Annotated in this window: 54 protein-coding genes, 1 tRNA gene and 2 pseudogenes (2 of these 57 only partly in view); 20 read left to right on the forward strand and 37 right to left on the reverse strand. The window is 70.8% G+C overall.

Features of this window, described 5'->3' with window-relative positions:
• The 8 genes from EVS81_RS08090 to EVS81_RS08125 form a co-directional block, all read right to left on the reverse strand.
• Positions 1–63: the 5' end (the start) of a DUF3618 domain-containing protein gene (locus EVS81_RS08090; RefSeq protein ID WP_130109931.1), read on the reverse strand. The gene continues 198 nt to the left of window position 1, outside the view; the window shows 63 of its 261 coding nt (coding positions 1–63); it begins with the start codon at positions 61–63; its stop codon lies off the left edge, out of view.
• Positions 60–518 carry a phage holin family protein gene (locus tag EVS81_RS08095; protein WP_130109932.1) on the reverse strand — a complete coding sequence of 153 codons (459 nt, stop codon included), beginning with the start codon at positions 516–518 and terminating at the stop codon, positions 60–62. Before EVS81_RS08095 ends, EVS81_RS08090 begins: the two co-directional genes overlap by 4 nt.
• Complete coding sequence (locus EVS81_RS16110; RefSeq protein ID WP_240739780.1) at positions 515–916, reverse strand: YtxH domain-containing protein; 402 nt, start codon at positions 914–916, stop codon at positions 515–517. Before EVS81_RS16110 ends, EVS81_RS08095 begins: the two co-directional genes overlap by 4 nt.
• 100 nt (positions 917–1,016) lie before the next feature.
• Positions 1,017–2,372, reverse strand: coding sequence for a hypothetical protein (locus EVS81_RS08105; RefSeq protein WP_130109933.1), 1,356 nt, complete (start codon positions 2,370–2,372; stop codon positions 1,017–1,019).
• Positions 2,365–3,600: a CPBP family intramembrane glutamic endopeptidase gene (locus EVS81_RS08110; protein WP_130109934.1), complete on the reverse strand. Its 1,236-nt coding sequence runs from the start codon at positions 3,598–3,600 to the stop codon at positions 2,365–2,367. The genes EVS81_RS08105 and EVS81_RS08110 overlap by 8 nt, the downstream gene beginning before the upstream one ends.
• A gap of 100 nt (positions 3,601–3,700) precedes the next feature.
• Positions 3,701–5,086: a glycine--tRNA ligase gene (locus EVS81_RS08115; RefSeq protein ID WP_130109935.1), complete on the reverse strand. Its 1,386-nt coding sequence runs from the start codon at positions 5,084–5,086 to the stop codon at positions 3,701–3,703.
• A 3-nt stretch (positions 5,087–5,089) separates the two neighbouring features.
• Positions 5,090–5,794 carry a DUF4956 domain-containing protein gene (locus EVS81_RS08120; protein ID WP_240739781.1) on the reverse strand — a complete coding sequence of 235 codons (705 nt, stop codon included), beginning with the start codon at positions 5,792–5,794 and terminating at the stop codon, positions 5,090–5,092.
• Between the two features lie 219 nt (positions 5,795–6,013).
• The gene (locus tag EVS81_RS08125; RefSeq protein ID WP_130109936.1) at positions 6,014–6,949 is read right to left on the reverse strand and encodes a 2-hydroxyacid dehydrogenase; all 936 of its coding nucleotides are present in this window, start codon (positions 6,947–6,949) and stop codon (positions 6,014–6,016) included.
• Positions 6,950–7,036: 87 nt separating this feature from the next.
• Here EVS81_RS08125 and EVS81_RS08130 point away from each other — a divergent pair, with 87 nt between their 5' ends.
• Positions 7,037–7,237, forward strand: a complete 201-nt coding sequence (locus EVS81_RS08130; RefSeq protein WP_130109937.1) for a hypothetical protein — start codon at positions 7,037–7,039, stop codon at positions 7,235–7,237.
• 84 nt (positions 7,238–7,321) lie between these two features.
• Here the strand turns inward: EVS81_RS08130 and EVS81_RS08135 are convergent, their stop codons facing one another.
• Both EVS81_RS08135 and EVS81_RS08140 read right to left on the reverse strand, forming a co-directional pair.
• Complete coding sequence (locus tag EVS81_RS08135; RefSeq protein ID WP_130109938.1) at positions 7,322–7,663, reverse strand: DUF1801 domain-containing protein; 342 nt, start codon at positions 7,661–7,663, stop codon at positions 7,322–7,324.
• Between the two features lie 80 nt (positions 7,664–7,743).
• Positions 7,744–8,007, reverse strand: coding sequence for a hypothetical protein (locus EVS81_RS08140; protein ID WP_130109939.1), 264 nt, complete (start codon positions 8,005–8,007; stop codon positions 7,744–7,746).
• 606 nt (positions 8,008–8,613) lie between these two features.
• Between EVS81_RS08140 and EVS81_RS08145 the strand changes: the two genes are divergently transcribed.
• Positions 8,614–8,811 carry a hypothetical protein gene (locus EVS81_RS08145; protein ID WP_130109940.1) on the forward strand — a complete coding sequence of 66 codons (198 nt, stop codon included), beginning with the start codon at positions 8,614–8,616 and terminating at the stop codon, positions 8,809–8,811.
• A gap of 34 nt (positions 8,812–8,845) precedes the next feature.
• Here EVS81_RS08145 and EVS81_RS08150 read toward each other — a convergent pair whose 3' ends face one another.
• The 5 genes from EVS81_RS08150 to EVS81_RS08165 all read right to left on the reverse strand — a co-directional run bounded on the left by EVS81_RS08150 (position 8,846) and on the right by EVS81_RS08165 (position 11,029).
• A complete protein-coding gene (locus tag EVS81_RS08150) occupies positions 8,846–9,466 on the reverse strand; it encodes a class I SAM-dependent methyltransferase (protein ID WP_130109941.1) in 621 nt (206 codons plus the stop codon).
• Positions 9,467–9,604: 138 nt separating this feature from the next.
• Positions 9,605–9,910, reverse strand: a complete 306-nt coding sequence (locus tag EVS81_RS15780; protein WP_165384215.1) for a hypothetical protein — start codon at positions 9,908–9,910, stop codon at positions 9,605–9,607.
• A 132-nt stretch (positions 9,911–10,042) separates the two neighbouring features.
• Positions 10,043–10,249, reverse strand: a complete 207-nt coding sequence (locus tag EVS81_RS08155; RefSeq protein WP_130109942.1) for a hypothetical protein — start codon at positions 10,247–10,249, stop codon at positions 10,043–10,045.
• A gap of 133 nt (positions 10,250–10,382) precedes the next feature.
• A complete protein-coding gene (locus tag EVS81_RS08160) occupies positions 10,383–10,787 on the reverse strand; it encodes a RidA family protein (protein WP_130109943.1) in 405 nt (134 codons plus the stop codon).
• Positions 10,788–10,944: 157 nt separating this feature from the next.
• Positions 10,945–11,029: transfer RNA gene (locus tag EVS81_RS08165), tRNA-Tyr, on the reverse strand.
• A 152-nt stretch (positions 11,030–11,181) separates the two neighbouring features.
• On the opposite strand from EVS81_RS08165, the gene EVS81_RS08170 reads away from it, so the two are divergent.
• Positions 11,182–11,646: a GNAT family N-acetyltransferase gene (locus tag EVS81_RS08170; RefSeq protein ID WP_130109944.1), complete on the forward strand. Its 465-nt coding sequence runs from the start codon at positions 11,182–11,184 to the stop codon at positions 11,644–11,646.
• A 184-nt stretch (positions 11,647–11,830) separates the two neighbouring features.
• On the opposite strand, the gene EVS81_RS08175 is transcribed toward EVS81_RS08170, so the two are convergent.
• From EVS81_RS08175 to hisC, 5 genes are all read right to left on the reverse strand, one after another.
• Positions 11,831–15,529, reverse strand: a complete 3,699-nt coding sequence (locus EVS81_RS08175) for an aldehyde dehydrogenase family protein (RefSeq protein WP_130109945.1) — start codon at positions 15,527–15,529, stop codon at positions 11,831–11,833.
• Between the two features lie 280 nt (positions 15,530–15,809).
• A complete protein-coding gene (locus EVS81_RS08180; RefSeq protein WP_130109946.1) occupies positions 15,810–16,601 on the reverse strand; it encodes an ABC transporter ATP-binding protein in 792 nt (263 codons plus the stop codon).
• Positions 16,602–16,608: 7 nt separating this feature from the next.
• Positions 16,609–17,565: an ABC transporter permease gene (locus EVS81_RS08185; protein ID WP_130109947.1), complete on the reverse strand. Its 957-nt coding sequence runs from the start codon at positions 17,563–17,565 to the stop codon at positions 16,609–16,611.
• A 3-nt stretch (positions 17,566–17,568) separates the two neighbouring features.
• Positions 17,569–18,573, reverse strand: coding sequence for an ABC transporter substrate-binding protein (locus EVS81_RS08190; protein WP_130109948.1), 1,005 nt, complete (start codon positions 18,571–18,573; stop codon positions 17,569–17,571).
• Between the two features lie 586 nt (positions 18,574–19,159).
• On the reverse strand, positions 19,160–20,266 hold the full coding sequence (gene hisC / locus EVS81_RS08195; RefSeq protein WP_130109949.1) for a histidinol-phosphate transaminase: 1,107 nt from the start codon (positions 20,264–20,266) through the stop codon (positions 19,160–19,162).
• Positions 20,267–20,433: 167 nt separating this feature from the next.
• Between hisC and EVS81_RS08200 the strand changes: the two genes are divergently transcribed.
• Together EVS81_RS08200 and EVS81_RS08205 are read left to right on the forward strand one after the other, a co-directional pair.
• A complete protein-coding gene (locus EVS81_RS08200) occupies positions 20,434–20,934 on the forward strand; it encodes an Lrp/AsnC family transcriptional regulator (RefSeq protein ID WP_130109950.1) in 501 nt (166 codons plus the stop codon).
• Between the two features lie 79 nt (positions 20,935–21,013).
• On the forward strand, positions 21,014–22,186 hold the full coding sequence (locus EVS81_RS08205) for an FAD-dependent oxidoreductase (RefSeq protein ID WP_240739782.1): 1,173 nt from the start codon (positions 21,014–21,016) through the stop codon (positions 22,184–22,186).
• A gap of 107 nt (positions 22,187–22,293) precedes the next feature.
• Here the strand turns inward: EVS81_RS08205 and EVS81_RS08210 are convergent, their stop codons facing one another.
• Positions 22,294–22,845 carry a YbhB/YbcL family Raf kinase inhibitor-like protein gene (locus tag EVS81_RS08210; protein ID WP_130109952.1) on the reverse strand — a complete coding sequence of 184 codons (552 nt, stop codon included), beginning with the start codon at positions 22,843–22,845 and terminating at the stop codon, positions 22,294–22,296.
• Between the two features lie 162 nt (positions 22,846–23,007).
• Here EVS81_RS08210 and EVS81_RS08215 point away from each other — a divergent pair, with 162 nt between their 5' ends.
• Entirely contained in the window at positions 23,008–23,811 is an 804-nt protein-coding gene (locus EVS81_RS08215; RefSeq protein ID WP_130109953.1) for a FadR/GntR family transcriptional regulator, read from the forward strand.
• 360 nt (positions 23,812–24,171) lie between these two features.
• On the opposite strand, the pseudogene EVS81_RS08220 reads toward EVS81_RS08215, so the two are convergent.
• The 3 genes and pseudogenes from EVS81_RS08220 to EVS81_RS08230 all read right to left on the reverse strand — a co-directional run.
• Positions 24,172–24,303, reverse strand: a pseudogene (locus EVS81_RS08220) (TipAS antibiotic-recognition domain-containing protein); the annotation flags it as partial.
• Positions 24,304–24,564: 261 nt separating this feature from the next.
• Positions 24,565–25,239, reverse strand: a pseudogene (locus EVS81_RS08225) (MerR family transcriptional regulator); the annotation flags it as partial.
• A 346-nt stretch (positions 25,240–25,585) separates the two neighbouring features.
• The gene (locus EVS81_RS08230) at positions 25,586–27,004 is read right to left on the reverse strand and encodes a pyridoxal phosphate-dependent decarboxylase family protein (protein ID WP_130109954.1); all 1,419 of its coding nucleotides are present in this window, start codon (positions 27,002–27,004) and stop codon (positions 25,586–25,588) included.
• Positions 27,005–27,241: 237 nt separating this feature from the next.
• Between EVS81_RS08230 and trhO the strand changes: the two genes are divergently transcribed.
• From trhO to EVS81_RS08245, 3 genes are all read left to right on the forward strand, one after another.
• Positions 27,242–28,246, forward strand: a complete 1,005-nt coding sequence (trhO, locus tag EVS81_RS08235; RefSeq protein WP_130109955.1) for an oxygen-dependent tRNA uridine(34) hydroxylase TrhO — start codon at positions 27,242–27,244, stop codon at positions 28,244–28,246.
• 84 nt (positions 28,247–28,330) lie between these two features.
• The gene (locus EVS81_RS08240; protein WP_420813209.1) at positions 28,331–28,759 is read left to right on the forward strand and encodes an ArsR/SmtB family transcription factor; all 429 of its coding nucleotides are present in this window, start codon (positions 28,331–28,333) and stop codon (positions 28,757–28,759) included.
• 2 nt (positions 28,760–28,761) lie between these two features.
• Positions 28,762–29,427, forward strand: a complete 666-nt coding sequence (locus EVS81_RS08245; protein ID WP_130109956.1) for an SRPBCC domain-containing protein — start codon at positions 28,762–28,764, stop codon at positions 29,425–29,427.
• A 40-nt stretch (positions 29,428–29,467) separates the two neighbouring features.
• Here the strand turns inward: EVS81_RS08245 and EVS81_RS08250 are convergent, their stop codons facing one another.
• Positions 29,468–31,453 (reverse strand): M13 family metallopeptidase, encoded by a 1,986-nt coding sequence (locus EVS81_RS08250; RefSeq protein ID WP_130109957.1) that lies wholly within the window; start codon positions 31,451–31,453, stop codon positions 29,468–29,470.
• A gap of 45 nt (positions 31,454–31,498) precedes the next feature.
• A complete protein-coding gene (locus tag EVS81_RS08255) occupies positions 31,499–32,695 on the reverse strand; it encodes a Fic family protein (protein WP_240739783.1) in 1,197 nt (398 codons plus the stop codon).
• 240 nt (positions 32,696–32,935) lie between these two features.
• Between EVS81_RS08255 and EVS81_RS08260 the strand changes: the two genes are divergently transcribed.
• The 3 genes from EVS81_RS08260 to nucS all read left to right on the forward strand — a co-directional run bounded on the left by EVS81_RS08260 (position 32,936) and on the right by nucS (position 36,443).
• Positions 32,936–34,264 (forward strand): MATE family efflux transporter, encoded by a 1,329-nt coding sequence (locus tag EVS81_RS08260; protein ID WP_205879301.1) that lies wholly within the window; start codon positions 32,936–32,938, stop codon positions 34,262–34,264.
• Positions 34,265–34,340: 76 nt separating this feature from the next.
• The gene (locus tag EVS81_RS08265; RefSeq protein ID WP_240739784.1) at positions 34,341–35,726 is read left to right on the forward strand and encodes an MFS transporter; all 1,386 of its coding nucleotides are present in this window, start codon (positions 34,341–34,343) and stop codon (positions 35,724–35,726) included.
• A 24-nt stretch (positions 35,727–35,750) separates the two neighbouring features.
• Entirely contained in the window at positions 35,751–36,443 is a 693-nt protein-coding gene (gene nucS, locus EVS81_RS08270) for an endonuclease NucS (RefSeq protein ID WP_130109959.1), read from the forward strand.
• 106 nt (positions 36,444–36,549) lie between these two features.
• Here nucS and EVS81_RS08275 read toward each other — a convergent pair whose 3' ends face one another.
• Complete coding sequence (locus EVS81_RS08275; RefSeq protein WP_130109960.1) at positions 36,550–37,122, reverse strand: TetR family transcriptional regulator; 573 nt, start codon at positions 37,120–37,122, stop codon at positions 36,550–36,552.
• A gap of 115 nt (positions 37,123–37,237) precedes the next feature.
• On the opposite strand from EVS81_RS08275, the gene EVS81_RS08280 reads away from it, so the two are divergent.
• The 5 genes from EVS81_RS08280 to EVS81_RS08305 all read left to right on the forward strand — a co-directional run bounded on the left by EVS81_RS08280 (position 37,238) and on the right by EVS81_RS08305 (position 40,749).
• Positions 37,238–37,576: a CHY zinc finger protein gene (locus tag EVS81_RS08280; protein WP_130109961.1), complete on the forward strand. Its 339-nt coding sequence runs from the start codon at positions 37,238–37,240 to the stop codon at positions 37,574–37,576.
• 440 nt (positions 37,577–38,016) lie between these two features.
• Positions 38,017–38,709 carry a biotin transporter BioY gene (locus tag EVS81_RS08290; protein ID WP_130109963.1) on the forward strand — a complete coding sequence of 231 codons (693 nt, stop codon included), beginning with the start codon at positions 38,017–38,019 and terminating at the stop codon, positions 38,707–38,709.
• 57 nt (positions 38,710–38,766) lie between these two features.
• Positions 38,767–39,474, forward strand: a complete 708-nt coding sequence (locus tag EVS81_RS08295; protein WP_130109964.1) for an energy-coupling factor ABC transporter ATP-binding protein — start codon at positions 38,767–38,769, stop codon at positions 39,472–39,474.
• Entirely contained in the window at positions 39,471–40,085 is a 615-nt protein-coding gene (locus EVS81_RS08300; protein WP_130109965.1) for an energy-coupling factor transporter transmembrane component T family protein, read from the forward strand. The genes EVS81_RS08295 and EVS81_RS08300 overlap by 4 nt, the downstream gene beginning before the upstream one ends.
• Positions 40,086–40,191: 106 nt before the next feature.
• Positions 40,192–40,749, forward strand: a complete 558-nt coding sequence (locus tag EVS81_RS08305; protein WP_130109966.1) for an SseB family protein — start codon at positions 40,192–40,194, stop codon at positions 40,747–40,749.
• A gap of 217 nt (positions 40,750–40,966) precedes the next feature.
• On the opposite strand, the gene EVS81_RS08310 is transcribed toward EVS81_RS08305, so the two are convergent.
• The 7 genes from EVS81_RS08310 to pxpA all read right to left on the reverse strand — a co-directional run bounded on the left by EVS81_RS08310 (position 40,967) and on the right by pxpA (position 46,303).
• Positions 40,967–41,539, reverse strand: a complete 573-nt coding sequence (locus EVS81_RS08310) for an HdeD family acid-resistance protein (protein ID WP_130109967.1) — start codon at positions 41,537–41,539, stop codon at positions 40,967–40,969.
• A 252-nt stretch (positions 41,540–41,791) separates the two neighbouring features.
• Complete coding sequence (locus EVS81_RS08315; protein WP_130109968.1) at positions 41,792–41,986, reverse strand: tautomerase family protein; 195 nt, start codon at positions 41,984–41,986, stop codon at positions 41,792–41,794.
• Between the two features lie 10 nt (positions 41,987–41,996).
• Positions 41,997–42,962, reverse strand: a complete 966-nt coding sequence (locus EVS81_RS08320) for a 5-oxoprolinase subunit C family protein (protein WP_130109969.1) — start codon at positions 42,960–42,962, stop codon at positions 41,997–41,999.
• Entirely contained in the window at positions 42,952–43,845 is an 894-nt protein-coding gene (locus EVS81_RS08325; RefSeq protein ID WP_130109970.1) for a 5-oxoprolinase subunit B family protein, read from the reverse strand. Before EVS81_RS08325 ends, EVS81_RS08320 begins: the two co-directional genes overlap by 11 nt.
• The gene (locus tag EVS81_RS08330; protein ID WP_130109971.1) at positions 43,842–45,197 is read right to left on the reverse strand and encodes an acetyl-CoA carboxylase biotin carboxylase subunit; all 1,356 of its coding nucleotides are present in this window, start codon (positions 45,195–45,197) and stop codon (positions 43,842–43,844) included. Before EVS81_RS08330 ends, EVS81_RS08325 begins: the two co-directional genes overlap by 4 nt.
• Positions 45,198–45,234: 37 nt before the next feature.
• Positions 45,235–45,483, reverse strand: a complete 249-nt coding sequence (locus tag EVS81_RS08335; protein WP_130109972.1) for an acetyl-CoA carboxylase — start codon at positions 45,481–45,483, stop codon at positions 45,235–45,237.
• An 82-nt stretch (positions 45,484–45,565) separates the two neighbouring features.
• Positions 45,566–46,303: a 5-oxoprolinase subunit PxpA gene (pxpA, locus tag EVS81_RS08340; protein ID WP_130109973.1), complete on the reverse strand. Its 738-nt coding sequence runs from the start codon at positions 46,301–46,303 to the stop codon at positions 45,566–45,568.
• A gap of 93 nt (positions 46,304–46,396) precedes the next feature.
• On the opposite strand from pxpA, the gene EVS81_RS08345 reads away from it, so the two are divergent.
• Positions 46,397–47,863 carry a helix-turn-helix domain-containing protein gene (locus tag EVS81_RS08345; RefSeq protein ID WP_165384216.1) on the forward strand — a complete coding sequence of 489 codons (1,467 nt, stop codon included), beginning with the start codon at positions 46,397–46,399 and terminating at the stop codon, positions 47,861–47,863.
• A gap of 156 nt (positions 47,864–48,019) precedes the next feature.
• Here EVS81_RS08345 and EVS81_RS08350 read toward each other — a convergent pair whose 3' ends face one another.
• The 3 genes from EVS81_RS08350 to EVS81_RS08360 all read right to left on the reverse strand — a co-directional run bounded on the left by EVS81_RS08350 (position 48,020) and on the right by EVS81_RS08360 (position 53,854).
• Positions 48,020–49,411 (reverse strand): purine-cytosine permease family protein, encoded by a 1,392-nt coding sequence (locus EVS81_RS08350; RefSeq protein WP_130109975.1) that lies wholly within the window; start codon positions 49,409–49,411, stop codon positions 48,020–48,022.
• Between the two features lie 415 nt (positions 49,412–49,826).
• Positions 49,827–51,815: a hydantoinase B/oxoprolinase family protein gene (locus EVS81_RS08355; protein WP_130109976.1), complete on the reverse strand. Its 1,989-nt coding sequence runs from the start codon at positions 51,813–51,815 to the stop codon at positions 49,827–49,829.
• Positions 51,815–53,854, reverse strand: coding sequence for a hydantoinase/oxoprolinase family protein (locus tag EVS81_RS08360; protein WP_130109977.1), 2,040 nt, complete (start codon positions 53,852–53,854; stop codon positions 51,815–51,817). Before EVS81_RS08360 ends, EVS81_RS08355 begins: the two co-directional genes overlap by 1 nt.
• Before the next feature lie 174 nt (positions 53,855–54,028).
• Between EVS81_RS08360 and EVS81_RS08365 the strand changes: the two genes are divergently transcribed.
• The gene (locus EVS81_RS08365; RefSeq protein WP_240739785.1) at positions 54,029–55,252 is read left to right on the forward strand and encodes a PucR family transcriptional regulator; all 1,224 of its coding nucleotides are present in this window, start codon (positions 54,029–54,031) and stop codon (positions 55,250–55,252) included.
• 50 nt (positions 55,253–55,302) lie between these two features.
• Positions 55,303–55,483, forward strand: the 5' portion of a protein-coding gene (locus EVS81_RS08370; RefSeq protein ID WP_130109979.1) for a cupin domain-containing protein. 110 nt of this gene lie beyond the right edge of the window; only the first 181 of its 291 coding nucleotides appear in the window; its start codon is at positions 55,303–55,305; the stop codon falls past the right edge of the window.

A 55,483-nucleotide genomic window follows, 5' to 3' on the forward strand; every position in this document is an offset into this window, starting at 1 on the left:
GTACAGTTCTGCGCGGGCTGCGGCGGCCTCTGCGACGCCGCGCTGCCTCTCGTGTGCGGTCATCGCCAGTTCCCCTCCTCGCCGACCCGCGGCATCTGCGGTGCGCGGGGCTCCGAGGAGTCGGCGTTCACGCGCACCTCGCTCATCGCGGCGATGTCTCCACCGACGCGATCGAGCGTCTCTTCCGGCACCGGGTTGCCCCGCTTGATCAATGCGACACCCGCGAGGATCGCGGCGGCCGCCAGCAGCAGCAGCCCGGCGGCGACCACCAGCGCGGCGAGCCACCACGGCCAGACGAGCGCGAGCGCAGCGATGGCTGCGATCACCAGCGCTTCGAGCATGAAGAAGAGGAAGAACAGCGCGATGACGATGGCGCCGGCGCCGATGCCGGCGTTCTTCGCCTTTGCTATGACCTCCCGCTTGGCGTTCTCGTACTCGATCTTCGCGAGCGAGACGATCTGCTGCGGCAGCCGCGCGAGCAGCTCGAAGGTGCCGGCCTGATCCTTCTTGCGACTCATGCGGCACCGCCCCCGCTCGAGGAGGCTCCGCCCTCAGCGTCTCCGTCGGGAGTGTCGACACCGGCGGTCTTCGGGGTGTCGGCCGAGGCAGAGCTCTTCGGTGCCGCCCCTGACGTACCGGACCGCGGGTCCCCACCCGATGCGCGCGGCGCACCGCGGCCCGAGTCGTTCAGAAACGCGGCGACGGCGCCCTTGCCGGCGCGCACCACGACGGCCTTCGCCTCGTCGACTCGAGTCTGCGCAGCATCGCGCACGAGACCGACGCCCTTCTGGACGGGTTCGGTGTTCCACACCTTCTGGGCCCCCCGCTTGATCTGCTCGTAGCGTTCACGGCCCGCGCGGCTGCCCAGCACATACCCGACCGCCGCGCCGAGAACGAATGCGATCTTGCCCTTCATCATTGCCTCCCACCGATGGCGTTTCGTGGTCTCCAGCTAGCCTACTCCGACGAAGTCGACGAGCGCATACCCCGACCGTTATATAGGAGACCCGTTGCGTTCACCCGGAGATTCCGGTAAGCCGGCGCCGCAGCAGTACCGCGGCGGTGCGCGCATCGGCGAGCGCGGAGGCGACGGCGCCGCCGTGCAGCGCCGCGCCCACCGGCAGCAGATCGGGCGCAGACTCCCGGAAGCCCTCCAGTCGGTCGGCCGCTTCGTCGCGCTGCCCGACCGTCGCGTGCGGCGCGGCGCTGGCCGCGGCGTGCGGCGTGTCGGAACCTCTCGGGCTCAGCGACGAGGCCTCGAGCGCCTCGAGGATGCGGGACCGAGCCTCCGCGGCTCCCGGAGCTCGATCGGCGGGGATCGCGGGCCCCGCGACGCGCGCTAGCGGCGCGCCGCCGCCGGGCTCGACGCGCACCGACCAGCGCTCCCCACCTGCGAGCGTCACCGTCTGCAGGGCCGGAAGACCGTCGGGGGCATCCGGTAGGCCCGGATCCTCGATGCCGACGACCGCGCCGATGCGCAGATGCCGTGGGAGCAGACCGTCGAGCGCCTCGAGCTCCCCGGGCGCGCCGGACGAGTCGCGGATCGCGCGGGCACCTACGACAAGGGCACGCGCCCGGAACTCCGCGTCGCCCTCTGCAACCACCCACTCGTCGGCTTCCGACTCCCCCCTTCGCACATCCGCTGCCGACGCCTCGCCGAAGGAGACACCGTACAGCGTCAGGCGCTCCAGGAGCGCGTCGCGCAGCGCGAGCCACCCGCCGCGCGGAGCCACCCGGGTTTCACGTGCAACATCGCGCTCGGCGTAGGCGAGCGCGGCCCCCGAGAGCGAGCCGGCCACGGTGAGCGCCTCGTTGAGCCCCGGAGCGGCGATCGCCACGTCCACCTCATCTGCGGAGACGCCGAAGCGCTCGCGCACGATCGGTTGGACGAGCCGCTCCAGCGTCGCGCCGCCGAGCCGGGACTGCACCAGGGCGCCCAGGGCGTGCGTCTTGCCGATCGTCAGCACGGGTCGCACACGATCGAGATAGGCGCGCAGCGCGCCACCCGTGCCGAGCAGTGCGAACGCCCGGGACGACAGCGGGACCGCGGGGATGCCGAGCACGGCCGGCTCCGGCTGCGGAGCCCAACCGCCGGCGGCGTCGCGCAGGAGCACCGCACCGGGCGGCGTCGCGGCCGGGCGCGCGGCGTCGAGGGGTGCATCGCCCTCGTCGAGCGGAGCCGAGATGTGCTCGAGCAGACCGCGCAGTGATCCGTCGGGGTCGAACTCTCCTCGATCGTCGAGTTCGTCCCAGGAATCGCCGCACTCGCCGCGAGGGGGTACCGCCACGCGCACCGAGAGCCCCACCTCGGCGAGATCGAGCGCAGCGGCAAGTTCGGGCAGACCGTCGCCGAGCACGTAGGCGTCACCCATGCCGTGCGTCCTCCTCACCGGCTTCGCGGACGGGGGCCTGGGCAGCCTCTGGCGCGACGGGCATCTCGGGCGCCTCTGGCGCGACGGGCGCCTGGGCAGCCTCTGGCGCGACGGGCGCCTCGGGCGCGACAGGCGCGACGGGCACCTGGATCAGATCGATGCGCTCGCGCCCGTGGCCGCCCTTCGCGAAGACGCGCAGCGTGAGCCAGATGAACACCGCGAGGCCGGCGATCTCGCCGATGACACCCCCGAGCCCGCCGCCATCGGCGGTCTGGGCGGTCTCGCCCGCCACGCCCGAGGTCATGATGCCGAAGGCGATGAGGTTGTTGACCACGTGAATGGCGATCGCCGCTTCGAGGCCGCCCGTGCGCCAGGTGAGCCACGCCGCGACCACGCCTAGCAGGCCGACGGCGACGAGTCCCCAGACGTCGTAGATGTGCAGCAGCGCGAATCCGACCGAGGGGATGAGGATCGCGAACCAGGGATTCTTGAGCCAGGATCCGAGCACCTGCATGAAGAGGCCGCGGAACACGACCTCCTCGGCCGTGGCCTGGAGCGGCACCAAGAGCAGCACGAACAGCAGCGAGAGCAGGGCGGCGCTCGCGTCGAAGCCCCGTTCGGACTCGGGGAGCGGCTCAGTCAGCGACGCCGGGTCGAGCGCGATCTCGACCGCGATCCCCACGGCGTTCATCACCACGACGGCGAGCACGGCGACGCCGAGCAGTCGACCGAGCAGCCCCCAGCGGATGCGCGTGGCGACCGACCAGACCCGGCCCACGGGTCGCATGCCCATCACCAGCATCGCGAGGATCACGGCGGGCATCATGATGATGATGGAGAGCAGACTGAGGAGGACGGAGACCGGGCGCTGGGTGTCGAGCACCTCGGACGCCCCGGTCGCGATATCCATGGCGTAGTCGGGATCCGCGAACAGCAGCACCGGCACGAACGCGAGGCTCAGTGCGACTGTCATGACGCCGAAGAACACCGCGGACAGCAGCAGGAGCAGGAGCGGCTTCCACCAGCGGTAGGCGGCGGAACCGCGCAGCAGGCGATGGTACTCGAGCGGCTCGGTCTCGACGGTCTGCATGGCCTGCGGGGCCTGCGCCCAGGCCCACTGCTGCGGGGCGCCGGGCGGCACCGGCGCACCGGGCGGAGCGGCCTGCGGCACGGGCGCGCCGGGCGGCGGCGCCGCCGGTCGGGGCTGCTCTGGTCCAGCGCTGGTCATCTCGATCCTTCCGCGTCGTTCGCGTGCATACGGCATGGGGCAGGATCCCACGTGAAGATCCTGCCCCATGCCTCTGACAATTCGGTGGTGAGGAGCGACCCTATGCGCCGCGGAGGCGCGCGGCGAGATAGGCGTGGAGCTCCGCCCGCGGCACGCGCTGCTGCTGCATGGTGTCGCGCTCGCGCACGGTCACCGCGTCGTCGTCGAGCGAGTCGAAATCGACCGTCACGCAGAACGGCGTGCCGATCTCGTCCTGTCGGCGGTAGCGACGTCCGATCGCCCCGGAGTCGTCGAAGTCGACATTCCAGTCCTCGCGCAGATCCTGCGCGATCTCACGGGCGAGCGGCGAGAGCTTCTCGTTGCGGCTGAGCGGCAGCACCGCGGCCTTGACGGGCGCGAGGCGCGGATCGAGCGCGAGCAGCGTGCGGGTGTCGGTGCCCCCCTTCGCGTTGGGCACTTCCTCCTCGCGGTACGCGTCGACGAGGAACGCCATGAGCGAGCGGGTGAGGCCGGCCGCGGGCTCGATCACGTAGGGCGTGTAGCGCTCGTTCTTCGCCTGATCGAAGAAGCTGAGGTCTTTGCCCGAGTGCTTCGAGTGCGTCGACAGGTCGAAGTCGGTGCGGTTGGCGATGCCCTCGAGTTCGCCCCACTCGCCACCGGAGAAGCCGAAGCGGTACTCGATATCGGCCGTGCGCTTCGAGTAGTGCGACAGCTTCTCCTGCGGGTGCTCGTAGAAGCGCAGGTTCTCGGGATCGATGCCGAGGCCGACGTACCACGCCATGCGCTCGTTCATCCAGTACTCCTGCCACTCCTCGTCGGTGCCGGGCTCGACGAAGAACTCCATCTCCATCTGCTCGAACTCGCGGGTGCGGAAGATGAAGTTGCCGGGGGTGATCTCGTTGCGGAAGCTCTTGCCGATCTGACCGATGCCGAACGGCGGCTTCACACGCGCCGACTGGAGCACGTTGGCGAAGTTGACGAAGATGCCCTGCGCGGTCTCGGGCCGCAGGTAGTGCATGCCGGCCTCGTCGTCGACGGGGCCGAGGAAGGTCTTGAGCAGGCCCGAGAAGGCGCGCGGCTCGGTCCACTGGCCGCGGGTGCCGCAGCTCACACAGACGATCTCGGCGAGCCCGTCCTTCGGGGCGCGTCCCTTCTTCTCCTCGAACTCCTCGATGAGGTGGTCCTCGCGGTAGCGCTTGTGGCACTGCAGGCACTCGACCAGGGGATCGCTGAAGACCTCGACGTGCCCGGAGGCCTCCCAGACCTGCTTCGGCAGGATGACGCTCGAGTCGATGCCCACCACGTCGTCGCGCTTCTGCACCATCGACTTCCACCACTGGCGCTTGATGTTCTCCTTCAGCGCGGTGCCGAGGGGGCCGTAGTCCCAGGCCGAGCGTGATCCGCCGTAGATCTCACCCGCCTGATACACGAAGCCGCGGTGGCGGGCGAGGGCGATGACCTTGTCGAGGCGGGACTGCTCAGCCATGTTCTATTCACTCCAAGGGGCAAGCGGGGATCTTGGGAACGAGGCGCGGGATCGGCTCCTGATCGGACTCGGGATCGGGATCCCGCGCATACCCGCCCAGTCTACCCGCGGGCGGCTGCGCGGGCCCGATCCCCCCTGACGGGCGCGGTCCGCCTCGACCCGCAGCGTCCCCGGGCCGGCCATCCGACATTCGCGCGTCAGAAGATGTCGCCAAACCTGAGGAATGGCAGCAACTCCTGGCGCGCCGAGCCGCTCGGACAGCTCGGCGCGCAGCTCGGACTCGTCGGTGATCGCGCGGTCGAGCCGCACCACCTGATGCCGGCTGCGGGCGAGCAGCGCCGGGTGATCCGCGGCCCACATCACGACCAGGATGAGCGCGATCAGCAGCGACGGGACGACCACCGTGGACGCGGAGAGCCCGCCGATGAGCCCCATCGCCAGCGCCGAGAAGTAGTACGCCACCTCGCGCTGCGAGATCTCGGAGGACCGGAGGCGGATGATCGAGAGCACGCCGAACAGCCCGAGGCCGAGACCCGCGGCGATCTCGGCGCCGCCGAGCACGGAGGTGACCGCGAGCACGCCGATGTTGACGCCGAGGAATGCGACCACCAGATCGCGCCGCCGGTGCCGCGGGTAGTAGAGCCCGAGAGCGAGGATCAGCGCGGCAACGAGATCGACGGCGATGAGGATGAGGCTGCTGGTGGACACGGTGCTCCTGACGTCTCGGGGTCGACGTCGGCCGCGCGTTCCTGCGCGATCCGACTCGACTCCATTCGACCTCGAGCCGTTATGCGAACGTTATGATTCACCTTCGCGGGAGTTGAGGATCGCGGCTTCGGGCGCACACGGCGCACAGTGATCAGCGCGCAGTGGGGGCGGCGCACGGAGCAGAGTACCGGGGCCGGAACCCCGCGTGCGGGGCGCTCGTCAGCCGCCGAGCACGAGGTTCTCGGGCGCCTCGCCCGCCTGCAGGTGCGCGATCTGACGCCGGATGAGGGCGACCATGCGCGGCAGCATGGCGCTCGAGTCGCCGCCGACATGCGGGGTGATGAGCGCATTGCGGCACTCCCACAGCGGATGATCCGCGGGCAGCGGCTCGGGATCGGTGACGTCGAGCGCGGCGCGCAGGCGCCCCGAGCGCAGCTCGGCCACCAGCGCCTCGGTGTCGACGACCGGTCCCCGCGCCACGTTGACGAGCAGCGCCCCGTCGGGCATCGCGGCGAGCGCTTCGGCATCGATGAGCCCCGTCGTCTCGTCCGTGAGCGGGACGGCGAGGATCACGATCTCGGCGTCGGCCAGGCACGCGCCCAACTCGTCGAAGCCGTGTACCGTCACCGGCTCGCCGGCGAGGTTGCGGTCGTCTCGGGCCGTGCGCGCGAGCCGAGTGACCCGCGTCTCGAAGCCTCCGAGTCGGGCCTCGATCGCCCGCGAGACTCCCCCGTAGCCGACGAGCAGCACACGCCGATCGGCGAGGCTCGGGAACGAGCGCAGCTGCCACCGGTGCTCCTCGCCGTCGCGCACGAACTCGGGGATCCCGCGCTGAGCGGCCAGCGCGAGCGCGAGCGCGAGCTCGGCAGTCGAGGCCTCGTGGACCGTCGCGGCGTTGGCGAGGCGCATCCCCTGCGGGAGGTGCTTCGCCACGCCGTTGTAGCCGATCGACTGCCACTGCACGAGGGCCGCGTCGACGCCCTCGAGCCGGGCGAGCTGCCGGTTGCCTCCCCAGTAGGGTGGGACCACGATGTCGAAGCGGTCCCGCGGCGGCGCGGTGTCCAGATCCCACGTCACGAACTCGACGCCCTCGACCTCTCCCAGCGCATCGCGCAGACCCGGATCCGTAGGCAGTGAGACGACGAGGTCATTCATGCCCACGAGTGTAGTCCGAGCACTCACAGTGCGTGGCGACCGTGCGCCGAGTGGGCAACCCCGGCGGGTGGGTGTAGCGTTTTCATTATGGATACTTCGAGCTTTCAGCGACTCCCCCAGAGCATTCAGCAGCTCGTGCTCGACGGACTCGACAATGAAGTGCAGGCCGGACTCGAGCAGCTCGACGAGACGAAGAAGTCGGGATCCCTCAATTCCGAGCAGACCGCCGCGATCGAGGGCGACATCCGTCGAGCGGCGGAGCTGCGCAATCGCTTCTCTCCGGCGTAGGCCGGATCCCGCGCTTCGGCAAGCCCTCGGCCGCGCCCCGCTCTTCGAGCGGAGGAGCGGGCCCCTCGGGAATGAGCACGAGCTTCAGCTCAGATTGTGCCCGACCGCTTCTCGCACCAGCGCGATGAACGCCTCATCGTCGAGCGCGTCGGTCTCGTGCAGATCGATCGCGCGCCTGGTGCCCGCCGTGAGGCTCGCGTTGAACAGGCCTTCGGGATCCTGCAGTGCGGCACCCTGCGCAAAGGTCAGCTTGATCTTGTCGCGATAGGTCTCGATCGTGCAGACGAGCCCGCCGAGGGAAAACGTGGGAACTCCGTCAGGATTCGACGGCTTGCGCCACTTACGCTCCTCGACGATGTCGGGTGCGGCCCGCGAGATCAGGGTGCGCACGTGCTCGGCGCGTCGGTCCCGCCAGTCTCCGGCCATACGGCGATGCTACCCCGATCCATCGTGCACCGGCACCCCTGGTCGGCGACGATGCGTACGCGCGAGTGAGACGCGGTCGCTCATGCCTCCTCGTCGGGGATCGGGGTCTTCTCTCCCGTCTCGGGGTGCCGGATCAGTCCGGGATCCGACATTCCATACCTCGGATTCTGCCGCTGCCCATCGTGCCCCAGATCATCGGTGGACCCGTCGAGAATGGGCCGATCCATCTTCTCGTCACCGGCTCCCGATGACGAGACTCCCGAGGCTTCGTCGCTCTCGGTCGCCCCGGTCTGCTCGCTCCGCCCGTTGGGCGCGTGGTGCTCGTGCTGCTCGTGATGGGCCATGGGCTGCTCCTCTTCGCTTCGGTGCACTCACGGTACGCCGCACCCGGGCTGCTGTGCAGCCCGTTGACGCGGCGACGACGCACGGGTAAGGGGCGATGGGGCCACGCCCGAAGCGGGCCGAAGCGGGCCGAAGCGGCACGAAGCAACCCGGGGCGGCCCGAGCCGCGCCGTGTTCCGATCGCACCGGGTCACTGTCGGCGCCACTGGCAGATCCGTGACACGCCGCACCCGCGAGTGCCCCGCTCATTGCAGGACGCCCACACACCTGCACGAGCGGGTGGACGTACGGCGCGAGGAGGCGCAAACTAGACGGATGGAGATCGAGAGCGCTTCTTCCAGCGGACTCCCGATATGCCCGAGGTGCAGGATCATGCTCATGTGGCCCGTTCGCGAGGGGTGGAGATGCGAGGGCTGCGGAATGGTTCGGCGCGAATCAGGGGAGTGAATGCCGGCCCTCGCGCGCGCTGATCTACGAGAACGAGTGCCGACGATCCGCGAGAACCTCGGACTGGCCGCGGGAGTCTCGCACGACGCATGGTGCCGGGTTGACCTGCTCCGGGATTCGTGACACGATGCTCAGTCCAATCGACTGTGGGGAGGTATTCGATGGGATTCCTGGATGACGCGAAGGAGACCGCCGGAGCGGCCGCGAAGAAGGTCGGTCGCGCGGTAGAGGACGGCGTGGATCGCGCCAAGGACGCACTCGACGAGGCGCAGGCCGAGGCCAAGGTGAAGCAGGCCGAGGCCGAGCGCGACGCGACGAAGGCCCGCAACGAGGCCAAGGAAGAACTGCGCGACGACTAGTCGCGGACCGGCGGGGCGGGGCTGCGCTCCCGCCTCACCGGTCGAGCGAGCGGAACACATAGGCGAACGCGGGCTTCGTGTATGCGATCCCGCGTCCGCTCCGACGGATGCTCTCCGCATTCGGGGAGCCAGAGGCCTTCGGCACGAGATACGTATCCAGACGCTCCGTGTCCAGCCGATATCTCGCATCCCGATGCTGCACCGCGGCGACGAGCTCGAGGGCGGGATCGAGCGCGGCCAGGCTCGCATCCCCGTGGCTCGTATTCGCGAGCAGCAGCCCGCCCGGGGCGAGGTGGCTCGCGCAGTGATCCCACACCGGCCCCGCGTAGAGCGATATCACGAGGTCGAAGTGCTCTGATGGCAGCGGGAGCGGCGGGGTGTAGTCGCGATGCAGGAACTCGACCCGCGCGCACGACGCACGACGCGATCCGAGCTCGGACGCGACAATCCCGGGCGCCGCAAAGAACCTGGCGGCGCGATCGTCCACATCGACGTAGGTCACCGAGTCGATCGCGGTCGACGGCGACAGATCCAGGTAGCACCCCGGGTACAGCGCGTTGCGGATCCCCCACTGCTCGGCCAGCATGGCGAACAGTGGGGAGCGATCGCCGATCGATGAGCGGTAGCTCGACCACGTCTCTTTCGGGCCGCTCATGGGCACCCCCGCCTGGTCCGCCGCCGATGCGCCGGGGATGCGCGCGGATCCGCGCACCCCCGCGATCGCACTACGAACGCTTTCTCAGCAGTGTACTCTCTGCCTCCGCCCTGCTGCGCTTCGCAGCGCGCTTCTCTTTCAGCGTCTGCGCAGCGGGCTTCTTCGCAGCTTTTTGGCCACGGTTCTTTCCGGACATATCAACTCCTCTCGCACTCGGACCGAAGTTCGGAAGGCCGAGCCCGGCATCTCCCACCTCCCACCCTCTCGCGTCGCCTCGGCGACGTCTTCGAGGTCGGCGGCGAGGCGACGGTGCCGTTCGATGAGGACCTCGATACCGAGGTCGCAAGATCCTGTGGAGCGCGCGAGTGCTTCGAGCGCGTCGGCCGTTCTGCGGTCTTTCGCTGCCAGGGAATCCAGCCGTGCAGCAATCGCTACATGTGCCATGACTGCACCATAGCCGAGTTGCACCAGGAAAGCGAATACCTGATGAGCGGTGCATTCCTCTGCACAAGCGGTGGGGCGCGATGGGTGCGGGTCGAGGATCTCGGCGCATCGCAGTCGCCGCCTCGTTTCGCGTCACCGGGAACCGGGGGTGCGAGTCTCGTCGCGCTCGTCGCGCTCGTCGTGCTCGTCGCGCTGGTGCCGACGCTCGTGCCACTCGAGCGCGAACGCCGCGACCGTCCAGGTGACGACGCCGGCGATGATCGCAATGGGCAGGGCGAGCACCAGGACGAAGGCCGTCCGGCTCGACACCGCGGCAACGGCTCCGAAGAACAGCCACATCACGAGCACCGCGATGCCCGCATGGGCTCATGCTACCGCCGTCAGCGGATCGGGCGCCCCGACCGCGGGCCTCTCACGAACGGGCGCATCGACCGCCTCCTCCGCCAGCGCTTCCCGAGGGCCGCGTACCCGATCAGGCAACGGCCGCGACGGCCTCGATCTCGACGAGCTGGTCGTCATATCCGAGGACCGTGACACCGAGGAGCGTACTCGGAACGTCGTGCTCACCGAATGCGTCGCGCACGACCTCCCAGGCGGTGACCAGGTCGGATTGCCGCGACGAGGCGACCAGCACGCGGGTGCTGATGATGTTGTCGATGTCGGCGTCCACCTCGGCGAGCGCGATCTTCATGTTCTCGACGCACTTCGCGGCCTGCGCGGCGAAATCGCCGATTCCGGCGGTCGACCCGTCCTCGTTCAGGGGACAGGATCCGGCCAGGAAGACCAACCGAGCGTCCGCCGGGGCGGTCGCCGCGTAGGCGTACTCGGCAGCATCGGACAACGACGACGAGCGGACAAGGGTGACGATTTTCGACAAGCTCAGACCTTCACTGTGAGAAACGGCTGCAACCCATCCTCCCAGGCGTCTCCTCCGACGTCGATCCCGACCGAGGCGGAGCGAGCACGGGACGAATCCCGAAACGAAGAAATCCCCCGACTCCCTAGTGTCTTCTAGGTGAGTCGGGGGATCTCGGTGGTGGCGGGTGAGGGATTCGAACCCCCGTAGGCAGTGCCAGCTGATTTACAGTCAGCCCCCTTTGGCCGCTCGGGTAACCCGCCATCGGTCATGCGAACACGACCGAGAGACCACATTACCGCTTCGCGCGGCGGAACGGAAATCGGTCCGCGGTGCAGCGACGGTCACGGCCGCGGCGCCGACGGCTAGGCTGCACCGATCCGTCGAAGGACGCCGCGAGTGGCAGAATCGGAGGATGCCACAGCTCCCCGACGACCTCCGGCTGCGCTCCGCGCGCGGGATCGATGACCTCCCGGCGCGCACCCTCTACCGCATCGCCCGCCTGCGCCAGGAGGTCTTCGTGGTGGAGCAGGCCTGCGCCTACCCCGACCTCGACGGCCGCGACCTGGAGCCGACCACCACCCAGATCTGGGCGGAGAACGCGTCTGGAGAGATCGCGGCAACCCTGCGCGTGCTCGACGAGCGCCACCGGGAGCCCGGTCTGCGCAGCGTCGGACGCGTGGTCACCGCTCCGGCCTGGCGCGGACGCGGCGTCGCCGCCGCGCTGCTCGAAGCGGCCATCGCGCAGTGCGCCGGAGGCCCGATCCTCATTCACGCGCAGGCGCACCTCGCGGCCTGGTACGGGCGGTTCGGCTTCGCCGCGTGCGGGGAGGAGTTCCTGGAGGACGGGATCCCGCATCTGCCGATGCGGATCGGCTGACACGGAGCGGCCTCTGCGTCGCCGAGCGGCACGGGCTGGGCGGTTGGGGGCAGGCGGCCTGCTTGTGGATTCTGCGACTCGCTGCGCTCGCGCAGAATGACGGAGAGAACGGACCCTGCGACTCACTGCGCGGGTTTCGACAGGCCCAACCGGAGGGCACACCCGCTCCCAGACTGCGCCCTCGCTACTCCACGAGCTCATCGAGGCCCGGCACGGGCACCGCCAGACCGTGCCGGTGCGCCCGAGCCGACACCGACTGCTCCCGCAGCAGAGTGAGCAGCTCCACCGGACCCGCCATCGTGACGGGCTCGGCCCAGAGCGCGGCGCGATCCAGCCCGCCCATCCACTCCGCGGTGCGCACCGCGTCGCCGCCGATCAGCCGCACCCGCGCGGCGGCGACGCCGTCGGATCCCGTCGGCCCCGACACCGCGAGCCGCTGCATCCAGTCGTCGTCGCGCTCGAGCGACACCTCGATCCCGAGCTGTTCGAGGAACGCGCTCAGCTCGCCCGGCAGCACCTCGCCCGTCGATACCGAGACAGGAGCGCGCACCAGCAGTGCGGCGGCCAGCACCCGCACCAGCGCGACGACCCGGGCACCCTCGGCGAGCCGCACCTGGGTGGCAACCGGCAGGTACCGGATCACGTTCCGCTCGATCCCGAGGCCGATGGTGTCGCGGGCGACGCCGAACGAGGTGCGCCAGACCAGCGCATCGGCGAGCGCCGCGCGACGCACCTCGTCGAAATCCTCGTAGTGGAGCACGGAACGCGCCGCCTCGACGAGCAGGCGCACCTCCGGGTCGAGCCCGCGCAGATGCAGCGTCTCGCTGCGCGTCCCGGAGCGCAGCTGCCACGATCCGAGCGGCACGAGTCGGTTCGGCCCGCCGCTCAGCGCCGCCAGGCCCATCGCGGCATCGTTCCAGCCGCCGCTCGGCTGCCGTTCGATGCGCGCGGCCGTCGTGGGGCGGTTCACGGCCAGCGCGGCCGCTTCGACGCGATGCAGCCACGCGAGGATCTCGTCCGCGTCGTTCGACTGCAGCCCCGCGACGGCGCCGCTGCCCGGCCCGTTCTGCATGGAGATCGCCTCGCCGAGGGTGCGGGCGTGCGCGATGCCGATCACGGGAACGCCGCGGGCGTCGTCCCAGAAGGTCGAATCGGCGGCAACGCCGGCTCGCAGGCCCGGCGACCACACGAGGCCCGCCGCGTCGAGCGGCCGCGGTTGCACCAACCACTCCTCGCCGCGCCCCAGCTCGGTGAGGGCGCGCATCCCCGCCGCGTCGGGAGGCGCGGGCAGCGGGCCGAGGTCGAATGCGAGGGGATCCGCCCCCTCCGGCCTGGCCGTGTCGCCGACGCGCAGCGCCCGCACGGCGTCGGCGAGCGCGTCGCGGAAACGCCGCGATCGCGCCGTGCTGCCCAGGAGGATCACGGCGTGCGCCGCGCGAGCGTGCGTGCCGGCCGCGCGCAACGCCGAGGCCACGATGTCCTCGACGGCACGGTCGAGGTCGGCGGCCGGAGTGACGAGCACCGCGCCGCGCGCATGGAAGCGCCCTTCGACGCGCAGGTCGGGGCGCCGGCGCGCGAGCTCGCGCGCTTCGGCCCGATCTCCGAGCACGACGGCCCGACCGATCTCGGGACTGGCGGCGAGCTCGGCCAGCGTGCGACCTACGGCGACGGCCTCGAGCCGCACGGCGCCCGGCAGGAGCCCGCCCGCGTGCCACTCGTCGAGCAGCGCGGCGGCCGAGCGGCGCAGGCGCTGCGGCACCGACCACAGCACGCCGCTCCCGGCTCCGAGCGCCGCCATCACCGCCTCGGCCTGCACCGAAAGCGAGGTGAGACCGTCGGCCGCCACCAGCACCAGGCCCTGGGGCTCGAAGCTCGCGCCGCGCACGGCCGCGAGCCCCTCGGCGAGCTGCCCGCAGTAGCGCGCCGCGTCGACGATGTCATCGATCTCGGCGTCGAGCTCGGCCGCGGGTGCGCCGGTGTCCCCGGCGAGCGCCTGGAGGAGACGATCACGTGCGGCCGCGACGCCAAGCCCGGCGCGGCGCAGACGAGACGCCCGAGCGGCGTGCGGCAGATCCGCCCAGCGCAGCGCCGCCTCGTGCGCCTCGCGAGTGGCGTATGCGGGGTCGAGATCGGCCGCCGAGAGGGCGACGGTGTCGTTGGCCGTGTCCACCCCCGCCACCGTCTCGGCGGCGTCGGCGAGCAGCTCCCTGGCCCAGGCGCGATTGGCGGCTGAGCTCGCATCGGTCTCGGGCTCGTTCGCGAACCCAGACCGCGAGACGACCGGGATGGCGCGCGTCGGCGCGAACTCCTCGAGGCGCAGCTCACCCGTCGCACCCCGCGTGAGTCCGAGCACCGCCGCGGTAAGGCCGCCGGTGTCGAGCCGAGCGGGCTCGTCGGGCTCGCGGTAGAAAAGCGCGCTGTCGCGCTCGCTCGGATTCCACTCGCGCGCCCGGTGCTGCGTGCGGTGCGGCGCCGGAGCCGGCTCCGCGGCCAGTTCGGCGGCCGCTCGGAACACCTCCCGCTCCGCCTGCAACTCCGGCGCGGCGCCGTGATCGGGATCCCCCACCACTGCCGCGAATCGGGACATCGCTGACTGCGGGTCGGCCGCCTCGGCCACCAGCCCCACGAGCAGATCCACGGCCCCGGAAAACTCCTTCGGCGCGATCACGGGAACCGCGATCCGAACTTCAGCGACGAGCCCGGAGACCGTCTCGGCCAGGCCGGCAGCGACACCAGCGCGCAGCTGCACGGAGCAGAGCGCGGCGGCATCGAGATGCTCGGCCAGCGCGGCGACGGCACCGAGCACGAGCAGATCCTCGGACGCGATCACGGGACGCAGCGTCGCGGCCCGAGCCGGGTGGAGCGCGAGCTCGATCAGGCGCAGCAGCTGGGCCAGCACCTCGCGGCGCTCTTCGAGCACGGGCACCGCCAACCCGCTCTGCAGGGACGCGATGCGCTCGGCCCCCGCCACGCCGGCGACGCCGATCACCACTTCGGCGGGCGCCCCTCCGTCGGCGACGCGCCGCTGCGCCCAGCGGCTCAGGCGGTCGTAGTGCTGGCGCGACTCGGGCAGTTCGGCCATCAGCCGCACCCCGACGCGCGCCCGGTCGAGCGAGGCGTCGATGAGGGCCCGCACGACGAGATCGGGCAGCAGGCGCGCCCAGCGCACGCTGCGCGACTCGAGGTGCACGGTGGTGTCGTGCGCGATGGCGGCCTCGAGCACGGGACGGAGCGCTTGGGCGGCCCGCGCGACATCGTCGTCCGCCGACCAGTCGCTGCCGCCCGGCGCGAGACGGGCGGGGTCGACCACGAGGTGCGTCACCGTCGGCACCGCGGCGAGCGCCACCAGCCGAGCGGTCTCCGCCTCAGCGCCGGCGGGCCCGTGCACGGGCTCTCCCAGCGGCACGGTGACGGGGACAAAGCCGGCCTCGACGTGGCGGCGCAGCGTCTCCGTGAGCCGGCTGAGCCGACCGGGTGCGGCTGTCTCCGTCGGCAGTCGCGCCGCGAGCACGAGCTTCGACACGCGGTCGCGCAGCCAGCGACGCGCGACGGGCATCACCGCCCACGGCAGGCCGAGCGACGCGATGCCGCCGGCGCGCACGGCGAGCCTGTCCTTTGCGGGCAGCGAGCGCGGCACTTCCTGCGCCATCTCGTGCAGCCCGACGGCCGAGGCCACCGCGTCCTCGGTGCCCGCGACGAGCTCGAGGAGGCGCCGGGTGAACTCGAACGTCTCGGAATCACCCCGCCCCAGCAGCTCTCGCCCGGCCGCATCCACGGCGTCCGGTCGCTCGCGCAGCGCGACGACCCACTCGGCGACGCGAGTTTCGGCGCGGTCTGCGACCGCACCCCAGAGCGCGGCCTGGTCCACGGGTTCAGCAGCCATGCGCCCACTGTATGCCGCCCCGCCGACATTCTCGGGGATGCGCGCCGCCGCGTCCTCTTCGCCGCTTCGCCCTGCAGCACGTATTCGCCCGGCCGCACCCGGTGGACCGATCCAGTCGGCGTTCTCCCGCAAATCGGTGCAGTTGGGTGCAGGCGAGAGAGCACCCCCGCCAGCCGAGCAGCGCGCCGCCGCGCGCGGAAGGGCGGCGAGGATCCCGGAGGATCCCCGCCGCCCTGAGCGAGCTGCGCGCCGGCGCCCTACGCGAGCTGCGCGCCGGCGCCTACGCGAGCAGCGCGCGGTCGTCGAAGCTCGCGCCCTTGATCTTCGCGAACTCGGCGAGCAGCAGCGGCACCGTGAGCTTCTTCTTCTCCTCGGCGGATGCCTGGAACACGATGCGGCCCTCGTGCATCATGATGAGGCGGTTGCCCAGCTTGAGCGCCTGCTCCATGTTGTGCGTCACCATGAGCGTGGTCAGGCCGCCCGAGGAGACGATGCGCTCGGTGAGGTCGGTCACGAGCGCCGCGCGCTGCGGGTCGAGCGCGGCCGTGTGCTCGTCGAGCAGCAGGATGCGCGGCTGCGTGAAGCCCGCCATGAGCAGCGACAGCGCCTGGCGCTGCCCGCCCGAGAGCAGGCCCACCTTCGCGGTGAGGCGGTTCTCGAGGCCCAGCTCGAGCGACTTGAGCTCCTCGACGAAGCGCGCGCGACGCGACTTCGTCACGCCCAGACCGAGGCCGCGCGTCTTCCCGCGCTGCAGTGCGAGCGACAGGTTCTGCTCGATCGTCAGATCGGGCGCGGTGCCCGCCATCGGATCCTGGAAGACGCGGCCCACGTAGCGGGCGCGCTGGAACTCCTTGAGCTTCGTGACCGGCTTGCCGTCGATCGACAGCGAGCCGGTGTCGACGGAGTAGCGACCCGCGACGGTGTTGAGCAGCGTCGACTTGCCGGCGCCGTTCGATCCGATCACGGTGACGAAGTCTCCCTCGTCGAGCTGCAGACTCAGGTCGACCAGCGCCTTGCGCTCGTTGATGGTGCCCGCGAAGAAGGTCTTGGAGATGCGGTCGATGTTCAGCATGGTGCTCCTACCTCTCCGCCGCCGGGACGGTGACGCCGGTGGTCGCCGAGGCGACCGCATCGGGTTCCGGATCCTTGGGTCTGCGGTTGCCGCGATCCCGCAGCGACGGAATCTTCTTCAGGAACCCCCAGCGCGGCAGCAGCAGGGCGAGCACCACGAGGATCGCTGTGATGGCGCGCATGTCGTTCGGGTTGAGCCCGACCGAGAGGGCGAAGAAGATGATGAGGCGGTAGAGGATCGATCCCACGATCACCGCGAGGCTCGCCATGAAGAGGGTGCGCTGGCCGAGCACCGCCTGGCCGAGGATCACCGAGGCCAGGCCGATGAGGATCACGCCGATGCCCATACTGATGTCGGCGAAGCCCTGATACTGCGCCACGAGCGCGCCGGCGAGGGCGACGAGGCCGTTCGAGATCGCGAGGGTGAGGATCTTCGTGCCGTCGGTGTTGACGCCGAAGCTGCGGATCATCTGCTCGTTGTTGCCCGTGGCCTGGATCGCGAGCCCCAGGTCGGTCGACAGGAACCAGTCGACGACCAGCTTCAGCGCGAACACCAGCACCGCGAAGATGAGCACCGCGATCCACGTCTTGCCGATCCAGCCCGCATCGCGCAGCGGGCTCATCAGCGTCTCCTCCCGCAGGAGCGGCGTATTCGCCTTGCCCATGATCCTCAGATTGATCGACCACAGCGCGATCATGGTGAGGATGCCCGCGAGCAGGCCGTCGATCTTGCCCTTGGTGTGCAGCAGACCGGTGATCACGCCCGCGACGACGCCGGCACCCGTGCCCGCGAGCGTGGCCACCAGCGGGTTCTGCCCGGCGGTGATGAGCGCGGCGGCGACCGCTGCGCCCGTGGTGAGGCTGCCGTCGACCGTGAGGTCGGGGAAGTTGAGCACGCGGAACGTGAGGTACACGCCCAGCGCCATGACTCCGTAGAGGAGTCCGAGTTCGAGAGCCCCGATCATGGGTTACTCGATCACGTTCGCGGCGCGGTCGAGCATCTCCTGCGGCAGTTCGAAGCCGAAGCGCTCGGCGGCGGCCGGGTTGACGGTCATCTCGAACTCGCCCTGGGTCTCGACCGCCATGGTCGCGGGATCGGCGCCCTCGAGCACGCGCACGGCCATCTCGCCCGTCTGGTAGCCCAGCTGCTCGTAGTCGATGCCGAGGGTGGCGGCGGCACCGCCCTCGACGTGCTGCGCGTCGGAGCCGATCACGAGGATGCCCCGCTCCTCGGCGACGGAGATGATCGAGCCGAGGCCGGAGACGACGAGGTTGTCGCTCGGGGTGTAGATCGCGTCGACGTCGCCGAGCGCCTCGGTGGCCTGCTTCAGCTCGCCCGCGTTGGTCACGGTCTGCTCGACGACCTCCATGCCCTCGGCCGCGGCGGCCTCGCGGGCGAGCTCGACCTGCACCTCGGAGTTCACCTCGCCCGAGCTGTAGACGATCCCGAGCTTCTTGGCGCCGGGATCGATCTCCGTGACGAGGGCGATCTGCTCGGCGACGGGGCTCATGTCGCTCGTGCCGGTGACGTTGCTGCCCGGGGCCTCGTTCGATTCGACGATGTCGGCCGCCACCGGGTCGGTGACGGCGGTGAAGAGCACCGGCACATCGGTGATGTTCTGCATGGCGGCCTGCGCCGACGGGGTGGCGACCGCGAGCACGAGGTCGAGGTCGTCGCCCGCGAAGGTCTGCGCGATCGTGGTCGCCGTGGGCACCTCGCCGTTGGCGTTCTGCTCGGTGAACTCGACCGTCTCGCCCTCGACGTAGCCGGCATCTGCGAACGCCTGCTTGAAGCCCGCCACGGCCGCGTCGAGCGGCGGCGCCTGCACGAACTGGCTGATGCCGACCGAGACGCTGTCCGATTCCGAACCGGCGTCGCTGCCGTCGGAGGAGCAGGCGCTCAGTGCGAGCGCAGCGGTTGCGGCCAGGCCGGCGAAGGCGAGCGCCTTGCCGCGGATGCTGGTGACTGCCATGGGTCTTCCTCACTCGAGTGTGATGGTGCCTCGGGCGGGACTGCGCCGAGGAGTGTGGTGGAACTCGCGGCGCCGGGGGACCGCGCCGTCCGGTGCCCGATCGTAGTCACGGGCCTCTCAATAGTAAACCTGCCACAGATTATCTAGACACATGAGACATCTGGACCGGTGATTCTCGGCTGAAGCTATACAAGCTGCATAGCGTCGCGGCCGATCCTCCGGTCACCCTGCGCGCAGGCCGAACGGGAGGATCCCGCGCCGAAACGCGCGGATCGCGCGATTCACTCCGACCCCGTCATCCTGCGCGAGGAACGAGTCGCAGGATCCATCTCGCGGCCCGACCTGCAGCGGTGGATCCTGCGACTTCGCGCAGGACGACAGGCCAGGCCGCGCAGGATGACAGGCCGGGCCGCGCAGGATGACAGGCCGGGCCGCGCAGGATGACAGGCCGGGCCGCGCAGGACGACAGGCCGGATCGCGCAGGACGACAGGCCGGGCCGCGCAGGACGACAGGCCAGGCCGCGCAGGACGACAGGCCGGGCCGCGCAGGATGACAGGCCGGATCGCTCAGGCGAGGCCGGATCGCTCAGGCGAGGCCGGCGATCACGTCGAGCACGGCGTCGTTCTCCTCGGGCGTGCCGATCGAGACGCGCACGCCCTCGCCCGCGAAGCAGCGCACCGAGATCCCCCGCGCCTCGAACGCCGCCGCGATCCGCGCGCTCTCGGCCCCGGCGGTCATCCACACGAAGTTCGCCTGCGAGGGCGCGAATCCGAGCCCCGCTGCCGCGAGCGCCTCGCACACCCGCTGCCGCTCCCGGGTCATCTCATCGATGCGCAGCTGCAGCTCGGCCTCGGCCTCGAGCGACGCCAGTGCGGCCTCCTGCGCGAGACGAGACACCGCGAACGGGATCGCCGCCTTGCGCAGCGCCTCGGCCACCTCGCGCGATGCGATCGCGTACCCGATGCGCAGGCCCGCGAGCCCGTAGGCCTTCGAGAAGGTGTGCAGCACCGCCACATTGGAATGGCGACGGAAGGCCTCGATGCCACTCGGCGAATCGGGATCCCGATCGAAGTGCACGTAGGCCTCGTCGATGACCACGAGCACGTGCTGCGGCACCTCCGCGAGGAAGGCCTCGAGCTCGGCCGCCGTCACGACGGTTCCCGTGGGGTTGTTGGGATTGCAGACGAAGACGAGGCGCGTGCGCTCGGTGATCGCGGCGGCCATGGCCGGGAGATCGTGGCGCGCCGCCGCATCGAGCGGCACCTCGACCGGCACCGCCCCGGCCACGCGGGTGAGGATCGGGTACGCCTCGAAGGATCGCCACGCGTACAGCACTTCGTCTCCGGGGGCGGTGAGGGCGTGGATCAGCTGCGCGGCCACCTCGACGGATCCCGCGCCCAGCACCAGGTTCTCGGGCGAGACCCCGAAGCGTGCGGCGAGCACGGCGGTCACCTCCGGAGCGGCGATGCTCGGGTACCGTGCGATCGCCGCGGGAAGTATCTCTGCCAGACGGCGCTCGACCGCGGGGAGCGGGGGGTAGGGGTTCTCGTTGGAGGAGAGCTTGATGCTGCGCCCGTCCGGGCCGACCGGCGCCGGCTTGCCCGCCCGGTACGCGGCGATCTGCTCGAGGCCGGGACGGAACGTCTGCGCGGCCCGAGCCGCTTCCGTCGTCTGCTGCGCGTGCGGCGTCATCGACACCCACCTTCCACTCTGGAGTCTGACGCGCGCCACTCTAGAGAGCCGCGGGCCTCGCTCGCAATCAGTACACAATCAACACGGCAACATGCTCACTTCGTATAGCACTCTCGTGATCTTTCAGTACAATCTGCCTAGAGGAATGCCGGTGTCAAGGAGGACGTATGAGCATCGATCGACTGGACGCACGGCTCATCACGCTCGTCAGCGAGCAGTCGGGCATCTCGGTGGTCGAGTGCGCCAGACGGCTCGGGGTCGCGCGCGCCACCGCCCAGGGCAGGCTCGACCGCCTGCGCCGATCCGGCGTCATCGCCTCGGAGGCGCCGAGCATCGATCCCGCAGCGCTGGGGTATCCGCTGCGCACCTTCTGCACCATTCAGATCCGGCAGTCGATCGGCCACCAGCGGGTCGCCGAAGGGCTGACGCTGATTCCGGAGCTGCTGGAACTGCACACCATCACGGGCGACGCCGACATGATGGCGACCATCGTCACGCGCTCCACGAACGACCTGCAGCGCGTGCTCGACCTCATGTCGAACACCGAGGGCGTGGCCCGCGTCTCCACCCGCCTCGCGCTTGAGAGCCACTTCAGGAACCGCACCCTGCCGCTCGTGCAGTCCGCCGTGGCCGGGGAGGCGGATCCGGCCCCGCAGCAGCGCGCATGACCCGATGCCGACCACCAGCGGCCGGCTCGGCCGGGCGCGCCCGCACCCCGCTTCCGTCCCCAAACACTCAGGAGTCCCCGTGATCGAGCACTTCGACCGGATCGTCATCGGCGGCGGCGCAATGGGCCTCGCCACCACCTGGCAGCTCGCGAGCCGCGGGCTGCGCGTGCTGCTGCTCGAGCGGTTCAGCCCCGGCCACGACCGCGGCGCCTCGCACGGCGCCACCCGCAACATGAACAACGCCTACGCGGAGGACCACTACCTCGACCTCTACGACGAGGCGCTGCGGCTGTGGCGCGAGCTCGAGGCGGAGTCGGGCCGGCAGCTGCTGACGCTGAACGGCCTGGTCACGCACGGCGATCCCGCGCGGGTGCGCGCCGCGCACGACTCCCTCGCGGCGCGCGGAGCGGCGATCGAGCTGATCACCCCGGACGAGGCCGCGATGCGGTGGCCCGGCATGCGCTTCGAGGGCGATGTGCTCGTGAATCGCGACGCCGGCCGGATCCACGCCGCCGACGCCCTCGAGGTGCTCGACGCGCTCTCGCGGGAGCGCGGGGCCGAGCTGCGCTACGGGCACCGGGTGCTCGCGATCGATCCGGGCCCGGATCGCGTCACCGCGACCGTCGAGACGCCCGCGGGAGACGTCGCGGCCTGCACGGCCGAGGGCGTCGTGGTGACCGCGGGCGCCTGGACCTCGCAGCTGCTCGACGGGCTCGTGGACCTGCCGCCGCTGCGCGTCACCGAGGAGCACCCGGCGCACTTCGCCGTGCGCCCGGAGTTCGCGTCGGCCGCCTGGCCCTCGTTCAACCACTTCCAGCCCGAGGTGCGCCGCACCGGATACCGCGGCAATCTCTACGGCATGCTCACCCCGGGCGAGGGCATCAAGGTGGGCTTCCACGCCACGGGAGACGAGGTGGATCCGGACCGCCGCAGCTTCCGAGCCTCCGACGTGGCGCGCGCGCAGCTGCGGGAGCACGTGGCGCACTGGTTCCCCGGTCTCGATCCCGACTCCGCGGCCGAGATCAGCTGCACCTACACCCTGACGCCCTCGGAACGGTTCGTGCTCGACACGCGCGGCCGCATCACCGTCGGCGCCGGATTCTCTGGCCAGGGCTTCAAGTTCGTGCCCGCCATCGGCCGCGTGCTGGCCGACGCGACGCTCGGCGCCGCGCGACCGCCCGAGGCGTTCCGGCTCGACGCGCACGGTGTGCGCGGTGTGCACGGTGTGCACGACGTGCACGGCGTGCGGTGAGGCGGGCGTGCTCACCGTTCGTGCAGGAGATCACCGCTCGTGCAGGAGCGATTTCACGACTTCGACCCGCTTGACGGCCGATCTCCTGCACGAGCGGCGCGACACCTTCAGGCAGCGCCCCCGTACTCGCCCGTGGCCACGATGATCGCCCGGGCCAGCACGGCGTCGCGCATCATGAAGCCCATCACGGCCGGCGTCGCCTCCGGATCCACGTCGATGCGCTCGACGTCGAGCGCGTGCACCACGAACCAGTAGTGATGCACCCCCGTGCCCTCGGGTGGTGCGGCCCCGGTGAACGCCGGCTCGCGCTTCTCGTTGGGCATGGTGACGGCGCCCCCGGGCAGCAACGAGCTGCCGAGCGACCCGGCACCGGCGTGCAGCTCCGTTGCATCGCCCGGAATGTTCGCGACCGCCCAGTGCCAGAAGCCCGAGCCGGTCGGCGCGTCCGGGTCGAAGCAGGTCACGGCGAAGCTCTTGGTCCCCTCCGGGTATCCCGACCAGCTCAGCTGGGGCGAGCGGTTGGAGCCGCCTGCGGCCTCGGCGTAGAGTTCGGCGGGCAGCGGCTCCCCGTCCTCGATGTCGGTGCTGCTCAGGGTGAACCCGGGCACCTCCCGCATGCCCGCATACGGATTGATCGGTCCTCGGCTCGGCTGCGTCATTGCTCTCCCTCGATGTCTCGATCCTCCTGGCCCGCGCAACGCGCGAACCCAGCCCCAGCATAGGCCCCGCTTCTGCGCGTCTCCAGGCCCCGGAGCGCTCCGTCGCTCCCGGTATACTCGCAAGCACCAGACGACGGCGCCTCGAAGCGAAGCGGAGTGAGCATGGCAATGACGACAGGATCCGAGCGCGCTCGCGCGACGCTCGCATACCTGCGCCGCAAGATCACGACCGGCGAGTGGCCCGTGGGCAGCCGGATCCCGATCGAGCCCGAGCTCGCCGAGCAGACCGGCGTCGGCCGCTCCACCGTGCGGGAGGCCGTGCGCTCGCTCGCCAGCATCGGCATGCTCGAGACACTCCCGGGCAGAGGCACCTTCGTGCGCTCCGCGGCGCCCACCAGCACGCTGCTCAACGAGTTCCTCGCCGACTTCACCCTCGAGGAGATCCTCAGCTACCGGCGCGCCCTCGAGATCGAGGCGGCGCAGCAGGCCGCGATCCACCGCACCGAGGAGGACATCGCCGCCCTCGAGCGGGCGGCGGCCGATGAGGTCGGGTGCACCCGCTGCCCGGTGCTCGGGCTGGCCTCGGGCACCGACGACGGCGCCTTCGACAGCACCTTTCACCGGCTCGTCTTCGACTCGGCGAAGAACCGCCTGCTCGCCTCGCTCTACGCGGGGATCAACGACCAGCTGCGCACGCCTGAGCACCGCGGCCGACTGGCCAACGTGGCCACCGGCACCGAGATGGAGCGGGATCACGCCCGCGTGCTCGACGCGATCCGTCGGCGCGACTTCATCGACGCCGTGCACGCGATGGTGAACCATGTGGATCACGACGTGGTCATCGTGAACGACCAGCACGAGGTGGTGCCCCCGCTCACCCGGACGCCCGAGCAGCAGCAGCGCATCGACCAGGCGCAGGAGGCGCAGGAGGTGCGCGAGGCCGCAGAAGAGCAGACCCGCGTCTAACCCCGGGCCCCGGCCCGTTCCCCGGGGCGCCGTCGGCCCCGGCCCCGCCGGAGCGCTCCCGTCCCCTCCGGCGTGCTCCCCGCCGGCTCGCGCCCGAACCCTCCGGAGCGCTCCCCGCCGGCGCGCGTCCGGACCCCATCTGCGCGCCAGGTGTTGGTGTTGCGGCCAGACGACGGTTCCTGGCGCGCGGAGGCTCAACGAGCGAGTGGAGAGCCCCGATCCCATCACGCGCGTCAGTAGTTGCTGCCAAACGTGCCGCGAGGCCGCAACAACTGACGCGCGTTCATTCAAGAGGTCGGGAGTGGGACCGGCGAGCGGGCGGGCGGCGAGCGGTCGGGCGAGGCGCGGACGGGTGGCGCGCTACGCGCCGAGCTCCCGTTCCGCGTAGGCGAGGAGCGCGTCGCGCACGAACTCTGCGCCCTCGACGCCCCCGTACGCGGCCGCGAAACGCTCATCGGCGACGTACATCTCGGCGAGGCCGCGCACGTAGTCCGCGAGGCCGCCGCCCTCGGCAGCCTGCTGCGGCAGTGGCCGCACGAACTCCGGCGAGGAAACGCTCCGCGTCTCCTCCCACGCCGGCTGCGGCAGTGGCCGCACGAACTCCGGCGAGGAAACGCTCCGCGTCTCCTCCCACGCCGGCTGCGGCAGTGGCCGCACGAACTCCGGCGAGGAAACGCTCCGCGTCTCCTCCCACGCCGGCTGCGGCAGTGGCCGCACGAACTCCGGCGAGGAAACGCTCCGCGTCTCCTCCCACGCCGGAGTTCCTGGGATCCCGCGCAGCCACTCGACGTGACGACGGGCGAGATCCCGCGCCTCGGGCGATTCCGGATCAGCGCCGCGCCGAGCGGCCTCGATCCAGTCGCGCCCCAACCGCTCCATGCGGGCCCGCCACTCGGCCTGCCCCTCCTCGCCGAGCCCGCGCCACCAGCGATCGCTCTTCGCGTACGCGTCGGCGCCCCAACGCTGCTCGACCTCCTCGCGGTACTGCGTGTGGTCGAAACCCTCGAACATGTTCTCGGACATGAGATCCTCTCCGTGTGCGGTGTGCGATGCGCCACCGGGATGCGCGCCGCGCAGCGCCGCGATGGTGCGCTCGACCGAACCGATCTGCGCCTCGATCCGCCCCCGCTCCTGCCTCAGCAGCTCCAGATGAGCGGTCAGGATCCGCGCCTCGGCGGCGGGGCTCCCCGCAGCATCGGCCGACTGCGCATCCTGCGCGGCGAGCACCTGCCCGATCGCGTCGAGCCCGAGCCCCAGCTCGCGCAGCAGCAGCACGCGCTGCAGCCGCACGAGCGATCGGTCGTCGTAGTAGCGATATCCGTTGCCTCCCACGCGGCTCGGCGCGACGAGTCCGATGCTGTCGTAGTGCCGCAGCGTGCGCGAGGTCACCCCCGCGGCGCGGGCGATCTCCTGGATCGAGTACTCCACGTCGGTCTCCTCATCTTCTCGTTCGGCGCGCGTGTCGCAGTGCTGCGGTCGCGTGCCCCCGGTGAACGATTCCACGGTAGGAGTTGACGCTGCGTCAATGTCAAGGCTCGGGAGCTGCGACTCGCACCCGCCTCGGCGCAGACTCGCCTTGGGCCAGACGGGCGATCGAGTTCCAGGAGGACGAATCCCCGGGAAACGGCCTGTTGAGCGTCGATCGCCTGCCTGACGCGCGGGGTGGGGAGCGAGTGAGGCGGAGCGCGAGAACCGCCGGGCAGCGGGCGCCGGGCGCCAGGCAGCAGGCGCCAGGCAGCAGACAGCAGGCGGCGGGCAGCTCGGCAGCAGACAGCTACTCCATCGTGTCGAGGATCTCCGCGAGCTGTTCGAACGTGGTGAGCGGATTGACGATCGCGAAGCGCGTGTTGGGGCGCCCCGCGTGCGAGCTGGGCACGACGAAGGCCCGCTGCTCCTCGAGCAGTCGTTGCGACCACCGGTCGTAGTCCGCGCGTTCCCAGCCGTCGCGCTCGAACACCACGACCGAGAGCTGGGGCTCGCGGACCAGGCGCAGGCCGGGACGCCGGGTGATCTCGTCCGCGATGCGCCGAGCGAGGGCGATCGACGCCGAGACGGCCTCGCGATAGGCTCCCGCGCCGGAGGCGGCGAGCGAGAACCAGAGCGGCAGGCCGCGGGGCCTGCGGGTGAGCTGGATCGAGTAGTCGGACGGGCTCCAGTCGCCGGCATCGGTGAGCGTGTCGAGGTACTCGGCGTGCTGGGTGTGCGCCCGGCGGCCGGTCTCGGGATCGCGATAGATGAGCGCGCAGACGTCGTAGGGCGCGAACAGCCACTTGTGCGGATCCACGATCACGGAGTCGGCGCGCTCCACACCCGCGAATCGATCCCGCGCGAGCGGCGAGAGCATGGCGGCCAGCCCGTACGCGCCGTCGATGTGGAGCCAGAAGTCGAAGTCGTCCTTCAGGCTCGCGATCCCCGAGATGTCGTCGACGACGCCGAAATTGGTCGACCCGCCCGTGGCGACGACCGCGAACACCCGCTCGCCGTGCGCTTCGAGCGCCGCGCGCACGCCCTCGGCCCGCAGCACCCCGTCGTCGTCGGCGGGCACCGGGAGCACATCGACGTCCATCACCCGCGCCGCCGACGCGATGGAGGAGTGCGCCTCCGCGCTGCAGACGACGGCCCAGCCGCCGTCGGGGCGCGGCGATCCCCCGTGCTCCTCGCGCCGGATGCGTGCGCTGTCGCGCGCGGCGACGAGCGCCGAGAGGTTGCCGATCGTGCCGCCCTGCACGAACACGCCGCCGGCCCCCTCCGGTAGACCGAACTCGGCCGCGAGCCAGTGCAGCACCTCGTTCTCCGCGTGCACCGCGCCGGCCCCCTCGAGCCACGACCCGCCGTACAGCGCGCTCGCCGAGACCACGAGGTCGAAGGCGATCGCCGCTTTCGAGGGTGCGCTCGGGATGAAGGAGAGGTACTGCGGATGATCGGTCGTGATGCACGCGGGCGCGAGCACGAGCTCGAACACCGAGAGCGCGCGCCGGGCGCCGAGCCCCTCCTCGCTGATCGTCGTGCCCGCGAGGCGGCGCAGCTCGCTCGGCGACGCCGCGTGGTCGAGCGGGGTGTCGGTCGCCAGAATACGACGGCGGGAGTAGTCGAGCACCAGGTCGACGATGTCCTGCGTCTCGGGAGAGGTGGAGTGCATTCGAGTGTGGGTCGGCCGGTTCGGTGGGATCGGCTGCGCCGCTGCGTCGGTCATCGTCGGCCTCTCGCTCGGTCGGGGCGCTCGGACCCCGACGTGCTGTCTGCGGCGGCCCATCAGCGAGGCCGCTGCTGCCAGTGTGCGCGGTGACGGTCGGCGCGCGCAAGTCGGCCCGGGCGGCGCGGCACCGCCCGGGCCGACTTGCGGCGCGCTCCACGTCCCCACGACACCCCGGGCCCCACGCCCCGCGTTCTCCGACCCCGCACTCCCCGAACCCGCGGCTACCATGGTCGGGTGAGCGACCCCAAGATCCTGCTGTACTACGTCTTCGCCCCCGTCGCCGATCCCGAGGCGGTGCGCCTGTGGCAGCGGGAGCTGTGCGAGTCGCTGGGCCTGCGCGGTCGCATCATCATCTCGAAGCACGGCATCAACGGCACGGTGGGCGGCGAGATCGACGCCTGCAAGCGCTACCTGCGGCGCACACGCGAGTACGGCCCGTTCTCGGGGCTCGAGGTGAAGTGGAGCGACGGCACGGGCCTCACCGATGCCGAGCCCGAACCGCTGCACGGCGTCGACCGCGCGGCGCCCTGGGCCCGCATCTCGGACTTCCCGCGGCTCAGCGTGAAGGTGCGCGACGAGCTCGTGGCGTTCGGGATCCCCGGCGAACTGCGGGTCGACGCCGACGGCGTGGTGGGCGGCGGCGAGCACCTCTCCCCCGAGGCGGTGAACCGGCTGGTGGAGGAGCGCGGCGACGAGGTGGTGTTCTTCGACGGGCGCAACGCCTGGGAGGCCGAGATCGGGCGGTTCTCGGGGGCGATCGTGCCCGAGACCCGCACCACCCGCGACTTCATCGCGCAGATCGAGAGCGGCGCCTTCGACGACATCAAGGGGCGGCCCGTGGTCACCTACTGCACCGGCGGCATCCGGTGCGAGATCCTCTCCGCCGCCATGCGCGAGCGCGGCTTCGCGGAGGTCTACCAGGTGGAGGGCGGGATCGTCCGCTACGGCGAGGCGTTCGGCAACGACGGCCTCTGGGAGGGATCCCTCGCGGTGTTCGACGGGCGCGAGGCGATGGACTTCGCCCCCGGCGCCGCGGTGCTGGGGCGCTGCACGGTGTGCGGTGCCGCGTCGAACCGCCTGGCGAACTGCGCCGACCGCTCCTGCCGGGACCGATTCGTCGCGTGTGCGGACCACGAGGACGCGGGGTGCAGTGCGCACGGAGGCCTCGACGCTGACGCCGTCGCGGACCCGGACGCCGTCGCGGACCCGGACGCTGTCCCGGGCGTGAGCCACGCGTAAGCCGCCCGGACGCACTCCCCGGCGGCCCTCGGAGCACCGTTCGCTCCCCACTCTCATTTCACTCTTGACTTATATAAGTTGCAGATGAACAATAGGGCCATGCACGCGCTCGACGTTCTCGGAGACCCGGTCCGCCGGCGGATCCTCGAGCTCATCGTCCACGGCGAGGAACCCGCCGGCTCCATCGCGGAGGTCATCGCCGGGGAGTTCGGGATCAGCCAGCCCGCGGTCTCCCAGCACCTGCGCGTGCTGCGAGAGGGCGGCTTCGTGACCGTGCGCCCCGAGGGGGCACGGAGGCTCTACGCGGTCGACCCGCACGGCCCGCGCGAGGCGAGCGAGTGGTTGAGCCCGTTCGAGCGGTTCTGGCGCGGGCCGATGGCCGCGCTCGGCACGGAACTCGCCCGCGGCAAGCGGCAGCGCCGGCTCGAGGCCGAGCGGGCCCCGGACCGCCAATCGCCCCTCCGCCGGAGCACTCGCTCAGGCGATCCCCGATCCCCCGAGAGCAAGGAATGATCATGGTCGATGTATCGCAGCAGGTCGAGTCCGTCACGCGTGCGCTGCGCACGGAAGACGTGGACGGCGAGGAGACGCGCATCCAGACGCTCGCGCAGGAGTACCCCGCGAGCATCGAGGATGTGTGGGACGCCGCGACGAGCGCCGAGCGCATCGCCCGCTGGTTCCTGCCCATCACCGGCGAGCTGCGGCTCGGCGGCCGCTACCAGCTGGAAGGCAACGCGGGCGGAGAGATCCTCGCCTGCGCGCCGCCCGAGGGCGGCCGGGCTGAGTACCGCATCACGTGGGAGTTCGGGGGCGGCGTGAGCTGGGTGACGATCCGGCTGACCGACGCGGGCCAGGATCGCACCCGCTTCGAGCTCGAGCACGCCGCCCGCGTCGCCGACGTCCCCGCCGAGATGTGGGACACCTTCGGTCCGGGCGCGACCGGCGTGGGCTGGGACGGCGGCCTGCTCGGCCTGTCGCTGCATCTGGGCGCGGTCGAGGGATCGCTCTCCCCCGAGGAGGCCGAGGCGTGGGCCGTCACCGACGAGGGCAAGGCCTTCTACCGGGCCGCGGCCGACGGCTGGGGCGAGGCGCACGTCGCTGCGGGCGCCGACCGAGAGACCGCCGCGCGCGGCGCCGACGCCACCTTCGGCTTCTATACCGGGGCGATGCCCGGCGCCTGAGCGGCGGAACGCGCCGGCCCGATCGGCGCCGCCGCAGCGCTCACCAGATGCTGACGCGCTCCTCCACGTCGAGCCACAGCCCGTCGCCGGGCCGCGTGCCGTAGGCCTCGTGGAACGCGGCGAGGTTGCGCACGATCTGGTTGCAGCGGAACTCGTTGGGCGAGTGCGGGTCGATCGTGAGCAGCCGCACCGTCTCCTCCGGGCGGGACTTCTGCTGCCACGCCTGCGCCCACGCGAGGAAGAACCGCTCCGCCCCCGTGAGCCCGTCGATCACGGGCGGCTCGGCGCCGTCGAGCGAGCGCAGGTAGGCCTTCCACGCGATCTCGAGCCCCGAGAGATCGCCGATGTTCTCGCCGATCGTCAGCTCCCCGTTGACTGTCTGACCGCCCGCGCCCTCGGGCGAGAGCGCGCTGTACTGCCCGATGAGCGCGCCGGTCAGCGCCTCGAACGCCGCGCGATCCTGCTCGGTCCACCAGTCGGTGAGCCTGCCGTCGCCGTCGTAGCGGGATCCCTGGTCGTCGAAGCCGTGCCCGATCTCGTGGCCGATCACCGCGCCGATGGCGCCGAAGTTGGTGGCGGCGTCCCACGACGCGTCGAAGAAGGGCGGCTGCAGGATCGCGGCGGGGAACACGATCTCGTTGAAGCCGGGGTTGTAGTAGGCGTTGACCGTCTGGGGAGTCATGAACCACTCGTCGCGGTCGATGGGCCGGCCCACCTTGTTCAGCTCGCGATGGAACTCGACGTCGGCCACCCGGCGCGAGTTTCCGACGAGGTCGCCCGAGTCGACGGCCAGCGCCGAGTAGTCGCGCCACTTCACCGGGTAGCCGATCTTCGGGGTGAAGCGATCCAGCTTCTCGAGCGCGCGCGCCTGCGTCTCCGGCCCCATCCACTCGAGCCGCTGGATCGACTCGCGGTAGGCCTCGATGAGGTGGCCCACCAGCTCGTCCATGGCCGACTTCGCGGCCTCGTCGAAGTGGCGCTCGACGTAGAGCCGACCGACGGCCTCGCCCATCGCCCCCTCCACGAACGAGACGCCACGGCGCCAGCGGTCCCGCTGCTCGGTCGCGCCCGTGAGCGCGGTGCCGTAGAAGTCGAAGTTGGCGCGCGAGATCTCCTGCGAGAGCAGCGCCGCCGAGGAGCGCACGATCGCCCACACGAGCCAGGCGCGCCAGGCCTCCAGCTCATCGTCGACGAGCAGCTCGGCGATCCCGGCGAGCGCCTCCGGCTGGGCCGCCACGACCTCGGCGAAGGCCGCCTCCGGCGCGCCCATCGCGGCGAGGTAGGCCGGCCAGTCGAGCTGCGGCATGATCTCGCGCAGCTCCTCGAAGGTGCGCAGGTTGTAGAGCTTCTGGATGTCGCGGCTCGCGACCTTGTCCCAGTGCGAGGCGGCGATGCGGCGCTCGAGGTCGTAGGCGAGGCCGGCGAGCCGCTCGGCGTCGGCGACGCCGGCCAGGCCCAGCATGCGCGCGATGTGGGTGCGGTACTGCTCGCGGATCGACGCGAACTGCTCCTCGCGGTAGTAGGACTCGTCGGGCAGGCCGATGCCGCCCTGCATCACGAACACGATGTAGCGCGCGGGATCGCCCGGATCGTTGTCGACGAACATGCCGGTGAAGCCGCCGAGGCCCTGCCGCTCGAGCGCGCCCACGAGCGCCACCAGCTCGGGGACCGAGGCGACGGCGAGCGCGCGCTCGATGTCGGCGGCGATGGGCGCGGCGCCCAGTGCATCGACGCGCTCCACGTCCATGAAGCTCGCGTAGAGCGCCGCCACCTTGTCGGCCTCGGCGTCGGCGCCGCCCTCGATCAGGCCCTCCGCGGGCGCCGCCGTACCGGTGATGATGTCGCGCACCGCCTCCTCGGCGTTCTCGGCGAGCACCGCGAACGACCCGTAGCGCGCCTTGTCGGAGGGGATCTCGGTGCGCGCGATCCACCTGCCGTTGACATGCCGGAAGAGGTCGTCCTGCGGACGGACCGCGGGGTCGAGTTCGGCGAGGTCGATACCTGAGACGGGCGCGGCGTTGCTCATGCGCTCCAGCCTACCGGCGGCGAGCGTCGGGAAGGCTGCGAGCGGCTACTCCTCCTCGGCCTGGGTCAGCACGTGCAGCACACTCGGAGCGAAGAAGCGTCGCTGATACGCGCTCTCCGTTCCCAGCATCCGGAGGATTCCGAGTTCGACGAGTTGGCCGATCAGGGCATTGGTCCGCCCGTAGGAGAGACCGACTCCGGCAGCGGCGCGAGCCGCCGTGAAGGACGGGTTCGCCACCGCGAACTCGATGAGCGCGTGAGCACTCCTCGCCCGGAGCGCGGACTCCTGCACCTGCAGATCGAGCCGTTGCTGCACTTGGACCAGGGCAAGCATCTGTCGGCGCGTCGTATCCGCTGCGACTCTGATTCCCTGGGCGAAGAACCGCACGAACCCATCCCAGTCGCCCCGGGTACTCACTGCCAGGAGACGATCGTAATAGTCCGGGCGACGAGCCTCGAACCACGGGGAGACCGTGAGGGTCGGTTCCGACAGAACACCCTGGGCCTGCAGATGCAGTACCACCAGATAGCGCCCCACGCGCCCGTTCCCGTCATGGAACGGATGCAGCGTCTCGAACTGGTAGTGCGCCATTGCTGCTGCGACAACAGGATCGATGCGAGCCGAATGATCGCGCCGCATCCAATCCGCGAGATCGCGTACTCGGATCTCCAGTTCAGGTGAGGCCGGAGCGGGAACGAACCTTGCCGCATGCACGGGAAACCCGAATGGATCCGCTCCCGCACGTCGCCCGATCACCACCTGCCCGTTGCGAACTCTGCCCGACTTCGCCTGCAGCGGGGTGTCGCGCATCAGCAATCCATGCAGCTCTCCGAGCAATGACACGGAGATCGGCTGACCCACCGCGACGCGGGCGAACCCGAGGTTCGCCATGGACACGTAATTGAGGACCTCCAGGAGCTCCGGTGTCGACGGCGCATCCTCGTCGGCGGTGAGCACGTCGGCGAGCGGAGCGTATGTACCCTCGAGTGCAGAGGTACTCTGAGCCTCTCGACGGAGCGCGGGCGTGCGGAACAACGTCGGGTTGGGCAGTTGCCGCGCGGTGGCGTCGAGGGCGCCGAGCGCCGCTCGAGCATTCATGACGACCAGATAGGTTTCGGGCGAGAGCGCCGGGGTGTCCTCGCCGAGCCCGTCCGGGAGGAACGCCGAATGCGCCCACTCCCCGAGCTGCGGATCGGTCCCGTGGATCGGCACGAGACGACCCGGCATGGTGTTCTCGAACATCGAAAGATCCATAAGTTCACTCTACGCTTGAAGACAGACATTTCATGCACATAAATTTCTGCAAATCGGAGAAAACAGACATTTCACTCGAGGATGTGTCAGGGTTCACGCCCTCGACCCACCCCACCATCGCCGCCATGAGGCACCGCCGACCGGCCAGATCCCCACGCCGATGAGCACCACGACGCCACGACCCGCACGCACCGTCGGCGGGTCACAGCCGCCGCTACCGTAGAGGTCGTGACTACCGCCCGCAGGCGCACTGACCGCGCCATCGCGCACCTCGCGCTCCCGGCGCTCGGCGCGCTCATCGCCGAGCCGCTGTTCCTCGTGGTCGACTCGGCGCTCGTGGGACATCTCGGCGCGGCGCCGCTGGCCGGGCTCGCAGTGGCGGCCGCGATCCTGCAGACCGCAGTCGGCCTCATGATCTTCCTCGCCTACGCCACGACTCCGATGGTCGCGCGCCGGCGCGGCGCCGGCGATCTGCGCGGCGCCGTGCAGGCGGGTGTGGACGGACTCTGGCTGGCGCTCGGGATCGGGATCGCGGTCGGGGCGCTGCTGTGGGCGGCGAGCGGGCCGCTGGTTGCGGCGTTCGGCGCATCGCCCGAGACCTCCGAGCAGGCGCTCGTCTACCTCGCGATCTCGTGCCTCGGCATCCCGGCGATGCTCGTGGTGTTCGCGGCGAGCGGCCTGCTGCGCGGCCTGCAGGACACCCGCACCCCGCTCGCGGTGGCCGTGATCGGATTCGCCGCGAACGCCCTGATGAACTGGTGGTTCATCTACGGCCTCGGCTTCGGCATCGCCGGCAGCGCGTGGGGCACGGTGCTGGCGCAGTGGGGCATGGTGGCCGTCTACCTCGTGGTCATCGTGCGACACGCGCGGCGGGCCGGATCCGGCCTCCTCCCGCACCGCGACGGACTCGCCCACGCGGGCCGCAGCGGCGGCTGGCTGTTCATCCGCACGCTCGGGCTGCGGGCGGCGCTGCTGGCGACCGTGTTCGCGGCGACGAGTCACGGCACCGCGGCCACCGCCGGCTACCAGGTGGTGTTCACCGTCTTCTCGACCGCCGCCTTCGCCCTCGACGCGCTCGCGATCGCCGCGCAGGCGCTCGTGGGCGACGCGCTCGGGCGCCAGGACGAGCAGCGGGCCCGACTCGTCGTGCGGCGCACGGTGTTCTGGGGGGTGGCCTGCGGCATCGTCTTCGGGGGCCTCCTCGCGGCTGCGCACCCCGTGGTCGGACGCATCTTCACGAACGATGCGCAGGTGCTCGGGATCCTGCCTCCGGCAGTGCTCGTACTTGGAATCTCGCTGCCCCTCGGCGGCCTCGTCTTCGTGCTCGACGGCGTGCTCATGGGGGCCGGAGACGCCCGCTACCTGGCGTGGACGAGCATCGTGAACCTGGCGGTCTACCTCCCGGCGCTCTGGGCGCTCACAGCGCTGGTGCCCAGCGGCACCGCGGCGCTCGTGGCGCTCACCGCGGGCTTCACCATCGTCTTCATGCTGGCGCGGGCTGTCACGCTCGGCATCCGCGCCGTGCAGTTCGACCGCGCACCGCGGCGCTTCATGTGAACCGTAGCCGCGCGCGACCGGTGGGCGATACGCTGGAGCGTCGGCCTCGATCGACCTCGACCGCAGCAGGAGCACCGTGACCGATCACCACGCCTCGGATGGCCGGGCGATCACCCGCTGGGTGAACGCGCTGGTCACCGTCTTCGCCATGCTCGGCTTCGGCTTCGGCAGCTGGCTCTCGCGGCTCCCCGCGGTGCGGGACCACCTCGACGCGACGACGCTGCAGATGAGCATCTACGGGTTCTGCCTCGCGGTCGGATCGGTGGCCGGCCTGCTGCTCGCCGGGCGCGTCATCTCGCGCCTCGGTCCCCGGCGCACGCTGCAGCTCGGCATCGCCGCCCAGGCCGTCTGCATGCCCGCCGCGGTGCTCGTGCTGTGGACCGGGCAGGTGCCGCTCGGTCTCGCGCTGCTCTTCGGCTACGGCTTCGCATTCAGCAACTGCGACGTGGCCATGAACATCAGCGGCGCCTCGGCCGAGCGCGCCCTGGGTCGGCCCCGGCTGCCACTGCTGCACGCGGGGTTCAGCCTGGGCAGTGTGAGCGCCATGGGCGTCGGCGCCGCCGCCGAGGCGCTCGGGATCGCGGTGCCGTTCCACCTCATCGGCGTCTTCCTCCTGATCCTCGGGGTCTCGCTCACCGTGCTGCGCTGGGTGCCGGCCGGCGACCGGGCCGCGATCGCGCCGGCGGGCGCAGCCGGCGTCCCCGCCACCAAGACCGGACCGATCCCCGTCGTTCGCGCCGAGCACGCATCCGCCGCACGTGCAGCGCCGAAACCGGCGCGCGCCCGCAATCCGTGGACCGACCCGCGCATCCTTCTCGTCGGCTTCACCGCGATGAGCATGGCGCTCGCGGAAGGCACCGCAGCGGACTGGCTGCCGCTCGCGCTCGTCGACGGACGGGGCGTCTCCAACGAGCTGGGCGCGCTGATCCTCGGCGTCTTCTTCGTCTCGATGACCGTGACCCGCGTCGTGGGCTCACCGATCCTGCACCGCTTCGGCCGCGTCCCCGTGCTGCGCGGCGGAGCGATCCTCTGCGCGATCGGGGTCGTCGTCGTGATCCTCGTCCCCGCCACCTGGGCCATCGTGCTCGGCGCGATCTGCTGGGGCGTGGGGTGCGCGCTCGGCTTCCCGGTCGGCATCTCCGCCGCCGCAGACGATCCCGCGACCGCGGTGCGCGACGTCGCCGCGGTCTCGGCCATCGCCTACACCGCCATGCTGCTCGGACCGATGGCCTTCGGCTTCCTCGGCGAGCACATCGGTCTGCTCACGGCGTTCTGGCTGCTCGCGGCCATCGTGCTGCTCGGTGGACTCGCGTCGGTCGCGGCTCGCGAGCGGAGCGCGGTCGAGCTGGTCGATTCCGACAGCGCGGGTGGGCCGGGCGCGCCCGGCGCGCACGGCGGGCAGGAGGCTGCGGGCGGCAGGAACGCACCTGGTCGACCCGAGGAATCGGAAGACGTGCACTGAGCGCGAGCGGGTAAACTACCGCGAGTGCGAATCGTTGTTGCTGACTGCTCCGTCGACTATGCGGGCCGCCTCTCCGCCCACCTCCCGCGGGCGAAGCGCGTGCTCATGCTCAAGAACGACGGCTCGATCCTCGTGCACTCCGACGGCGGCTCGTACAAGCCGCTCAACTGGATGAGCCCGCCGTGCACGCTCGCCGCGCTCGATCTCGACGAGGATCAGGTGTCGGCCGGCATCGTCGAAGCCTGGCAGGTGACGCACCAGAAGACCGCGGACAAGCTTGTCGTCTCGGTGTTCGAGATCCTCCACGACTCCTCGCACGATCTGGGCGTCGATCCCGGTCTCATCAAGGACGGCGTCGAGGCGCATCTGCAGGAGCTGCTCGCGGATCAGATCGAGCTCGCCGGCCCGGGGCACACCCTTGTGCGTCGCGAGTACATGACGGCGATCGGCCCGGTCGACATCCTGGCCCGGGACGCCTCGGGCGCCTCGGTAGCGATCGAGATCAAGCGCCGCGGCGGGATCGACGGGGTCGAACAGCTCACGCGCTACCTCGAGCTCATGAATCGCGATCCGAAACTCGCCCCCGTCAGCGGCGTCTTCGCGGCGCAGGAGATCAAGCCCCAGGCGCGCACGCTCGCCGAGGATCGCGGGATCCGCTGCCTCGTACTCGACTACGATGCGATGCGCGGCATGGAGGATGAGAACACGCTGTTCTGACCCGTCGCGGCCGGCTCCGACCTCGCGCCCCGACCTCGAACACGCGCCCGGTATTCGAGTACGACCCGAATGTCGATTCGAAACGCCTCGGTCTCAGCGAATGGGCTCAGTCTCGGCGGGTGGGCGCGAACGCCGCGAGCCCCGCGAGGATGATGTCGAGGCCTCGGCCGAACGATGCGTCGAGGTCGGCCGCGGGATCGGGCGCCGCCGTGGAAGGAGCCGCCGCGGAAATGGCCGGGCGGGCGGGGGCCAGGAGCGCGCCGAGCGCAGCGGCTTGCACGTGCGTCTGCGTCGACTGCGCGTGCCCGAAGGTGTAGAGCAGCAGCGTGCGGGCACCGTCGGGGCCCGCGAGCTCAGCGAGTCGATCCTCGATCTGCGACGCCCCGAGCCGGAACGCAGCCGCCGTCGCCACGACGTCGGCCCCGTCGCGCACCGCCAGCATGGCATCGCGCAGCTCGACGCAGAACTCCCGCGGTTCTCGCGCCGATTCGCCCACTCCGCGCACGATGTCATCGGCCATGAGCGCCAACAGCGTCTGCTTGTCGGGCACGTGATGGTAGAGCGCGCTTGGCTGCACATCGAGCTGGGCCGCGACCCGGCGCATTGAGCACCCCTCGAGCCCCTGCGCGTCGAGCACCCGCAGCGCCGCGGCGACCACGTCGGAGAGACTGTTGCGCATTCCCTCAGCCTAGTCGTAACCTGAACACCATTCACGTGGCGACGTCGGCCCCGCCGCGGCCCGGCCGGACGCGAACGGACACGGCCGGCGCCGCCGATGGCGGGTCAGGAGGATCATGCGCGTGCTCGGAGCCGTCGTCGACGACGAGACGAGGTGCGTCCACTACCGCGGGCCCACCGACGTGATCGCCATGCGCTTCGCGTGCTGCGGCGAGTACTTCCCCTGCTTGCACTGCCACGAAGAGTGCGCGACGCCGGCGCATCCGATCGAGCGGTGGACGGCCCAGGATCTCGAACGCAGGGCGGTGCTCTGCGGCCCGTGCGGCCATGAGCTGCGTATCGCGGAGTACCTCGCCGTCGACCGTTGCCCGGTCTGCGCGGCCCCGTTCAACCCGGGATGCCGCCTGCACCACGAGGCCTACTTCGACTTTCCCCGACAGCCCGAGCACGGATAGCCGGCGCCCGGCGGGGTCGTAGCGCGCCCGAGTGGGGCGGTCCATGGATCCTGCGACTGCGCTCGCTGCGCTCACTCCGCGCAGGATGACAGGGACAGGCCACCCCGCACCCACTCCGCGCAGGACGACAGGGACAGGACACCCCGCACCCACTCCGCGCAGGATGACAGGGACAGGACCACCCGCACCCACTCCGCGCAGGACGACAGAGACAGGACCACCCGCACTCACTCCGCGCAGGATGACAGGGACAGGACCACCCGCACCCACTCCGCGCAGGATGACAGAGACAGGACCACCCGCGAGCGGCTCCACCCGCATCGGAGTTGCGCAGAGCGGCACCCCCGAGCTAACCTGAACACCATTCAGCTGAACACCGTTCAGGTTGCTTCGACGCGAGCACGGCTGATCCCCCAGTGAATCGAGATCCCGGAGACACCATGTCGAACCCTGAGACCGCAGCCGACGAGAATCACGCAGACCAGCGGACCGGTGCACCCGCTGCCGAGGCCACCGCTGCGCCGGCATCCACCGCTGCGCCGTCGCCCGCCTCCGCGCGCCCGAAGCGCACGAACGCCGCCACGGACCTCGCGCTCATCGCCACCTTCGCGGCGTTCATCGCCGTGTGCGCGATCCTGCCCGCGATCACCATCGCCGGCCCGGTGCCGTTCACGCTCCAGACCTTCGCGATCCTGCTGACCGGCGCCGTGCTCGGAGCGCGCCGCGGCTTCCTCGCGGCTGCGCTCTATCTCGCCATCGGCGCGATCGGGCTGCCCGTCTTCGCGGGCGGCGCCGCGGGCCTCGCCCCGTTCGCCGGCCCCACGGTCGGGTATCTCCTCTCCTTCCCCCTCGCCGCTGCCGCCACCGGCGCCATCGTGAGCAGGATCCCGCGGCGCGGCGTCACGCTCGGCGCACTGCTCATCTTCCTCGCCGCGCTCGTCGGCGTCGTGGTGAACCACGGACTCGGCATCCTGGGCCTGGTCTGGCGCGCCGACATGACGTTCGGCCAGGCGGCACTCGCCGATCTCGTCTTCCTCCCGGGCGACGTCGTCAAGGCCCTGCTCGCCGCCGTCATCGCCGCCGCCGTGCACCGCGCCTTCCCCGCACTGCTCCCCCGCCGCTCGCGGGGCTGAGCGATTCCCGTCGCGGGATCCCCACCCACCGCCCCACCGACCCCATAGGATCGCCGAGTGATCGAGTTCCAGCACGCAGCCGTCGTGGCGCCCACGGCCGAGGGCGCCACGACGATCCTGCATCCCACTTCGCTCGCACTCGCGGAGCGCCGCATCTCGATCATCGGCGCCAACGGTTCCGGCAAATCGACGCTCGCGCGTCTGATCAACGGCGTCGTCGAGCCCTCGTCGGGCAGCGTGGCGATCAGCTCCGGATCGGAACGCCTCGACTCGGTCTCGAACGGCGCCGCCGTGCGGCGGGAGGTGGGGTTCGTCTTCTCGAATCCCGACGCCCAGCTCATCATGCCGACCGCCGCGGAGGATGTGGCCCTGTCGCTGCGCCGCACGCACCGCGATAAGCGCGAGCGGCGCCGGGCTGCGCTCGCAACCCTCGAGCGCTTCGGCCTCGCTGCGCTCGCCGAACGCAGCGTGCACACGCTCTCCGGCGGCCAGAAGCAGTTGCTCGCGATCGCCTCGGTGCTGGCCACCGACCCGGCGATCCTCGTCGCCGATGAGCCCACGACGCTGCTCGACCTGCGCAACGCCCGGTTGATCGGCGATCTGCTGCTGTCGCTGCCGCAGCAGGTGGTGCTCGTCACCCACGATCTCGAACTCGCTGCGCGGGCCGATCGCACGCTCGTCGTCGACGCGGGACGCGTGGTGTTCGACGGGGCGCCGGTCGAGGCGGTTGCGCACTACCGGGCGCTGAGCGAGGCGCTGTCGTGACCGCGGTCTCCCCTCTGGGTGCATACCGGCCCGGTACCGGGCTGCTGCACCGGCTGCGCCCAGGCGCCAAGCTGCTCGGACTGTTCGGATTCGCGATCGCGGTGGTGTGGACCGGCGGCGTCACCGTCACCGCGGTCTGGCTCGGGATCGCCGTCGCCCTCGCGATCCTCGCCGGCCTGCGCGGGCGCGACCTCTGGCGCGTGGCCCGGCGATTTGCGCTGGTGGCGATCCCGCTCTTCGCCTTCCAGGCATGGCAGCAGGGGTGGGAGCGCGGCTTCGAGGTGGTCGGCGACCTCTTCACGCTGATCCTCGCCGCGAGCGCCGTCACCGCCAGCACCGCGATCGAGGACATGATCGACACGATCACGTGGGCGCTCGCTCCGCTGCGCCGCGTCGGGGTCGAGCCGGAGCGCGTGGCACTCTCGTTCTCGCTCGTGATCCGCGCGATCCCGAGCATTCTCGGGATCGCCGGCGAGACCCGCGAGGCTGCCCGCGCGCGCGGACTCGGGCGCGACCCTCGAGCGCTGCTCGTGCCGTTCGTGCTGCGCACGGTGGCGCACGCGCAGACGACGGGCGAGGCGCTGGCCGCGCGAGGCATCGGCGAGGAGTAGGGGCGGCAGGCGCAGAGGCGCGGACAGGAGCGAGAGCGCGGTCGCGGGTGCGAGCACGGGCCACGAGCACGAGCCACGAGGGCGAGTGCCCCGTAGGCTAGAGGGCATGGCTCGAGACGACGCACCGCAGACCCCTGAGACCCCAGGGACCCCCGATGCATCCGCGGCCCCCGGCAACTCGGAGCAGCCCGGAGCCTCGGCACACGCCGAGCATCCTCAGATCCCCGACGACGTGCACGCCGACTACGCGAACGAGGGCGTGCGCGAGGCGCTGCGAGCGCTGCAGCAGACGCCCGACTACACGCACCTCGCGGCGTTCCTCGAGGCGCTGCGGCACGGGTACCTCGTCGTCGACGTGACGGGCGCCCCGTCGAAGCGGAAGGGGCATCGCGTGCGCACGATCCGCTCGACGACGGGTCAGCTCGTGCTGCCGCTCTTCACCTCGATGGACGAGCTGCGCGCGGTGGTGCCCGCGGGCCGCCGTGACGAGCTGCGCGGCGCGGTCATGCCCGCGCGGGAAGCACTCGCGCTGATCACCTCGGACCGCTTCGTCGCCGCGGAGTTCGACAAGGCATCGGCCGCCCTCGTGATGCTGCGCAAGTACATCGCGCTCGCGGCCGGAGACGAGTCGGTCACGGCCGAGACGCTCGAAGCGCTGCGGTAGACGGTGGATCCTGCGACTCGTTCCTCGCGCGGGATGACAGAAGGCCGCGCAGGATGACGGAAGGCCGCGCGGGATGACAGAAGGCCGCGCAGGATGACAGAAGGCCGCGCAGGATGACGGGGAGCGGGCGGGCACGCGAACGGGGCCGGATCCCGAAGAATCCGGCCCCGTTGCACGACGCACGCGGTGGCGATCCGCGCCGCGCCGCCGTCGGTCGCTAGACCGCGGGCTTCAGCGTGAAGGCGCGCACCACCTGCACCACGCCAAGCACCACCATCGAGATGCCGAGGAGCAGCCAGAGCACCGTCGCGCCCATCATCGGCGTGAACATCATCGTGATGCCGGCGAGGATGCTGATCACCGCGTAGATCACGGTCCAGACCTTGTTCTCGCTCGACTTCAGCACGGTGAACGCCATGATGCCCTCGAGGAGCCACAGCACGCCGATGGTGATCGCGATGAACACCGCGATGACCACGCCCGTCATGAAGAGATTGGACATCATGATGGCGCCGCCGATGATGTAGAGCAGGCCGAGCAGGATGTGACCGGTGCGCGCCCACCCTCCGAGCGTGCGCGAGAAGATCGAGGTGCCGAGGTAGACGACGCCGACGATCACCGCGTAGATCCCGAGGAGGACGGCGGTGGCGGTCAGCGCGATCTTCGCCGAGGATCCGGGGGCGAAGAGCACGAACAGGCCGAGCGCGACCGCGATGAGGCCGCCGACTCCGAGGGCGACACGGAGACCGTCGCCGGCTCGCTGCAGCGTGTTCGTTTCGGGGGTCGTCATGAGAACTCCTTCGTAGAGGGCAGGTTCGCTCCGCGAATGCGGCGCATGCAGACATCATGGTCCATGCATGGGCTGCACCTCGCGTCGCACGCCGCCCGTGTCCGAATCGCAACTCGCCGCGGCTCGAATCGCAACTCGCCGCGGAGTCAGCCGGACCCGCTGCCGGCTCGGCCCAGCCGGCTCCGCCCAACCGAATCCCCGCAACCGAATCCCCGCAGCCGGACCCGCCCAGCCGGCCCCTCAGCCGCCCCCTCAGCGCGTCTCGCCGTTGAAGGTCCACTGTTCGCGCGGCACCCCCTCGACCGTCACCCAGGTGTCGGGCCGCGTCCCGTCGGGAGCACTGCAGTGCTCGGCCACGACCTCGTCGATCGCGACCGCGAGGCGCTGCGCGAGCCCGGGATCCTGCTGCAGGCGATGCTCGAACATCTTCACGTTCACGAGCGGCACGACATCCCCCTCACGACCACACCCGCGCGAGCCGCGCGCGCCGCTCGGCACGCGCCGCGAGCGCCTCCTCCATCGTGACCGGCACGAAGCGCACCCGAGCTCCCGGCGACATCCTGGCGAAGAGATCCATGTCGGCGCTGATGACGGTGGCCGCCTGCGCGTACCCGCCGCCGGAGACCGCGTCGTAGTGGAGCACGATGGGCTGCGTGCCGCCCGGGATCTGGATCGATCCGACGGGATACCCGGCATCGGTGATGTTGGAGGGGTCCTGGCCGGCGCCGAACGGCTGCGCCTCCTCTTTCCAGGCGGCCCCCGGCCCGTCGAAGCGCAGCCCCATACGGTCGGCCACCGGGGTGAGCGTCCACTCGGCCTCGATGAGGTTCCGCAGTCCCGCATCGGTGAGCTTGTGGTCGTAGAGCCCCAGCATCACGCGCACCTCGACCTGCTGGTCGTAGCTCGGCAGCAGGTCGTCCGAGATCCGCTCGACCCGCGGCAGCGCCTCCTCCGCGCGGGCGCCCACGGGCAGCACGTCTCCCGCGGCGAGCGCTCGCCCGTCGACGCCGCCGATGCGGCCGATGGGGTAGGTGGAACGCGACCCGAGGGCCAGGGGCACGTCGATGCCGCCCGCGATCGCGATGAAGAACTTCGCGCCGCCTCGGATGACTCCGAACGACAGCTCGTCGCCGGCGCGCAGCTCCAGCCGCTCGTGCTGCGGGGCCGGCTCGCCGTTGACGAGCACGTCGACCGGCGCTCCGGTCACCGCGATGACCGCGTCTGCGTCGGTGACCAGCTTGGGTCCGAGGTACGTGCACTCGAGCACGGCCTCCTCCGGGGTGTTCCCGACGAGCCGGTTGCCGATGGCTGCCGAGTACTGGTCCATCGCGCCGCCCTGCGGAATGCCGAAGCGGTAGTAGCCGAAGCGCCCGCGGTCCTGCACCGTGGTCGCGAGCCCGGGGGTGATGATCTCAAGCGACATCGAGTGCCTCCAGAAGTGAGCGGTTGTGCCCTTCGAGGTCGGCGAGGGCCTCGGCGAGCGAGAAGGTGACCCGCGCCTGCCGGTACCGGTAGGTTCCGGCGTCGACCTGGGCCTGGATCTCGCGGTACTCCGCCTCGTCGATCGGCCGGTACTTCACGATGTCGCCGGTGCGGAATAGCACGGAGAAGTCGCCGAAGTCCGCGAGCCGCCGATCGGGGTCGTAGATGGGGGCGGGCGCGATCCCGAGCATCTGATAGCCGCCCGCCCCGCGCACCGAGTAGTGGGCCGTGAAGCAGCCGCCGTATCCGACGGTCAGCGGCGGGGTGTCGGTGCGGGGGCTCAGGTACTTCGGCACCTCGAGCTGCTCCGCCTGGGGCGCGAGCTGGAAGAGGAACGGCAGCCCCGCGACGAATCCGACCATCGACACGATCCACGGCCGCTCGTGGTGCCTCCGGATGAACTCCTGCGCATCGGCGAGCCCGTTCACCGCGGCGGCGTAGTCGAGGTCGGTGCCGCTGGGATCCTGATGATACCCCTCACGGAACCGCTCGGCGGTCTCGCGGGTGTACGGATCGTCGTACCAGACCGGCACCTCGATGATGCGGGTCTCGAGCACCCCGCCCGAGACCTGTCGCACCTGCGTCTCGAGCTCGCGCACCGCACGCTCCAGCTCGGTGTGGGGCAGCTCGTCGGGATCGAAGCGGATCAGCAGCGACGCGTTGGCCGGGCAGATGTCGACGATCCCCGGCAGGTCGCGCTGCTCGAGGCCGACCGCGATCGAGTTCGACACGAAGTTGGCCTCGAGCGACATGTCCGGGGCGATCTCGACGACGAGGAACTCGTCGCCGCCCCAGGTGTATCGGGCATGATCTGGCAGGGTCATACTGGCTCTCCCAACAGGCCGGGCACGGACTCGATGTAGGTCGTGTGGTGGCGCGCCGCGGCGAAGTCGTCGAGCGCGATGAGGCGCCGCATGAGCGGCACGGTGCTCTTGATGCCCGTGATCTCGATCTCGGCGAGCGCGCGGGCCGAGCGGGCCAGCGCCCGCTCGCGATCCTCGTCCCACACGATCAGCTTGCCGAGCAGCGAGTCGTAGAACGGCATCACCGTCTGACCGGCGGAGAAGCCGAAGTCGCTGCGCACCCCGGGCCCCCCCGAGAGCTCCAGAGCGTCGATGCGGCCGGGGCTCGGCATGAACCGGTTGTCGGGATCCTCGGCGTTGATGCGGAACTCGAAGGCGTGCCCCTGGAACGAGATGTCGTCCTGCGTGTATCCGAGTTTCTCGCCCGCCGCGACGCGCAGCTGCTCGCGCACGAGGTCGATCCCCGCGATGGCCTCGCTGATGGGGTGCTCCACCTGCAGGCGCGTGTTCATCTCGATGAACGCGATCTCCTGACGATCGGGGTCGTAGAGGAACTCGACGGTGCCGGCCCCCGCGTAGCGGGACTGGCGTGCCAGCTCGACCGAGGTGTCGCGCATGCGCCGGCGCAGGTGATCCGGCAGGCCCGGCGCGGGCGCCTCTTCGATGACCTTCTGCTGGCGGCGCTGCATCGAGCAGTCCCGGTCGCCCAGATGCACCCAGGTCTCGCCGTCTCCGAGGATCTGCACCTCGACGTGACGCGCGCGGGTGACGAATCGCTCGAAGTAGACCTCGTTGGAGTTGAAGGCGGCGAGCGCCTCGGCGCGCGCCACCTCGACGGTGGCCCGGACCTCAGCGCGGGAGTCGATGCGCCGGATGCCGCGGCCGCCGCCGCCGGCGGAGGCCTTCACGACGAGCGGGTAGCCGATGCCGTCGGCCACGGCCTCGATATCGCCGGTGAGGTCGAGCACCCCGTCGGTGCCGGCGAGCACCGGCACGCCGGCGTCGATCGCGGCCTGACGCGCACGCGACTTGTCGCCCATCAGCAGGATGGTCTCCGGATCGGGACCCACCCACGTGTACCCGGCGTCGATGACCTTGCGGGCGAAGTCGGCGTTCTCAGACAGGAAGCCGTAGCCCGGGTGGATCGCGTCGGCGCCGGTCTGCGCCGCGGCGGCGAGCACCGCGTCGTGATTGAGGTAGCTCAGGCCCGCGGGCGCCGGGCCGATGACGACGGACTCGTCGGCCAGCCGTTCCGCGTTCGAGCCGCGGTCGGCCTCGCTCACCACAGCGACCGTGGCGATGCCCATCTCACGCGCGGCTCGGATGACGCGCACGGCGATCTCGCCCCGGTTGGCGATCAGCAGCTTCTTCACGATCGGGCTCCTTCGCGCCCGGTGCCGAGGAGCGGCATCATGCCTCGCCCGCCTCGATCGTGGCGATCACGTCGCCGGGGCCGACCATGCCGTTGTCCTCGACGTCGAAGGACCGGATCACCCCCGCGCTCTCGCTGCGCACCTCGGTGAACTGCTTCATGATCTCGATGACGCCGATGGTCTGCCCGGCCTCGACCGTGTCGCCGACCTCGACGAAGGGGGCCTTGTCGGGTGCGGGTCGGCGGTAGAAGATGCCCGGGATGGGCGCGATGACCTGTGTACTCATGGGTGCTCGATGCTCCTGCGTGTCGGGGATTGAGGGTCCGGATCGGATCCGGGAGTGGATGGAGGGGTTGCGCGGGCCGCGCCTACGCGTCGTCGACGACCGCGCGCACGGCAGCGGCGACCTCGGCGGCGTTCGGGGTGTCCGAGTGCACGCAGATGCTGCCGAACTCGATCGGCAGCTCGGTGCCGGCGACGGTCACGACGACGCCGTCCACGAGCGCGCGGCGGGCGGTCTCGGCTGCCTTGGCCGGATCCGTCGCGTGCGGCTGCCGCAGGATGATGAGTCCGCCGTCGGCGTCGTAGTCGAGATCGACGTAGAGCTCGCCGACGAACGCGACGCCGGCGCGCTCGGCAGCGCGCTGGTGGGCGGATCCGGCGATCCCGAAGACCGGCACGCCGTAGTCCTCGGCCACGCGCACCGCGCCGGCCATGAGCTCCTCGTCCCGTGCGAGCATGCCGTAGAGCGAGCCGTGCGGCTTGATGTGGTTGAGCGGGAGATCGTGCTTCCTGAGGAAGCCGCTGAGGGCGCCCACCTGATACCGGATGAGGTCTTCCACCTCCTGCGGCGAGAGCCGCATCTCGCGTCGCCCGAAGCCGACGAGATCCGGCAGCCCCGGGTGCGCGCCGACGCGCACGCCGTGCTGCTGCGCGAGGGCGACGGTCGTCTCCATGGCGCCCGGATCGCCGGAGTGGAACCCGCAGGCGACGTTGGCGACGTCGATGATGCCCATGAGCGCCGGGTCGTTGCCGAAGGTGTGCAGGCCAAACGCCTCGCCCATGTCGGAGTTCACTGAGATCGCATCACCGCGTCGTGCTGTCATGGGCTCAAAACTACGTGGAAGCCACCCGAGAGCGTTACTATGCAAACGCAAGAATGTTCCAACCACAATTGTGCACCTGCCAAGGAGCCTGCCATGCGCGTCGCCGATCTGCTGACCGAGCACTCCCTCCAGCTCCGCCTGGAGACCCCCACCGGTCCGAAGCGGCTCGGACAGGAGATCGTGCGCTGCGCGCCCACCGAGCATCTCGATCCCACGCCCTTCCTGGACGCGAACGTGCTGCTGCTCACCTCGGGGATCGGCATGAACTTCACGGAGCAGAGCATCTGGGACGGCTATGTCGAGCGCCTCGCGCGCGTGCCGGTCTCCGCGCTCGCGTTCGCGGTGGGCACGGCGCACGCCACCCTCCCCAGGGGCCTCGTCACCGCGTGCACGAGCCACGACCTCCCCCTGCTCGAGGTGCCGACGACCGTGCCGCTGCTCAAGATCGATCAGCACGTGGAGAACATGCTGCAGGCCGAGCGGATCCAGCTGCTCAACCGCGGCTGGAAGCTCGCCGACGAGTGCGCCAGGCTGGCGAGCCGCGGGGCGGACATCGCGACGCTGCTCGCCACCGTCTACGCGGCGCTGGAGGTGCCGATCGCGGTCTACGACGCCTTCGACTCGCTCATCGCCCAGTATCCCGAGACCGTGACCTGGCGCACCGGCCCGGCTCGCACCGCGCAGCCCGACGTGCTGAACGTGACCCTGCCGATGGGGCTGAGCAATCCGTGCCAGCTGGCCGTGCGGCTGCACCGCTCGGCGGCAGAGGCGGAGTCGCTGCTCGCACCGGTGACCTCGATCCTCGCGCTCCATCTCAATCGCTCGGTCGCGGTCGACGCGGGCAAGCACCAGGACATGCTGCGCTTCGTCAACCGCTGCGTCGCCTGGTCGGAGTCGACCCGCAGCGATGTCGCCAACGCGTTCCACGAGCTCGGCCTCAGCCGCCGCGCGGAGTCGGCGCTCGTGGTCGCCGACATGAGCGGCGAGCACGCGGCGGCCTCCTGGAAGCTGCGCGTGGCGCTGCACGACGCCTTTCACGACGTGCGCGTCGCCGAACTCGACGAGCGCCTGATCGCCGTGGCGCAGTTCCCGCGCGAGGGCTTCCCCGAGGCGGCTGAGCAGCTGCTCCGCACCCGGCCCGATCTGCCCCTCGTCTTCCGCGGCCCCACGCGCACGATCGACGAGCTGCGCATCGCACTCGTGCACGCCCTCGACCTGGTGCGGCACACCGACGTGCCCGTGGTGGCCCCGGCGCTCGGCCTCAGCGCCGTCGTCGCCGCTGCGGCGGGACGGGGCGCGCGCGAGTCGGCCGAGCACTTCCTCGCCCCGCTCATCGCCCACGACGGGCAGCGCACCACCGAGCTGCTGCCCACGCTCCGTGCCTGGTTGCGCAACGACGCTCAGCCGTCGCGCACCTGCGACGAGCTGTTCATCCACCGCAATTCGCTCAGCTACCGGCTGCGCCGCATCGAGCAGATCCTCGGCCTGTCCCTCGACACCCTCGACGGCAAGGCGACCTGCCTCATGGCACTGCGGCTGGTGGAGCTCGAGCCGTACTAGGCGACGGGCGGCGCGCGACGGGGACGGTCCGCCGGTCGAACGCACGTCGACGCGCAGCGCTCGCCCCGCGAGCCCGTCATCCTGCGCGACGGAGGAGTCGCAGGATCCAACGGTGGATCCTGCGACTCGCCCCGCTCCCGCTGCCTGACGGGGCCCCTACGAGACCACCTTGATCAGTCCCGTGCGGCTCGTCGGATGCGTGCGCCACAGGATCGCGTAGATCGCTCCCGCGGAGAGTGCGGTGAGGATCGGGCCCCAGGTGGCGCCGACGCCGGCGAGCCCGGGATCGATCGACCCCAGCTGCAGCATCACGATGCCGATCACCGTGGCGACCGCCCACGCCACGAGGCCGTTGCTGTTGAAGGCCCGGTAGTGCTTGTCCTCGATCGCGGCGTGCTCCTGGTTGCGCCCGCGGTCGAGAAGCACGTGGGTGAGCGCGATGGCCACCCAGGCGGTGACGAGCACGCCCTGCCAGGCGAGCGCCAGGAGCAGGTACTGCACGATGGGCAGGAGCATCAGGAGGAAGATGATCAGCGATGAGACGAGCACCCACGCGATGTTGGGCATGCGCACCCGCAGCACTCGTTCGCCGAACGACTTCAGGTTGGCCGCACCCAGGTAGTAGTTCGCCGTGTTGATGCGGGTCTGCGAGGCGATGATCACCACGAGCCCGAACACGCCCATGAGCGAGACGAGGCCGCCGGCGAGGCCGGTCTCCGAGGCCTCGATACCGGGGATGGTGAAGGTGAGGAAGATGCCGACGAGTGCGGCGAATCCGTAGGCGAGCACGTAGAACAGCCAGCCGAAGGTGATGCGCTGATGGAACTTCAGGTCCTTGCGCTTGCCGAGCGCCGCGTAGTCCATCGTGAACATCATGAGGATCCAGACGCCCATGTAGCCGGCGAAGGTGGCCAGCCAGCCGGGCCCGCCCTGCGCGAAGGGCAGCGGCACCTCCGGCGCCTGGGTGAGCCACGCGTCTCCGAAGCCGTAGACCACCCCGGCCCAGATCACGGCGGCGATCAGGCCGAAGAAGTAGAGCGGCATGAGCCAGCCGTTGAGCTTGTCCATGAAGCGGCGCGCTCCGCCGAGGATGAGCGGGGTGGAGTAGATCACCACGATCAGGCTCCACATCCACATCTCGCCGCCGAACGCCGCCATGAAGGCGTAGGCGACGATCGATCCCTCGAACACCGCGTAGTAGATCGCGACGAGCGCGAAGATGATCGTCGCGATCGACGAGCCCGCGGTGCCGAGGATGGTGCGCGAGAACTGCGCGACGGTGGTGCGGTTGTTGATGGCGTACTTCGCGAGCACGGCGTTGATGATGCCGTAGCAGATGATGGTCAGCACGATGCCGATGATGGCGTTGAGGGTGCCGTATGCCACGGCCATGGCGGCGCCGATGTAGACGAAGAAGAACGCGCTGGCGACGCCGTACCAGGCCATCGCGAGCGAGCCGCGGCTCATCTGATCGTCGTCGTCGCCCTGGCGGGCGAGCGCGTCGGTCGCTTCGACGTCGTCGTTGCTCCCGGTGAGATTGAGGGTCACGATACATACCTCCGTTGGTATTTCGAGCACTGCACGGCGACACGTCCGCGCAGCGGGGCGCAGAGCGGGCGGCAGTCTGGGGGTCGCCTCGGCGGGGGCCGGGCGATGCCGGGCCGGTGCGCCGGGTGCAGCGCACTGACACTTCATTCTGATGAGGGGCGCGGGCGAAGAGTACTGTGCATGGGCCGGAAAATCGGACGACTTCTCTGTCGTCTGCATAACGCCTGCGCACAGCGGGTCCTCGCGTCGCTCCGCCGAACGGCGGACGGGGATGCACAGCCGAGGGCCCGTGTCCGGTCACGGCCCCGGGGCGTGCGCCCGGACGATGCCCGGCCGGATCACGGCCGGGGAGGGGGGCGCGGTCCGTCGACCGCGCCCCCGGCGGCCGCCCCCGCGTCCGAGAGCGGCCTCGGGCTCAACTCCAGTGGGTCGCCGAGCGGCGCACCATCTGCTCCCGATGCTGACGCGTCGTCTCTTCGAAGAGCTCGCCGGTGCCCCAGTCGAGGATCACCCCGTGGCGGCGGATCACGTCGAGCAGGTCGATCTCGCCGGCGCGGTACTTCGCCGCGACCTCGGCGGGGTCGGTCTCGAGCCAGGCCGCACGATGCTCGCGAATGCGGGCCCGTTCGGCCGCCGTCGCCTCGCGATCGATCTCGTACCGGTCGAGCTCGGGATCGATCGGGGTGATCACGACCCCGTAGTCGGCCGCCGCGCGGCCGAGGGAGACGTAGCCGTCGATGACGTCCTCGAGCACCTCCTCGGGGGTGCGCTCGAGCGGATCGCCGAAGCCGCCCCCGCCCGCGGAGGGCCGGAAGAACGTGTCGCCGGGCTGCACGGGCACCGAGGAGAAGATCGATCCGAGAAACCTCTCGTTCTCCGTGCCCCGATTGAGCCAGACGCCGTGCGGAATCGACGGCAGACCGCCCTCGATCCCCCAGGTGATCGATCGCGCCCGATCGCAGCAGTAGCTCATCACCGAGGCGTCGGCGTCCGTGAGGGTCCCGCCCTTCTCCACGCCGCATCCGCCGCGGAACCGGCCCGGGCCTCCGGAGTCGGTGCCGATGCTGTGCATCGTCGTGAGCACCGGCGTCAGTCGCTCCTGCCCCTCGCACGCCTGCACCGCGAGACCGACGCCGAACACGGGCGCGGTGGCGCTCGAGCCGTCCTTCGAGGAGCGGCCGCCCCAGCCGCCGGCCATCCAGTCGTACCACATGAAGTACGGCGTGCTCTCGCTGCGGGCGTCGCGCCCGCCGACGAGCAGATACTCGAGGTTGAAGGCGCAGGCCATCGCCCGCTCGGGCATGAGCTGCGACCAGATCTCGAAGATGCCGTTCATGAGTTTCTCGTACGGCCCCGAGCAGAATCCCGTGACCGCGTAGGGCCAGCCGGCGTTGACCACCGTGCCCTCCGGCCCGATGTCGGCGGTGACGGCGGCGTAGAAGCCCGAGTTGAGGGGCACGTCCGGGAAGAAGGTCTTCGTCCCGGCGTAGATGGCCGAGAACGTCGTGCCGTACCCCGAGTTGAGGAAGGTGTCGACCACGTCGGCGCTGCCCTCGAGGTTGTAGTGGATGCCCGCTCCGTCGAGGGTCATGCGGATCTTGATCGGCACGAGCCCCTCGGACTTGCCGGGGTCGAGGTCGAGGTAGTCGACGGTCTCCCAGGTGCCCTGCGGCAGCTCGGCGAGGCGGCGGCGCACCGTGCGCTCGACGTAGTCCTGCGTCTCCTGCATCGCGAGCTCGACGGTCTCCGTGCCGTAGCGGTCGACCAGGCGCAGCACCTCCCGCTCGCACACCGCGGTCGCCTCCGACTGCGCATGCAGGTCGCCGAGCGCCTGCTCGGGGGCGCGGGTGTTGGCGACGAGCAGCTGCGCGACGTCGTGCAGGAAGACGCCCTTCGACCACACGCGGACCGGGGTGATCCGCAGGCCCTCGCCGAAGTGCTCCGACGCCGAGACGTCGAACGAGCCGGGCACCTTGCCGCCGATGTCGGCCCAGTGGCCCTTGTTCTGCGCGAAGGCGATGATGCGGCCCTGCGAGAAGATGGGGCGCACGAAGGAGACGTCGTTGAAGTGCGTGCCGCCGCGATACGGGTCGTTGATGGCGAAGACGTCGCCCGGATTGATGTCGTCGCCGAACTGCTCGATCACGGCCTTCGCCTGGAAGTGCAGCGTGCCGACGTGCACGGCGATGTCGCCCGAGCCCTGCATCACGGTGTTGCCAGAGGCGTCGCAGAGCGCCGAGGAGAAGTCGCGGGAGTAGATGACGAAGGAGTAGCAGGTGCGCAGGATCTGCTCGCTCATCAGGTCGACGCTCGTGGCGAAGGCGTTCTTGAGCACCTCGAACGTCACCGGATCGAGCGCGGTCCGCGGCGCGGCGTCGCGGGTCAGCGTGGTGGTGTCACTCATCAGTGGATCTCCTCGAGGTGGATGCGGATGTTGAGCCATTCGTCGATCTCGGCGCGGGTGTACGGGGGCACCACCGTCGTCGAGTCGAGCTGATTGATGATCGCCGGCCCGCTGAACTCGGTGCCCGCGGCGAGCGCGTCGCGGTCGTAGACCGGGGTGTCGAGCCAGCCCGAGACGCCGAAGTAGACCGGGCGGCGCTCCGCCGGAGCGCCCGGAGCCTGCTGCACGGGCTCGGCGGGGCGGAAGGAGGGCTTCGGGATCTTGCCGACCGCGCCGAGGTGCAGCTGGTACACCTCGACGGGCGCGTCGTCCTGGCGGAACGCGAACTCTCGCTCGTACTGCTCGTGGAAGGTGCGCACGGCCTGGGCGAGGGCGCCGGGGCCCGATCCCATCGGCACCTGCAGCGAGCGCCACTGCCCCTGGTAGCGCATCGAGATCTTGCGCTGCAGCATCGCGTTCTCCTCAGAGACCCCCTCGTGGCGCAGCCGGGCGGAGGCCTCGGTCTCCAGCGTCACGAACGCCTGCTCGATACCCTCTTCGTCGGCGCCGGAGGCGAGGCCCGTGTACATCTGCGCGAAGTCGTGCTGGATGTCGACGAGCAGGCACCCCATCGCCGAGGTGACCCCGGGGTTCGGCGGCACGACCACCGTGGGGATGCCGAGCTCTCGGGCCACGTCGGCGCCGTGGAGGGCGCCCGCGCCGCCGAAGGCGAGCAGGGCGAAGTCGCGCGGATCGTAGCCGCGGCGGATCGAGACGAGGCGCACGGCATCGGCCATGTTGGCGTTCGCGACGGCGACGATGGCCTGCGCGGCCTCCTCGAGCCCCATGCCGAGCGGCTCCGCGATGACCCGACGGATGGCCCGCTCGGAGAGCGACCGGTCGAGCTGCTTCACCCCGCCCGCGAGCGAGGTGCCGAGGCGCCCGAGCACCACGTTCGCGTCGGTGTTGGTGGGCTGGTCGCCGCCCGTGCCGTAGCAGGCGGGGCCGGGATCGGCTCCCGCCGACTGGGGGCCGTTGCGCAGGGATCCCGCGATGTCGATGTGGGCCAGCGATCCGCCGCCGGCGCCGATCGTGAGCACCTCGATGGAGGGGAAGATGATCGGGTGGCCGTACTCCACCTGCCACTCCTGGGAGACGCGCAGCTCGCCGTCGGCCACGAGCGCGATGTCGGTCGAGGTGCCGCCCATGTCGAGGCTCACGGCGTTCTCGTATCCGCACTGCTGCGCGATGTGCTTCGCCGAGATGGCGCCCGCCGCGATGCCCGAGGCGGCGAGGCGCACCGGGAACTTCTCGACGAGGCGCGGCGTCATCGATCCCCCGCCGGAGTGCAGCAGCAGCAGGTCGCCTCGGTAGCCGCCGTCGCGCAGGCGGCCGGCGAGCCGGTTCACGTATCCCGAGACGAGCGGCGCGAGCACCGCGTTGGCGACCGCCGTGTTGAAGCGGGGGTACTCGAAGATCTCGGGGAGCACCTCGGCCGAGGTCGAGACCGTCGCGTCCGGGATGACCTCCTCGAGGATCTCGCGCATGCGCGTCTCGTGCGCGGCGTTGGCGTAGGAGTTGAGGAAGCAGACCGCGATGGTCTTGACGCCGCGGCGCCGCAGCAGTTCGGCGAGGTCGCGCGCCTCCGCCTCGTCGAGCGGCGTGATGGTCTTGCCGTCGTAGTCGACGCGCTCGGAGACCTCGAAGCGGTCGCGGCGGCGGATGTAGGGCGCGGACACGTCGTTGTAGGCGTCCCAGAGGTCGTCCTTCGTGCCGTCGCGGATCTCGAGGACGTCGCGGAAGCCCCGGGTGGTCACCAGCGCGGCGGCGGGGAAGTTGCGCGTGATGAGGGCGTTGGTGGCGACGGTGGTGCCGTGGGAGAACAGCGCCACTTCGCCGAGATCGATCTCGCCCCGCTCCACGCCGTTCATCACCGCGACCATCGGATCGCTGGGCGTCGACGGGACCTTCGTCACGCGCATCTGCTGAGTGTCGTCGTCGAAGATGCAGACGTCGGTGAACGTCCCTCCGACATCGACCGCGACACGGACACTGCTCATGGGCTCCTCCTGGAGTTCGTCGTTGAGTTCCGGATGCCTTCCAGAGTCGCCCTCCGCCCCGGCACGGTCACTAGAGAATACGAAGCTTTCCGTGGATCCCATTGTAGAATCTCCAAAAACCGGGCGGGTTCCAGCCGGGAAACCTCCCGTTCGCACAAGAATCGAGGGCTCGCAGTGACCACTCCCCCCGATCCCGCCGCGGAGGCGGAGCGCCTGCGCACCACCGTCGACATCACCCACGCCCTGCTCTCAGCGGTGTCGTCGCCCGACCCCGTGCACGCGCTGGCCGCGCGCCTCAGCACGCTCTGCCGGGGCACCGCGATCATCTACGACTTCGAGGGGGCGACGGTCGCGAGCGTGGGCGAGGCGCCCGCGCAGCTCATCTGGAACGAGGTCGCCGCCACCCATCGCCGCGAGCTCTCGATCCCGATCGGCCGCTGGCACGTGCGCACCCGGCGGGTATCGCTGCGCGACGGCATCCACGTGATCGCCCTCGCCAGCCGCGGCTCGGAGACCCTCGACCAGATCGGCGAGTTGCTGCTCGACTCCGCCGAGCGCCTGCTCGGCGCCGTCCACGGGATCCAGTACGGCGCATCGCAGCGGGATCGTCGCGACAACGAGCAGCTCATCGCCTCGCTCCACGACGGCATCCTGCCCGCCCGCGAGCACCGCTTCTGGAGCCAGCTCGCGCAGTTCCGCTTTCCCGCCTACGCCCCCGTGCGCGCGCTCGAGCTCGCTCCCGTCGACGCGTCCTCCGCGAGCGAGGCGCACCTGACGCAGCTGATCGGCCGCGCCCGCTCGGACGACCTGCCGTTCCTCACCATGCTGCGCCGCGTCGACATGGACTCGCCGTCGACGATCGCGGCGATCGTGCCGGCGTCGGCGGCGAGCGAGCACTGGATCGGCGCCGTCGCTCAGCACTTCCTCGTGGGCGCCTCGGCACCGTTCTCCGCACTGTCCCAGGTGCCGGTCTGCGTGCGCGAGGCCGAGACGGGCCTCGGCATCGCACGCCAGTGGGCCTCGGCCTCCGCATCCCCTGAGGCGCCGGCGCCCGTGCTCATCGATCGCATCGACCTCACGACGTGGCTGCTGTCGCACGTGGACCCCCGCCAGCTCGAAGAGCGCATCGCCCGCACCCTCGAGCCCCTCGGCTCCCGGCAGCTGCGCGACACGCTCACCACCTACCTGGCCGCCGAGCAGAACATCGCCCGCACCGCCGACGCGCTCTTCGTGCACCCCAACACGGTGCGGTACCGGCTCGGCCGCGTCGAGGAGGCGCTCGGTCGCCCCATCTCCTCGGCGCTCGCGCTGACGAATCTGGCGCTCGCGCTGCACCCGGAGCTCATCGGCCGCGCGGCGGAGCTGGACCGCGCGCACGCGGAGCAGGCCGCCCCGTAAGCTGAGGGGCGAGCGCCCCGCGCACGCGGGGCCCGACGTCGAGGAGGACCATGAGCACCGGATCGCACGGAGACATCCAGCTCGAGAACGAGCACTTCAGGGTCACGCGGTGGACCATCCAGCCGGGCGGCGCGATCCCGATGCACCGTCATGAGCACGAGTACGTCGTGGTGCCGCTCGTCACCGACACGATGCACGTGACCAACGCCGACGGCAGCGAGATCGTGGCCG

It is taken from the genome of Leucobacter triazinivorans (genome assembly GCF_004208635.1).
In the GTDB taxonomy this organism is placed as follows: domain Bacteria; phylum Actinomycetota; class Actinomycetes; order Actinomycetales; family Microbacteriaceae; genus Leucobacter; species Leucobacter triazinivorans.

Bases quoted from the DNA above. Each gene is read 5' to 3' on its own strand.
- EVS81_RS08095 (WP_130109932.1), bottom strand. From the start codon at position 518: ATGAGTCGCAAGAAGGATCAGGCCGGCACCTTCGAGCTGCTCGCGCGG.
- EVS81_RS16110 (WP_240739780.1), bottom strand. From the start codon at position 916: ATGAAGGGCAAGATCGCATTCGTTCTCGGCGCGGCGGTCGGGTATGTG.
- EVS81_RS08105 (WP_130109933.1), bottom strand. From the start codon at position 2,372: ATGGGTGACGCCTACGTGCTCGGCGACGGTCTGCCCGAACTTGCCGCT.
- EVS81_RS08110 (WP_130109934.1), bottom strand. From the start codon at position 3,600: ATGACCAGCGCTGGACCAGAGCAGCCCCGACCGGCGGCGCCGCCGCCC.
- EVS81_RS08115 (WP_130109935.1), bottom strand. From the start codon at position 5,086: ATGGCTGAGCAGTCCCGCCTCGACAAGGTCATCGCCCTCGCCCGCCAC.
- EVS81_RS08125 (WP_130109936.1), bottom strand. From the start codon at position 6,949: ATGAATGACCTCGTCGTCTCACTGCCTACGGATCCGGGTCTGCGCGAT.
- EVS81_RS08130 (WP_130109937.1), top strand. From the start codon at position 7,037: ATGGATACTTCGAGCTTTCAGCGACTCCCCCAGAGCATTCAGCAGCTC.
- EVS81_RS08135 (WP_130109938.1), bottom strand. From the start codon at position 7,663: ATGGCCGGAGACTGGCGGGACCGACGCGCCGAGCACGTGCGCACCCTG.
- EVS81_RS08140 (WP_130109939.1), bottom strand. From the start codon at position 8,007: ATGGCCCATCACGAGCAGCACGAGCACCACGCGCCCAACGGGCGGAGC.
- EVS81_RS08145 (WP_130109940.1), top strand. From the start codon at position 8,614: ATGGGATTCCTGGATGACGCGAAGGAGACCGCCGGAGCGGCCGCGAAG.
- EVS81_RS08150 (WP_130109941.1), bottom strand. From the start codon at position 9,466: ATGAGCGGCCCGAAAGAGACGTGGTCGAGCTACCGCTCATCGATCGGC.
- EVS81_RS15780 (WP_165384215.1), bottom strand. From the start codon at position 9,910: ATGGCACATGTAGCGATTGCTGCACGGCTGGATTCCCTGGCAGCGAAA.
- EVS81_RS08155 (WP_130109942.1), bottom strand. From the start codon at position 10,249: ATGTGGCTGTTCTTCGGAGCCGTTGCCGCGGTGTCGAGCCGGACGGCC.
- EVS81_RS08170 (WP_130109944.1), top strand. From the start codon at position 11,182: ATGCCACAGCTCCCCGACGACCTCCGGCTGCGCTCCGCGCGCGGGATC.
- EVS81_RS08175 (WP_130109945.1), bottom strand. From the start codon at position 15,529: ATGGCTGCTGAACCCGTGGACCAGGCCGCGCTCTGGGGTGCGGTCGCA.
- EVS81_RS08180 (WP_130109946.1), bottom strand. From the start codon at position 16,601: ATGCTGAACATCGACCGCATCTCCAAGACCTTCTTCGCGGGCACCATC.
- EVS81_RS08185 (WP_130109947.1), bottom strand. From the start codon at position 17,565: ATGATCGGGGCTCTCGAACTCGGACTCCTCTACGGAGTCATGGCGCTG.
- EVS81_RS08190 (WP_130109948.1), bottom strand. From the start codon at position 18,573: ATGGCAGTCACCAGCATCCGCGGCAAGGCGCTCGCCTTCGCCGGCCTG.
- hisC (WP_130109949.1), bottom strand. From the start codon at position 20,266: ATGACGCCGCACGCGCAGCAGACGACGGAAGCGGCTCGGGCCGCGCAG.
- EVS81_RS08200 (WP_130109950.1), top strand. From the start codon at position 20,434: ATGAGCATCGATCGACTGGACGCACGGCTCATCACGCTCGTCAGCGAG.
- EVS81_RS08210 (WP_130109952.1), bottom strand. From the start codon at position 22,845: ATGACGCAGCCGAGCCGAGGACCGATCAATCCGTATGCGGGCATGCGG.
- EVS81_RS08215 (WP_130109953.1), top strand. From the start codon at position 23,008: ATGGCAATGACGACAGGATCCGAGCGCGCTCGCGCGACGCTCGCATAC.
- EVS81_RS08230 (WP_130109954.1), bottom strand. From the start codon at position 27,004: ATGACCGACGCAGCGGCGCAGCCGATCCCACCGAACCGGCCGACCCAC.
- EVS81_RS08240 (WP_420813209.1), top strand. From the start codon at position 28,331: ATGAACAATAGGGCCATGCACGCGCTCGACGTTCTCGGAGACCCGGTC.
- EVS81_RS08245 (WP_130109956.1), top strand. From the start codon at position 28,762: ATGGTCGATGTATCGCAGCAGGTCGAGTCCGTCACGCGTGCGCTGCGC.
- EVS81_RS08250 (WP_130109957.1), bottom strand. From the start codon at position 31,453: ATGAGCAACGCCGCGCCCGTCTCAGGTATCGACCTCGCCGAACTCGAC.
- EVS81_RS08255 (WP_240739783.1), bottom strand. From the start codon at position 32,695: ATGTTCGAGAACACCATGCCGGGTCGTCTCGTGCCGATCCACGGGACC.
- EVS81_RS08275 (WP_130109960.1), bottom strand. From the start codon at position 37,122: ATGCGCAACAGTCTCTCCGACGTGGTCGCCGCGGCGCTGCGGGTGCTC.
- EVS81_RS08280 (WP_130109961.1), top strand. From the start codon at position 37,238: ATGCGCGTGCTCGGAGCCGTCGTCGACGACGAGACGAGGTGCGTCCAC.
- EVS81_RS08290 (WP_130109963.1), top strand. From the start codon at position 38,017: ATGTCGAACCCTGAGACCGCAGCCGACGAGAATCACGCAGACCAGCGG.
- EVS81_RS08305 (WP_130109966.1), top strand. From the start codon at position 40,192: ATGGCTCGAGACGACGCACCGCAGACCCCTGAGACCCCAGGGACCCCC.
- EVS81_RS08310 (WP_130109967.1), bottom strand. From the start codon at position 41,539: ATGACGACCCCCGAAACGAACACGCTGCAGCGAGCCGGCGACGGTCTC.
- EVS81_RS08320 (WP_130109969.1), bottom strand. From the start codon at position 42,962: ATGTCGCTTGAGATCATCACCCCCGGGCTCGCGACCACGGTGCAGGAC.
- EVS81_RS08325 (WP_130109970.1), bottom strand. From the start codon at position 43,845: ATGACCCTGCCAGATCATGCCCGATACACCTGGGGCGGCGACGAGTTC.
- EVS81_RS08335 (WP_130109972.1), bottom strand. From the start codon at position 45,483: ATGAGTACACAGGTCATCGCGCCCATCCCGGGCATCTTCTACCGCCGA.
- pxpA (WP_130109973.1), bottom strand. From the start codon at position 46,303: ATGACAGCACGACGCGGTGATGCGATCTCAGTGAACTCCGACATGGGC.
- EVS81_RS08345 (WP_165384216.1), top strand. From the start codon at position 46,397: ATGCGCGTCGCCGATCTGCTGACCGAGCACTCCCTCCAGCTCCGCCTG.
- EVS81_RS08355 (WP_130109976.1), bottom strand. From the start codon at position 51,815: ATGAGTGACACCACCACGCTGACCCGCGACGCCGCGCCGCGGACCGCG.
- EVS81_RS08360 (WP_130109977.1), bottom strand. From the start codon at position 53,854: ATGAGCAGTGTCCGTGTCGCGGTCGATGTCGGAGGGACGTTCACCGAC.